Annotated in this window: 50 protein-coding genes (1 of these 50 running past the window's edge); 26 read left to right on the top strand and 24 right to left on the bottom strand. The window is 65.5% G+C overall.

What is annotated here, in order from left to right:
- Positions 1-144: 144 nt before the first annotated feature.
- From KCG88_RS26925 to KCG88_RS26910, 4 genes are all read right to left on the bottom strand, one after another.
- Positions 145-786, bottom strand: coding sequence for a trimeric intracellular cation channel family protein (locus KCG88_RS26925; RefSeq protein ID WP_246882844.1), 642 nt, complete (start codon positions 784-786; stop codon positions 145-147).
- Positions 787-963: 177 nt separating this feature from the next.
- A complete protein-coding gene (locus tag KCG88_RS26920; protein WP_015635301.1) occupies positions 964-1,224 on the bottom strand; it encodes a DUF1652 domain-containing protein in 261 nt (86 codons plus the stop codon).
- Position 1,225: 1 nt separating this feature from the next.
- A complete protein-coding gene (locus tag KCG88_RS26915; protein WP_011060865.1) occupies positions 1,226-1,477 on the bottom strand; it encodes a CsbD family protein in 252 nt (83 codons plus the stop codon).
- 136 nt (positions 1,478-1,613) lie between these two features.
- Positions 1,614-3,101, bottom strand: coding sequence for a helix-turn-helix transcriptional regulator (locus KCG88_RS26910; protein WP_047336525.1), 1,488 nt, complete (start codon positions 3,099-3,101; stop codon positions 1,614-1,616).
- Positions 3,102-3,305: 204 nt separating this feature from the next.
- Between KCG88_RS26910 and KCG88_RS26905 the strand changes: the two genes are divergently transcribed.
- Positions 3,306-3,848 carry a GNAT family N-acetyltransferase gene (locus tag KCG88_RS26905; RefSeq protein WP_210713512.1) on the top strand — a complete coding sequence of 181 codons (543 nt, stop codon included), beginning with the start codon at positions 3,306-3,308 and terminating at the stop codon, positions 3,846-3,848.
- 26 nt (positions 3,849-3,874) lie between these two features.
- On the opposite strand, the gene KCG88_RS26900 is transcribed toward KCG88_RS26905, so the two are convergent.
- On the bottom strand, positions 3,875-5,188 hold the full coding sequence (locus KCG88_RS26900) for a sigma 54-interacting transcriptional regulator (RefSeq protein ID WP_210713511.1): 1,314 nt from the start codon (positions 5,186-5,188) through the stop codon (positions 3,875-3,877).
- Positions 5,189-5,439: 251 nt separating this feature from the next.
- Between KCG88_RS26900 and KCG88_RS26895 the strand changes: the two genes are divergently transcribed.
- The 6 genes from KCG88_RS26895 to KCG88_RS26870 all read left to right on the top strand — a co-directional run bounded on the left by KCG88_RS26895 (position 5,440) and on the right by KCG88_RS26870 (position 9,996).
- Entirely contained in the window at positions 5,440-6,324 is an 885-nt protein-coding gene (locus KCG88_RS26895) for an MBL fold metallo-hydrolase (protein ID WP_047336522.1), read from the top strand.
- Between the two features lie 30 nt (positions 6,325-6,354).
- Positions 6,355-7,632, top strand: coding sequence for an FAD/NAD(P)-binding oxidoreductase (locus KCG88_RS26890; protein WP_047286146.1), 1,278 nt, complete (start codon positions 6,355-6,357; stop codon positions 7,630-7,632).
- Positions 7,629-8,456 carry a sulfite exporter TauE/SafE family protein gene (locus tag KCG88_RS26885; protein WP_047336521.1) on the top strand — a complete coding sequence of 276 codons (828 nt, stop codon included), beginning with the start codon at positions 7,629-7,631 and terminating at the stop codon, positions 8,454-8,456. Before KCG88_RS26890 ends, KCG88_RS26885 begins: the two co-directional genes overlap by 4 nt.
- A gap of 129 nt (positions 8,457-8,585) precedes the next feature.
- Positions 8,586-9,026, top strand: coding sequence for a YeeE/YedE (locus KCG88_RS26880; RefSeq protein ID WP_047286144.1), 441 nt, complete (start codon positions 8,586-8,588; stop codon positions 9,024-9,026).
- Positions 9,023-9,442, top strand: coding sequence for a DUF6691 family protein (locus KCG88_RS26875; RefSeq protein ID WP_047286143.1), 420 nt, complete (start codon positions 9,023-9,025; stop codon positions 9,440-9,442). Before KCG88_RS26880 ends, KCG88_RS26875 begins: the two co-directional genes overlap by 4 nt.
- A gap of 215 nt (positions 9,443-9,657) precedes the next feature.
- Positions 9,658-9,996 (top strand): YkvA family protein, encoded by a 339-nt coding sequence (locus KCG88_RS26870; RefSeq protein WP_047336519.1) that lies wholly within the window; start codon positions 9,658-9,660, stop codon positions 9,994-9,996.
- 75 nt (positions 9,997-10,071) lie between these two features.
- Here KCG88_RS26870 and KCG88_RS26865 read toward each other — a convergent pair whose 3' ends face one another.
- The 3 genes from KCG88_RS26865 to KCG88_RS26855 form a co-directional block, all read right to left on the bottom strand.
- Positions 10,072-11,088, bottom strand: a complete 1,017-nt coding sequence (locus KCG88_RS26865; protein ID WP_047336518.1) for a PDDEXK nuclease domain-containing protein — start codon at positions 11,086-11,088, stop codon at positions 10,072-10,074.
- 123 nt (positions 11,089-11,211) lie between these two features.
- Positions 11,212-11,622 carry a hypothetical protein gene (locus tag KCG88_RS26860; RefSeq protein WP_047286140.1) on the bottom strand — a complete coding sequence of 137 codons (411 nt, stop codon included), beginning with the start codon at positions 11,620-11,622 and terminating at the stop codon, positions 11,212-11,214.
- 33 nt (positions 11,623-11,655) lie between these two features.
- Positions 11,656-12,060, bottom strand: a complete 405-nt coding sequence (locus tag KCG88_RS26855) for a hypothetical protein (RefSeq protein ID WP_047336517.1) — start codon at positions 12,058-12,060, stop codon at positions 11,656-11,658.
- Positions 12,061-12,289: 229 nt separating this feature from the next.
- Between KCG88_RS26855 and KCG88_RS26850 the strand changes: the two genes are divergently transcribed.
- The 3 genes from KCG88_RS26850 to KCG88_RS26840 are packed head-to-tail and all read left to right on the top strand — an operon-like array spanning position 12,290 to position 18,069.
- Positions 12,290-15,511 carry an efflux RND transporter permease subunit gene (locus tag KCG88_RS26850; RefSeq protein WP_210713510.1) on the top strand — a complete coding sequence of 1,074 codons (3,222 nt, stop codon included), beginning with the start codon at positions 12,290-12,292 and terminating at the stop codon, positions 15,509-15,511.
- Entirely contained in the window at positions 15,501-16,667 is a 1,167-nt protein-coding gene (locus tag KCG88_RS26845; RefSeq protein WP_210713509.1) for an efflux RND transporter periplasmic adaptor subunit, read from the top strand. The genes KCG88_RS26850 and KCG88_RS26845 overlap by 11 nt, the downstream gene beginning before the upstream one ends.
- Entirely contained in the window at positions 16,651-18,069 is a 1,419-nt protein-coding gene (locus tag KCG88_RS26840) for an efflux transporter outer membrane subunit (RefSeq protein WP_210713508.1), read from the top strand. The genes KCG88_RS26845 and KCG88_RS26840 overlap by 17 nt, the downstream gene beginning before the upstream one ends.
- Before the next feature lie 166 nt (positions 18,070-18,235).
- Here the strand turns inward: KCG88_RS26840 and msrA are convergent, their stop codons facing one another.
- From msrA to KCG88_RS26805, 7 genes are all read right to left on the bottom strand, one after another.
- Positions 18,236-18,685, bottom strand: coding sequence for a peptide-methionine (S)-S-oxide reductase MsrA (gene msrA, locus KCG88_RS26835; RefSeq protein WP_210713507.1), 450 nt, complete (start codon positions 18,683-18,685; stop codon positions 18,236-18,238).
- Complete coding sequence (locus tag KCG88_RS26830) at positions 18,682-19,737, bottom strand: glycine betaine ABC transporter substrate-binding protein (protein ID WP_210713506.1); 1,056 nt, start codon at positions 19,735-19,737, stop codon at positions 18,682-18,684. Before KCG88_RS26830 ends, msrA begins: the two co-directional genes overlap by 4 nt.
- Positions 19,734-21,806 (bottom strand): ATP-binding cassette domain-containing protein, encoded by a 2,073-nt coding sequence (locus tag KCG88_RS26825; RefSeq protein ID WP_210713505.1) that lies wholly within the window; start codon positions 21,804-21,806, stop codon positions 19,734-19,736. Before KCG88_RS26825 ends, KCG88_RS26830 begins: the two co-directional genes overlap by 4 nt.
- A gap of 113 nt (positions 21,807-21,919) precedes the next feature.
- Positions 21,920-22,888 (bottom strand): aliphatic sulfonate ABC transporter substrate-binding protein, encoded by a 969-nt coding sequence (locus KCG88_RS26820; RefSeq protein WP_210713504.1) that lies wholly within the window; start codon positions 22,886-22,888, stop codon positions 21,920-21,922.
- Between the two features lie 109 nt (positions 22,889-22,997).
- Positions 22,998-23,552 carry a hypothetical protein gene (locus KCG88_RS26815; protein ID WP_042940563.1) on the bottom strand — a complete coding sequence of 185 codons (555 nt, stop codon included), beginning with the start codon at positions 23,550-23,552 and terminating at the stop codon, positions 22,998-23,000.
- Between the two features lie 526 nt (positions 23,553-24,078).
- Complete coding sequence (locus KCG88_RS26810; RefSeq protein ID WP_210713503.1) at positions 24,079-25,356, bottom strand: Zn-dependent hydrolase; 1,278 nt, start codon at positions 25,354-25,356, stop codon at positions 24,079-24,081.
- 218 nt (positions 25,357-25,574) lie between these two features.
- Complete coding sequence (locus tag KCG88_RS26805) at positions 25,575-27,062, bottom strand: NCS1 family nucleobase:cation symporter-1 (RefSeq protein WP_210713502.1); 1,488 nt, start codon at positions 27,060-27,062, stop codon at positions 25,575-25,577.
- 622 nt (positions 27,063-27,684) lie between these two features.
- Between KCG88_RS26805 and hydA the strand changes: the two genes are divergently transcribed.
- The 3 genes from hydA (at position 27,685) to preA (ending at position 31,986) form a co-directional block, all read left to right on the top strand.
- On the top strand, positions 27,685-29,124 hold the full coding sequence (gene hydA, locus KCG88_RS26800) for a dihydropyrimidinase (RefSeq protein WP_210713501.1): 1,440 nt from the start codon (positions 27,685-27,687) through the stop codon (positions 29,122-29,124).
- Positions 29,125-29,343: 219 nt separating this feature from the next.
- The gene (locus KCG88_RS26795) at positions 29,344-30,711 is read left to right on the top strand and encodes an NAD(P)-dependent oxidoreductase (RefSeq protein WP_199522597.1); all 1,368 of its coding nucleotides are present in this window, start codon (positions 29,344-29,346) and stop codon (positions 30,709-30,711) included.
- Positions 30,712-31,986, top strand: coding sequence for an NAD-dependent dihydropyrimidine dehydrogenase subunit PreA (gene preA / locus KCG88_RS26790; RefSeq protein WP_210713500.1), 1,275 nt, complete (start codon positions 30,712-30,714; stop codon positions 31,984-31,986).
- A 178-nt stretch (positions 31,987-32,164) separates the two neighbouring features.
- Here preA and KCG88_RS26785 read toward each other — a convergent pair whose 3' ends face one another.
- Positions 32,165-32,785: a TetR/AcrR family transcriptional regulator gene (locus tag KCG88_RS26785; RefSeq protein WP_047286116.1), complete on the bottom strand. Its 621-nt coding sequence runs from the start codon at positions 32,783-32,785 to the stop codon at positions 32,165-32,167.
- 264 nt (positions 32,786-33,049) lie between these two features.
- On the opposite strand from KCG88_RS26785, the gene KCG88_RS26780 reads away from it, so the two are divergent.
- From KCG88_RS26780 to copD, 3 genes are read left to right on the top strand one after another with little or no spacing between them, the layout of a single operon-like run.
- Entirely contained in the window at positions 33,050-33,484 is a 435-nt protein-coding gene (locus KCG88_RS26780; protein WP_047286113.1) for a GNAT family N-acetyltransferase, read from the top strand.
- 29 nt (positions 33,485-33,513) lie between these two features.
- The gene (gene copC, locus KCG88_RS26775) at positions 33,514-33,882 is read left to right on the top strand and encodes a copper homeostasis periplasmic binding protein CopC (protein WP_047286111.1); all 369 of its coding nucleotides are present in this window, start codon (positions 33,514-33,516) and stop codon (positions 33,880-33,882) included.
- A 3-nt stretch (positions 33,883-33,885) separates the two neighbouring features.
- On the top strand, positions 33,886-34,761 hold the full coding sequence (copD, locus tag KCG88_RS26770; RefSeq protein ID WP_047286109.1) for a copper homeostasis membrane protein CopD: 876 nt from the start codon (positions 33,886-33,888) through the stop codon (positions 34,759-34,761).
- 119 nt (positions 34,762-34,880) lie between these two features.
- Here the strand turns inward: copD and KCG88_RS26765 are convergent, their stop codons facing one another.
- Positions 34,881-36,005, bottom strand: a complete 1,125-nt coding sequence (locus tag KCG88_RS26765; RefSeq protein WP_210713499.1) for an HlyD family secretion protein — start codon at positions 36,003-36,005, stop codon at positions 34,881-34,883.
- The gene (locus KCG88_RS26760; RefSeq protein ID WP_047336497.1) at positions 36,002-37,663 is read right to left on the bottom strand and encodes an MFS transporter; all 1,662 of its coding nucleotides are present in this window, start codon (positions 37,661-37,663) and stop codon (positions 36,002-36,004) included. Before KCG88_RS26760 ends, KCG88_RS26765 begins: the two co-directional genes overlap by 4 nt.
- A gap of 202 nt (positions 37,664-37,865) precedes the next feature.
- On the opposite strand from KCG88_RS26760, the gene dapF reads away from it, so the two are divergent.
- Positions 37,866-38,660 (top strand): diaminopimelate epimerase, encoded by a 795-nt coding sequence (dapF, locus tag KCG88_RS26755; RefSeq protein WP_210713498.1) that lies wholly within the window; start codon positions 37,866-37,868, stop codon positions 38,658-38,660.
- Positions 38,661-38,675: 15 nt separating this feature from the next.
- Here dapF and KCG88_RS26750 read toward each other — a convergent pair whose 3' ends face one another.
- A complete protein-coding gene (locus KCG88_RS26750) occupies positions 38,676-40,160 on the bottom strand; it encodes a DASS family sodium-coupled anion symporter (protein ID WP_047286102.1) in 1,485 nt (494 codons plus the stop codon).
- Positions 40,161-40,446: 286 nt separating this feature from the next.
- On the opposite strand from KCG88_RS26750, the gene KCG88_RS26745 reads away from it, so the two are divergent.
- Positions 40,447-42,069, top strand: a complete 1,623-nt coding sequence (locus KCG88_RS26745) for a methyl-accepting chemotaxis protein (protein WP_047286100.1) — start codon at positions 40,447-40,449, stop codon at positions 42,067-42,069.
- A gap of 116 nt (positions 42,070-42,185) precedes the next feature.
- The gene (locus tag KCG88_RS26740; protein WP_210713550.1) at positions 42,186-43,382 is read left to right on the top strand and encodes an HD-GYP domain-containing protein; all 1,197 of its coding nucleotides are present in this window, start codon (positions 42,186-42,188) and stop codon (positions 43,380-43,382) included.
- 3 nt (positions 43,383-43,385) lie between these two features.
- On the opposite strand, the gene bkdR is transcribed toward KCG88_RS26740, so the two are convergent.
- A complete protein-coding gene (bkdR, locus tag KCG88_RS26735) occupies positions 43,386-43,874 on the bottom strand; it encodes a Bkd operon transcriptional regulator BkdR (RefSeq protein WP_011060831.1) in 489 nt (162 codons plus the stop codon).
- A gap of 196 nt (positions 43,875-44,070) precedes the next feature.
- Here bkdR and KCG88_RS26730 point away from each other — a divergent pair, with 196 nt between their 5' ends.
- The 5 genes from KCG88_RS26730 to KCG88_RS26710 all read left to right on the top strand — a co-directional run bounded on the left by KCG88_RS26730 (position 44,071) and on the right by KCG88_RS26710 (position 50,360).
- On the top strand, positions 44,071-45,306 hold the full coding sequence (locus KCG88_RS26730; RefSeq protein ID WP_210713497.1) for a 3-methyl-2-oxobutanoate dehydrogenase (2-methylpropanoyl-transferring) subunit alpha: 1,236 nt from the start codon (positions 44,071-44,073) through the stop codon (positions 45,304-45,306).
- Position 45,307: 1 nt separating this feature from the next.
- Positions 45,308-46,366, top strand: a complete 1,059-nt coding sequence (locus KCG88_RS26725; protein WP_047286075.1) for an alpha-ketoacid dehydrogenase subunit beta — start codon at positions 45,308-45,310, stop codon at positions 46,364-46,366.
- Complete coding sequence (locus tag KCG88_RS26720) at positions 46,367-47,668, top strand: dihydrolipoamide acetyltransferase family protein (protein WP_210713496.1); 1,302 nt, start codon at positions 46,367-46,369, stop codon at positions 47,666-47,668.
- Positions 47,669-47,671: 3 nt separating this feature from the next.
- Entirely contained in the window at positions 47,672-49,063 is a 1,392-nt protein-coding gene (gene lpdA / locus KCG88_RS26715) for a dihydrolipoyl dehydrogenase (RefSeq protein ID WP_210713495.1), read from the top strand.
- 277 nt (positions 49,064-49,340) lie between these two features.
- Positions 49,341-50,360 (top strand): branched-chain amino acid aminotransferase, encoded by a 1,020-nt coding sequence (locus KCG88_RS26710; RefSeq protein ID WP_011060826.1) that lies wholly within the window; start codon positions 49,341-49,343, stop codon positions 50,358-50,360.
- Positions 50,361-50,457: 97 nt separating this feature from the next.
- Here the strand turns inward: KCG88_RS26710 and KCG88_RS26705 are convergent, their stop codons facing one another.
- From KCG88_RS26705 to KCG88_RS26695, 3 genes are read right to left on the bottom strand one after another with little or no spacing between them, the layout of a single operon-like run.
- On the bottom strand, positions 50,458-51,156 hold the full coding sequence (locus tag KCG88_RS26705) for a hypothetical protein (RefSeq protein ID WP_210713494.1): 699 nt from the start codon (positions 51,154-51,156) through the stop codon (positions 50,458-50,460).
- Between the two features lie 12 nt (positions 51,157-51,168).
- Positions 51,169-52,062, bottom strand: a complete 894-nt coding sequence (locus KCG88_RS26700; protein ID WP_047336490.1) for a TIGR03915 family putative DNA repair protein — start codon at positions 52,060-52,062, stop codon at positions 51,169-51,171.
- Entirely contained in the window at positions 52,059-53,279 is a 1,221-nt protein-coding gene (locus KCG88_RS26695) for a putative DNA modification/repair radical SAM protein (RefSeq protein ID WP_015635263.1), read from the bottom strand. The genes KCG88_RS26700 and KCG88_RS26695 overlap by 4 nt, the downstream gene beginning before the upstream one ends.
- Before the next feature lie 176 nt (positions 53,280-53,455).
- On the opposite strand from KCG88_RS26695, the gene KCG88_RS26690 reads away from it, so the two are divergent.
- Positions 53,456-54,106: a sel1 repeat family protein gene (locus KCG88_RS26690; protein ID WP_210713493.1), complete on the top strand. Its 651-nt coding sequence runs from the start codon at positions 53,456-53,458 to the stop codon at positions 54,104-54,106.
- A gap of 54 nt (positions 54,107-54,160) precedes the next feature.
- Here KCG88_RS26690 and KCG88_RS26685 read toward each other — a convergent pair whose 3' ends face one another.
- On the bottom strand, positions 54,161-55,111 hold the full coding sequence (locus tag KCG88_RS26685) for a DMT family transporter (protein WP_047336488.1): 951 nt from the start codon (positions 55,109-55,111) through the stop codon (positions 54,161-54,163).
- A gap of 111 nt (positions 55,112-55,222) precedes the next feature.
- Here KCG88_RS26685 and KCG88_RS26680 point away from each other — a divergent pair, with 111 nt between their 5' ends.
- Positions 55,223-55,857, top strand: partial view of a helix-turn-helix domain-containing protein gene (locus KCG88_RS26680; protein WP_210713492.1) — the 5' portion only. It continues 163 nt past the right edge of the window; the window shows 635 of its 798 coding nt (coding positions 1-635); the start codon lies at positions 55,223-55,225; its stop codon lies beyond the right edge, outside the window.

The raw sequence follows: 55,857 nt of genomic DNA, 5'->3' as shown, positions 1-55,857 counted from the left end.
GCCGGGCCGCGTTCGGTACGCCGGGCCTTGCTTGACGATCTTGCGCCAAACCTTCCGCGCTCTCGCGCCCCCCGGCGCCTGCTGCGTCGCAATACCGTCCAAGCCGTCCAAGCCGTCCAAGCCGTTCGCAGCCTGCGGCAGCGGCTACAAGGCCTTGGGCAGTTGCCAACCGTAGCGCACCGAGAGCATGCGTAGGGCGAAACAGACGGTGCCCGCCAGCCAGGCCGACCACAAAGGCGGCACGCCCAGGCGCCGGGCGATGACCAGGCTGGCCGCGCCGACAAAGGCCGAGCTGGCATACAGGTCGACCTGCAGCACCAGGGGAATGCGGGCCAGGACAATGTCGCGAATCACCCCGCCCCCCACCCCGGTCACCGTGCCCATGAGCATCGAGACAAAGGGCGAGATGCCGAAGTTCTGCGCCTTCTGCGTGCCCGCCACGGCAAACAGCCCCAGCCCCGCGGCGTCCAGCAGCATCAGCAGCGGCCCGGACCACCCCAGCACCCAGTCCCGTGCCACGAAGGCCAGCCCGCCCATCAGCAGCGCCAGCGCCGGGTACCGCCAGTCGGCCACGGCCTTGGGCGGCGTGGCGCCAATCAGCAGGTCACGGGTCACCCCTCCGCCAAGGGCGACGATAAAGGCGATCACCATCACCCCCAGCAGGTCCAGTTGGGCGCGCATGGCGCTGATCGCGCCCTCCACGGCAAACACCGCAGTGCCCGCCAGATCCGCCACCAGTACGATGTTTTCCAGGCGCCGGGGCAAGCCCTGGGCCCGGGCGTTCATCGGCCCATCCAGAAAAGCGAGGTGTTCAGGGAAATACGGCGCGGCAACAGGGTTGAAGGCATGCCCGGGCACCTGCAAAAGGCTGGCGATGACGGCCGGGCACCCGACCGCCGACCCTTTGCTTATAGTTCAGGCCGTGGGCTGTCGCCATCGACCGGCCCCGGTGCAAGGCCGGGGTCAGGGCGCCAGATCGAGCTGGCCCAGGGAGTTGCTGCCCAGCTCATAGAGCAGTTCGTCGATGATCTTCTGCACATCGGCCTCGCTCTGTAGCGCCCGGGCGCTGAGCCCGGTCACCACCAGGTCGACCCGGCCGCTGGCCGGCTCGAACACCCGCAGGGTCAGGGTGCCGTCACCGGCGTTGCTGAAGCTGCAGGCCAGGGGCGCCAGGCGCTGCTCGATACAGGCGCGCAACTGCGCCAGGGTAATGGCCGCCGGCATTTCAGCGGCGCCGCAGCAGCAGGCCCGCCAACAGCCCGACGCCGGCCAGCAGGGCCACGCTCAACAGCGGTTTGTCCCGTACCCAACGCGCGCCCTGGTCCAGGGCCTGGCCGTACTTTTCCTGCAATTGCCCGGCGGCTTCCCGGGCCATGCCGCGGGCTTGCAACTGCTCATCATCCAGCCACTCACCCACCACGGCCTCGGCCTTGCCGGCCACCTTGCCCACTGTGCCCTTGATCTGTTCGCTAGCCATGCTGGAGCTTCCTCTACTGCGGTTCATGAATGGCAGAGGCCCGATACAGAGCCCTGCGCAGAATCACAGGATAGAAAGGCCCGCCCCTGGGCAAAAGGCGCATTTGCACTGGTTGCACTGGTGCATTTGCACCGGGTCAGCCGGCACTGCCGGCAAACAGCCCGCGCTCCCGGGCCCAGACAATGGCCTCGCCGCGGCTGTGCACATCGAGCTTGGAATACAGGGTGGCCACGTGATTGCGCACGGTGTTGGGGGCCAACTGCAGTTGCGCGGCAATTTCCTTGTCCGCCAGCCCCTGGTAGATCAGCCCCAGGACCTCGCGCTCGCGGGTGGTCAGGTCGGCAGAGGTTACCGCCGGGGCTTGCGCGCTGCGGGTGTTGCGCACATTGGCAAGCTTTTCGATCAGGGTCTGGCTGAACCAGGAGGCATCGCGCATCACCTCCTCGATGGCCCCCACCAGCTCCAGCTCCGAGCGCTTGCGCTCGCTGATGTCCATCAGCACCAGCAGGTAGCAGGGGCTGTCCTGGATCAGCACGGTATCGGCATAGGCCACGCAGTCCACCTGCTCGGCGCCCTTCTTGCGCACCTTGAGGTCCAGGCCCATGACGTTGCCGCTCTTCTCCAGGCGGCCGAACAACTGCTCGGCCGCCTGGGGCTCGGCGATAAAACCGATGTCCTGCACGGTCTTGCCCAGCAGCTCTTCGCTGCTGTAGCCACAGGTGTCGAGAAAGGCTTCGTTGACATCGACGATCTGCTGCTCGGCGCTGCACACCAGGGTCGGCACCGGGGTCAGGCGGAACGACTTGGCAAAACGCTCCTCGCTCTGGCGCAGGGCGATCTCGGCCTTGCGCCGCGGCTCCAGGTCCATGAAGGAAAACAGCATGCAATCCTCGTCGTTGATGTCCAGCGGCTGGCCGGCGACGATCACCAGCTTGCTGCCGCCCTCAGGCAGGCGCAGCTCGGCCTGCATCTGCGGGATGGTCGCCCCCTGCCCCAGGCGTTCGACGGCCAGTTCCTTGTGCTCGGCGTCTTCCAGCACGTCCAGCTCGTACACCGAACGGCCGATCACCTGATCCCGGGCATAGCCGGTCATTTCCAGGAAGCCCTGGTTGACCTTGATGTAGCGCAAATCCCCCAGGCGGCAGATCACCGCCGGCGCCGGGTTGGCGTTGAAGGTTTTCTCAAAGCGCTGCTCGGCGCTGGCCCAGTCCGTGGCGTCACTGAGGATCAGCACCAGGGACTCCGGCGCGCCATTGCGGTCCTCCAGGATCATGCTGCGCACCCGGTGCACCCAGTGCCGGGGTTCGCCATCGATCTCGGCCTGGACCTCCACCACCACGTCGCTGAAGGTTTCTCCGGCAGCCACCCGGTTGATGGGGTAGCTGTCCAGGCCCAGTGGATGGTTGTTGCGGTAGCGCAAGGCATAGCGCCGGGCGTATTCGCGCAGGTTGCCGCCCAACTGCTCGACCGTGCTGACGCCGTGCATGGCCAGGGCCGCTTCATTGGCCCAGAGCAGGGTCCGGGCCTTGTCGGTCTCGATCAGGATCACCCCGTCGGACAGGCCGGAGATGATCTGCTGCAATTGGCGGCGGTTGGTTTCGGTGGCAAGTACGGCCTGGCTCATGGCATCTCCGGTAGAACCCGACGCTGCGCCAAACATCCCGCACGCCGGAAAAAGGGGGCTGCAACTACGACCACGGCGCGCCGCCATCGTGCCCCGGCCCGAGCACTGGAGCCCCTTTGGGCAACGGAGTAAGCTGCCCCGTCCGGATTGCGGGCCAGCCGCCAGCCCGGCGAAACCGGCCAGCCGCCCCTCGAGGAATGACGCATGATCACCATCCGTGAAGCCGACAGCCGCGATATCGACACCCTCCAGGCCATTGGCTGCGCCACCTACCGCGAGCACTTCGCCGCGATCTGGAGCACCGAAGGCATGCAGCAGTTCCTGGCCCAGGATTTTGCCCCCGCCCCCCTGGAACAGTCCCTGGCCGACAAGCACCTGCACCTGTGGCTGCTGGCCCTGGACCCGCAGCAGCAGCCCATCGGTTTTGCCAAGCTCAACTGGGACCGGCCACTGCCCGATGGAGCCCGGCGCGGGGCCGAACTGCAGAAGATCTATCTGCTCAAGTCCGAGGCCGGCAAGGGCTATGGCCGCCGGTTACTGGAGCATGTGCTGCAACGGGCCAGCGCTGCCGGTGAGCCCTGCCTGTGGCTGGACGTGCTCAAGAGCAACAGCGGCGCCCGGCGCTTCTATGAAAGCGCCGGCCTGCGGCAGGTCGGCGAGGTGCCGTTCAGCACCGACCTGGAACAGATCGGCATGTGGGTGATGGCCTGCGACCTGCCCCGGCAGAAACACCCCGCCCGAGGCTGAGGCGGCCCTGCCGCCCTCGCCCGCCGCTACAGCCCCAAGGCCTTGAGCCGCCGGTACAGGGTCCGCTCGCTCAGGCCCAGGGCCCTGGCCAGTTCACTGCGCGACCCCTCGAACACCTCCAGGGCATGGGCCAGTTGCTCCAGGTCCTTGCTGCCGCGGCGGCGGCCGGGGGGCGCGGGTGCCGGCGTGCTGCGCAGGTCCGGCGGCAGGTCCGCCAGGCGGATCACCCCGTCGTCGCTGAACAGCCGCGCCCGTTCGAGGATGTTGCGCAGCTCGCGGATATTGCCCGGGTAGGTGTACAGGCTCAGTTGGGCCAGGGCCTGGGGATCGACCCGCGGCACTACACCGGGGTCAAGCCGGCGCAGCAGGCTGTCGATCAGCAGTGGCAGGTCGTCGGCGCGTTCGCGCAAGGCCGGCAGGCGGATCGGGAAGGCGCTGATACGGTAGTACAGGTCCTGGCGGAAGGTGCCGGCGGCGACCATCTCCTTGAGCGGCTTGTGGGTCGCCGCCACCAGGCGGAAATCCGAGTGCACGGTGCGCAGGCTGCCCACCGGGCGAAAGCTGCCGGACTCGATCAGGCGCAGCAGTTTGACCTGCATGGCCAGGGGCACTTCGCCGATTTCATCAAGAAACAGGGTGCCGCCATGGGCGGCTTCGGCCAGGCCGATCTTGCGCTGCAGGGCACCGGTGAAGGCGCCCTTTTCATAACCGAACAATTCGCTTTCCAGCAGGCTTTCGGTAAGCCCGGTGCAGTCCACCACCACCAGCGGTCCGCTGGCCCGGGGGCTGCCGTCGTGCAGGGCACGGGCGAACAGCTCCTTGCCGGTGCCGGATTCGCCCTGGAGCAATACCGGGATCGGCGCCGGCGCCGCCCGCTGCAAGGCGCTCAAGGCTTCGTTGAAGGCCGGCGAGCGCCCCACCAGCCCCTTCTGCTGGGGTTGTACCGAGGCCACGGCCACCGAACTCAGGCGCTCGACATAGGCCACCACCGTGCCGTGCTCGCCAATGATCGGCCGCAGCTCCACGTCCACATGCTCCGGCCCCCGGGGCGTGTGGTGGATGTGCAGCATGCGTTCCGGCACGCGGCTGTCATGGGCCTTGCGCATCGGGCAATGCTCGCCGGCCTGGTCGCAGGGCACGGCGAACTGGTGGGAGACCCGGTAGCACTTGGCGCCCACGTGGGGCTTGCCGGCCACGCCGAACTGGCGCTGGTAAGCGGTGTTGGCGGCGATGATGTTGTAGTCGGTGTCCAGCACTATGGTGGGCTGCGGGTCGTGTTCGAGGTAGGACACCAGGGCGGACATCGGTGGCGGGACTAGGTCGGTGGCAATCAGGGACATGGGCAACTCCGGGGCAGAGGCGGCAGCTTAAAGCATGGACGCCGTTACTGCCATTTTCTGCCAGTAACTGCCAAATGACTGCCAGGTTCGAGTGACAGTCCCGGCGACAACGCATCACCAGGGGGCTGGAAAACCGTCTAGACCAATGAACAGGCGCCAAACGACGCCGTTTCGGGTTGGCACGCTTATTGACACTTCAAGAAACGAGCGTCAGCGCAGACTGCCCTCACCTTCATTGCCTGGAGTGCCCCATGATCATCAGCGACACGCTGCGTGTAGAAGCCTTTTTCGACAGCCATACCTGGACCATCAGCTACCTGGTGATGGACCTGGCTAGCCGCCACTGCGCATTGATCGACAGCGTGCTGGACTACGACCCGAAATCCGGCCGCACCCACACCGAGTCCGCCGACCGCCTGATCGCCCGGGTCAAAGAACTGGACGCCCGGGTCGACTGGATCCTGGAAACCCATGTGCATGCCGACCACCTGTCGGCCGCCGCCTACCTCAAGGCGCAGCTCGGGGCCCAGGTGGCCATCGGCAATCAGATCACCCGGGTGCAGAAGACCTTCGGCGCACTGTTCAACGAAGCCCCGGCCTTTGCCCGGGACGGCAGCCAGTTCGACGTGCTGCTCGAAGACGGCGCCGAATTCGCCATCGGCACCCTTACCGCGCGGGCCATGCACACCCCGGGGCATACCCCGGCCTGCATGACCTACCTGGTGCAGGTCGGCGACGAAACCCTGGCCTTTGTCGGCGACACCCTGTTCATGCCCGACTACGGCACCGCTCGCTGCGACTTCCCCGGGGCCGATGCGCGGACCCTGTACCGCTCCATCGGCAAGATCCTCGCCCTGCCCCCCAGTACCCGGCTGTTCATGTGCCACGACTACCTGCCCAACGGCCGCGAGCTGCAGTACATGACCACCGTCGCCGAGCAGCGCGCCAACAACATCCACATTCACCAGGGGGTCGACGAAGACAGCTTCGTGGCCATGCGCGAAGCCCGCGACGCGACCCTGGACATGCCGGTGCTGATCCTGCCTTCGGTGCAGGTCAACATGCGCAGCGGGCACTTCCCCGAGCCCGAGGACAACGGCGTGAGCTACCTGAAGATTCCCCTGAACACCCTATAACTATTACCGACTCCACACGGAGACCTTGCCATGCGTCCCTTCAACCCGGCCCTGCCCGCTGTCGACGGCAGCCACCAGGTGCTGATCGTCGGTGGCGGTGCCGCCGGCATCGCCGTTGCTGCCAGCCTCTTGACCCGCGATCCACACCTGGACGTGGCACTCATCGACCCTGCCCGGCACCACTACTACCAACCCGGCTGGACCCTGGTGGGCGCCGGAGTATTCAGCGCCCAGTCCACCGAACGCACCATGGCCGAGCTGATGCCCCAGGGGGTCAAGTGGATCCAGGACGCGGTCAGCCGCTTCGACCCGGAACACAACGCCCTGGTGCTGGAGGACGGCCGGGTGCTGGCCTATGACCAACTGATCGTCTGCCCCGGGCTCAAGCTAGACTGGGCCGCCATCGACGGCCTGCCCCAGGCCCTGGGCAACCACGGCGTGACCTCCAATTACCGCTACGACCTGGCGCCCTACACCTGGCAACTGGTGCAGCAACTGCAACAGGGCGAGGCGCTGTTCAGCCAGCCGCCGATGCCGATCAAGTGCGCCGGAGCGCCACAGAAGGCCATGTACCTGTCCTGCGACCACTGGCTGCGCCACGGCCGCCTGGGGCAGATCAAGCCGCGCTTCCTGAATGCCGGCGGTGTGCTGTTCGGCGTCGCCGACTACGTGCCGGCGTTGATGGAATACGTGAAGAAATACGCCATCGAACTGGATTTCGGCCATAACCTGGTGGCGGTGAACGGCCCGGCCAAACGCGCGACCTTTGTCCGCACCCTGGCCGATGGCCGCCAGGAAACATTGGAACGGGCCTTCGATATGCTGCACGTGGTGCCTCCCCAATGCGCCCCGGATTTCATCCGTCAGAGCCCCCTGGCGGACGCCGCCGGCTGGATCGACGTCGACCCGGGCAGCCTGCGCCACAAGCGCTACGTGAACATCCACGGCCTGGGGGACGCCACCAATACCAGCAATGCCAAGACCGCCGCAGCGGCCCGCAAACAGGCGCCGGTAGTGGCCAACAATGTGCTGGTGGCTCTCAAGCGCCTGACTCGCCTGGCCGAGTACGACGGCTACGGCTCCTGCCCTCTGACCGTGGAACGGGGCAAGATCGTCCTCGCCGAATTCACCTATGGCGGCAAGCTGGCACCGAGCTTTCCCCGCTGGCTGCTGGACGGGCGCCAGCCGACCCGTCGCGCCTGGTGGCTGAAGGAACGGATCCTGCCACCGCTGTACTGGCGCGGCATGCTCAAGGGCCACGAATGGCTGGCGCAACCGACCCTGGCCACGGACACCCCGAAAGCATGAACGAACACAGTCTTCTGGGCGCCGGGCTGGGGGCGATCATTGGCGCGATCCTGGCCCTGACCGGGGCCGGCGGCGGCATTCTCGCGGTGCCACTGCTGGTCTTCGGCCTGGGCCTGAGCATGGTCGAGGCCGCGCCCATCGGCCTGCTGGCGGTGGGCCTGGCCGCCAGCGTCGGTGCGGTGCTGGGCTTGCGCCAGGGCATCGTGCGCTACCGCGCGGCAGGGTTCGTCGCCAGCATCGGCATCCTCATGGCACCGCTGGGGCTGTGGCTGGCCCACCGCCTGCCCAACCTGCCCCTGGCCCTGCTGTTTTCCCTGGTGCTGCTGTATGCCTGCGGGCGCATCCTGCGCAAGGCCAGCCTGGAATTGAAACAGGGCCAGGCGGCGCCGCGCCCGGCGTTCCTGCCTTGCGTGCTCAACCCGGCCCAGGGCCGCCTGCGCTGGACCCTGCCCTGCGCCCGGGCGCTGACCTTCACCGGGATGCTCTCGGGGTTGCTTTCCGGGCTGCTCGGCGTGGGCGGCGGCTTCGTGATCATCCCGGCCCTGAGCCGCTACACCAACCTGGACAGCAAGAGCATCGTCGCCACTTCGCTGGCGGTGATCGCCCTGGTCTCCCTGGGCAGCGTGGTCACCGCCAGCCTCAGTGGCGTGATGCACTGGGCGGTAGGTGCGCCTTTTGCCCTGGGCGCAGTAGTGGGCCTGGTGCTGGGCCGCCAGGTGGCCAGTCACCTGGCCGGCCCGCGCCTGCAACAGCTGTTCGCCATCACCGGCCTACTGGCAGCGCTGCTGCTGGCGGGCGGAGCCCTGGGATGGCTGCCCCATTGACCCCATACACCGCGTAGGAGCTGGCTTGCCAGCGAAGGCGTCCTCGCCGACGCCCCTGACCTGACGCAAGACTCACGGTGCCTGGTCGGGCCCTATCGCCGGCAAGCCGGCCCCTACAAGGAACAGGACATGCTTTTGGATTATCTGCATTTCACACCGTGGTCGGCCCTGGCCGGAGGGGCATTGATCGGCCTGGCCGCCGGGCTGTTGATCGTCGCCAACGGGCGCATCGCCGGCATCAGCGGCCTGCTCGGCAGCCTGCTGCAACCGGGCAGCGACGGTTGGGGCGAGAAAGCCCTGTTTATCCTCGGGCTGTTGCTGGCGCCGCTGCTCTGGGGCCTGTTTCATGCCCTGCCCGTCGCCGAGTTCCAGGGCGGCCTGCTCGGCCAGATCAGCGCCGGCCTGCTGGTGGGCATCGGCACCTGCTACGGCGCCGGTTGCACCAGCGGCCACGGCGTCTGCGGGATCTCCCGACTGTCACCGCGCTCGATCATCGCCACCCTGTGCTTCATGGGCACCGGCTTCGCCACGGTCTGGGTACTGCGGCATCTGCTGGGGCTGCTGCCATGAAAAAGCTCAGCGCTTTTGTCGCCGGCCTGCTGTTCGGCATCGGCCTGTTGCTGGCAGGCATGGCCAACCCGGCCAAGGTCCTGGGCTTTCTCGATCTGGCCGGCAACTGGGACCCGTCCCTGGCGCTGGTGATGCTCGGCGCCATCGCAGTGGCGTGGTGGCCCTTCCATTGGGCCATGGGGCGCTCGCGCTCGCTGCTCGGGGCGCCCATGCACATCCCCGCCACCCGCAGCGTGGATCGGCGCCTGATCGGCGGCAGTCTGCTGTTCGGCATCGGCTGGGGCATCGCCGGGATCTGCCCGGGACCGGCCCTGGTGCTGTTGCCCGGCGGCCACTGGCAAGCCGGGGTGTTCGTCCTGGCCATGCTCCTGGGCATGCTGCTGTTCCAGCGCCTGGAGGCCCGTCGGCGGCCCTGAACCCTACGCCCAGAGGCACTGTGGCAGCTGGCTCGCCAGCGAAGGCGCCCTTACAGGCACCGCTGACCTGACCCAGGATTCACGGCGCCAGGGCCGGCCTCTTCGCCAGCAAGCCGGCTCCTACCTGGGCAACCACCGGGGAAATATTGGCCTCTGCCGGTCCAGCGCCCGGGTGGCGACCATGACCTGGACCCATGTCCTCCAAGGAGCGCGCCATGTCCACCGCCCAGTCCCTTGAACTCTGTTTCTGGCGCAAGATCGGCCGCTACGCCTCGCGCATCGGCCGCACCTTGCTCCAGAAAGCCCTGTGGCTCTACTACGCCGCGCAACGACCGCAAACCCCGATCTGGGCCAAGACCACCATCTACGCCGCCCTGGGTTACTTCGTGCTGCCGCTGGACATCATCCCCGACCTGATTCCCGGGGCCGGGTACGTGGATGACCTCGGCCTGTTGACTGGCTCAGTGGTGACAGTGGCCGCCCACATCAACGCCGAGGTCCGGGAGCAAGCCAGCGCGCGCCTGGCCGACTGGTTCGGCAGCGAGCCGGAATAAGCCGCGGGCCGGCGCCAAGCTGTGCATGCGACTCAACAAGGCCCTGCAAAACCCCGGGCACCATGGCCGTCCGGCTCACCGCGCCTGGGTGTCCAAGGCATAGAACTCCTGGAGCTTGGCCTGCAGCAGCTTCTTGTCTGGCAGCTGGGTCCGGTACTCGGCGATCAGCGCCGGCGACAGGGAACGGTTGAGGGCATATTCCACCACCTCGTCCTCCTTGCTGGCACAGAGCAACACGCCCAGGGCAGGGTTCTCGTGGGGCTTGCGCACCTGGCGATCCAGGGCCTCCAGGTAGAAGTCCAGCTTGCCCAGGTACTCCGGCTCGAAGCGCCCGACCTTGAGTTCAACGGCCACCAGGCAATTCAACCCGCGATGGAACAGCAGCAGGTCCAGGGCGAAATCGCGCCCGCCGACCTGCAGGGGATAGCCTGAAGCGACAAAGCAGAAGTCGCGCCCCATCTCGATCAGGAAATCCTTGAGTTGGCGCACCAGCCCCTGGTGCAGGTCGGCTTCATCATGCCCCTGGGCCAGGCCGAGAAACTCCACCATGTAGGCATCCTTGAAGACCTCCAGGGCCTCGGGGCGGTCCTGCTTCAAGGTTGCCGAGGCACTGGCCGGGCGGGTCAGCGTGCGTTCGAACAGGGCGGATTTGATCTGCCGTTCAAGTTCTCTGCGTGACCATTGTTCCTGGACCGCCAAGCGCAGGTAGAACTCACGTTCACGGGGCCCTTTGCTCTGCCCCATCACCACCAGATGGTGGCTCCAGGACAATTGTCGCACCAGCGGTGCGACTTTCTCGTGAGCACGATAGGCCTCATAAAACTGACGCATGCGAAACAGGTTTGCCCGGGTAAACCCCCGCAAACCCGGCTGCTGCCGCGCCAGGTAATCCGCCAATTGCCGGACCACGCCATCGCCCCACTCCGCCGCCTCGATCTTGCGGCTGATATAGGCCCCGACCTGCCAGTACAACTCCACCAGTTCAGTATTCACCGCGCGCACTGCCCGCTGCCGCGCGGCGGTGATCATTTGCGCCACTTCGCCAAATGCCACTTCGGTGGAGCAGATCGCCGCTTCAGCCTTTTGCTTCATGACACACGCCCGCTTGCTGGGAGACAGGCCCCTATCATCCCGTGGCTTGCCATGGGCCTGAAGTCAGGCCCGTCTCTTTGTGGTGAGCGAAATGTCCTTGTTTGAGCGCGGTAAACAGCCCCGTCAGCCGGGCATGCAATTGAAGTCGTGGGTACTGGCCACCTGCTTGCCCTTGGCGTCATACAGGCGCGCCGACACCTCGCTCCCCAGGCTCGACTCCACCAGTGTGTAATGCTCACCGGCCTTGAAGCCGCCGTAGCTGATGTGGCCGTCGCAGTCTTGCTGGTTGGAGTCGCCGACGTTCTCTTCAAACAGGGTCACGTCCAGGCGGTGAGCACCGGGCTTGACCTGGAAATAGCGACCATCGTCGATCTTCTGCCCGTCCACCCGTTCGGCCATTAGGTCGTTGGGCGCCTCTTCCTGCAGGCCGATCCAGGCCTCGCTGGGATCGGGCTGGGGCATGGGCCCGGCGCACGCGCCGAGCAGGCACGCGAGGCCCAGGACGGGTATCAGCAGCAGCGGTTTGAGTGTCATGAAAATCTACCTTGGCAATGGAAAAAAGAAGCCCTACAGGCAACTGAATGGCCGGCTCTGGGCCACCTGCCGGCCCTGGGCGTCCAGCAGCTCGGCGCTGACGTCCTGGCCCTGGCTGGCCTCCACCAGTCGGTAATGGCCCCCCGCCTGGAACCCGGCATAGTCCAGGCGCCCCAGGCACTCGGGTTGCGCCGAGTTGCCGTTGGCCCCTTGCAGCAAGGCCATCTGCAAGCGGTGCTGGCCGGGGCTGACCTGGAAGTAGCGGCCATCGTTCAGGCGCTTGCCATCGACGCTGTCGGCCAGCAAGTCGTTGGGCGACTCCGCAGAAAGATCAATCCAGGCCTGCTGAGGATCGGCCTTGGGCAGCGGCCCGGCACAGGCCGAAAGCAGGCACGCCAGGCCAAGGCCCGGCAGCAGCAACAAGGGTCTGAGGGACATGGAAGAAACCTCGCAAATGACAGTAATGAGTGCGGCGCAGGCCCGGAAAAATCCCCTGCGCCGATGGCCACCAAGCTTGTCGAGGCCCCGGTGCGAGAACAAATGAATCCCCATGAAAGGAATTTCAGGCCTTACCTAAAACTTCCTTCACCTGGCTGAAAGCCGCGTGTTAGGTGGGTCGCTGCAGGCTGCCGAGGTTTGCAACCCCACTCCCTCGGAGGTTTTCGGCATGCTCGGGCTGGTCAAGACCGCACTGCTCAAGCCCTACACGTTCATCGTGCTGGCGATATTCATCTGCATCATCGGGCCCCTGGCGGCCCTGCGTACCCCCACCGACGTGTTCCCGGATATCGGCATCCCGGTGGTGGCGGTGGTCTGGCAGTACAACGGCCTGTCACCGGATGCCATGGCCGGGCGGGTGATCTACACCTACGAGCGCTCCCTGAGCACCACGGTCAACGACATCGAGCACATCGAGTCGCAGTCGCTGCCGGGCATGGGCATCGTCAAGATCTTCTTCCAGCTCGGGGTCGATATCCGCACCGCCAACGCCCAGGTGACGGCGGTGTCACAAACCGTGCTCAAGCAGATGCCGCCGGGCATCACCCCGCCGCTGATTCTCAACTACAGCGCCTCGACGGTGCCGATCCTGCAAATGGCCTTCTCCAGTCCGACCCTGTCGGAGGCGAAGATCCGCGACCTGGTGCAGAACAACATCCGCCTGCCCCTGAGCTCCCTGCCCGGCCTGGCCATGCCCACCCCCATGGGCGGCAAGCAGCGCCAGATCACCCTCGACCTGGACCCGCAAGCCCTGGCCGCCAAGGGCCTGTCGGCCCAGGACGTGGGCAATGCCCTGGCGGCGCAGAACCAGATCATCCCGGTGGGCACCGCCAAGCTGGGCGGCGATGAATACACGGTACTGCTGAACAACAGCCCGACCGCCATCGAGGAGCTCAACGACTTGCCGATCAAGACCGTGGACGGCGCGCTCATCACCATCGGCCAGGTGGCCCACGTGCGCGACGGCTCGCCGCCGCAGACCAATATCGTGCGGGTCGACGGGCGCCGCGCGGTGCTGATGCCGGCCCTGAAGAACGGCAATATCTCCACCCTGTCGATCGTCGACGGTATCCGCCAGATGCTGCCGCGCATCAACGAAACCCTGCCGCCAGCGCTGAAGACCTCACTGCTGGGGGACGCCTCGGTGTTCGTCAAGCAGTCGGTGGGCAGCGTGGCCCAGGAAGGCATCATCGCCGCCCTGCTGACCAGCGCGATGATCCTGCTGTTCCTCGGTAGCTGGCGCTCCACACTGATCATCGCCGCCTCGATTCCCCTGGCGGTACTCTCGGCCATTGCCCTGCTCGCGCTCAGCGGCCAGACCCTGAATGTGATGACCCTGGGCGGCCTGGCCCTGGCGGTGGGGATCCTGGTGGACGACGCCACGGTGACCATCGAGAACATCAACTGGCACCTGGAACAGGGCAAGGCGGTCAAGCAGGCCATCCTCGACGGCGCCAAGCAGATCGTCGGCCCGGCCTTCGTCTCGCTGCTGTGCATCTGCATCGTCTTCGTGCCGATGTTCCTGCTGCAAGGCATCGCCGGCTACCTGTTCCGGCCCATGGCCCTGGCGGTGATCTTCGCCATGGCCAGCTCGTTCATCCTCTCGCGGACCCTGGTGCCCACCCTGGCCATGTACCTGCTCAAGCCCCATACGCCGGAAGCCGGCCCTGGGCATCACCCGGAAGACGCCTTCATCAACCACCACGAGGGCGAGCAGCACGCCAAGCCGCGCAATGCCCTGGTACGCGGGCTACTGGCCTTCCAGCAGGGCTTCGAGGCGCGTTTCTCCAATGTGCGCGACACCTACCACGGCCTGCTGCACCTGGCCCTGGGCCGGCGCAAGACCTTCATCCTCGGCTTTCTTGCCTGCGTGCTGGCCTCCTTTACCCTGCTGCCGAGCCTGGGCCAGGACTTCTTCCCCGCCACCGACGCCGGGGCCCTGGCCCTGCACGTGCGCCTGCCCCTGGGCACACGGATCGAGGAAAGCGCGGCGGCCTTCGACCGCATCGAAGCGCGGATTCGCGAAGTGATTCCAGCCGAGCAACTGGACAGCATCATCGACAACATCGGCATCCCCTTAAGCGGCATCGACATGGCCTACAGCAACAGCGGCACCATCGGCCCCCAGGACGGCGATATCCAGGTCACCCTCAAACCCGGCCACGCCCCCAGCGCCGACTATGTGAAACAGCTGCGTGAAGCCTTGCCGGAAAGCTTCCCCGGCAGCCAGTTCGCCTTCCTGCCGGCAGACATCAGCAGCCAGATCCTCAACTTCGGCGCCCCGGCCCCCCTGGACGTGAAAATCTCCGGGCCCGACGCCGCGGCCAACCGCGCCTTCGCCCTGGAATTGCAACGGCGCCTGCAACATGTGCCGGGCATCGCCGACCTGCGGATCCAGCAGTCCACCGGCTACCCGTCCTTGCAGGTCAAGGTCGATCGCCTGCGGGCCAATGGCCTGGGCATCACCGAGCGCGACGTGACCAACAGCATGGTGGCGTCGCTCGCCGGCAGCTCCCAGGTGGCGCCGACCTTCTGGCTCAACCCGAAGAACGGCGTGTCCTATTCCATCGTTGCCGCCACCCCGCAATACCGCCTGGACAGCCTGCCGGCCCTGGAGGCGCTGCCGGTCACCGGCAGCAACGGCCAGTCGCAGATCCTCGGCGGCCTGGCGGATATCTCCCGGGTCGAGAGCCCGGCGGTGGTCAGCCACTACAACATCCAGCCCACGCTGGACCTGTACGCCAACGTGCAGGGCCGCGACCTGGGCGCCGTGGCCCACGACATGCAAAAGGTCCTGGACGACGCCGCGGCCCTGCGGCCCAAGGGCGCCACGGTCAGCCTGCACGGGCAGATCGACGCCCTGCATGAAGCCTTCAGCGGCCTGAGCCTGGGCCTGCTGGGGGCGGTGGTGCTGATCTACCTGCTGATCGTGGTCAACTTCCAGTCCTGGGTCGATCCGTTCGTGATCATCACCGCGCTGCCGGCAGCCCTGGCCGGGATCGTCTGGATGCTGTTCTTGAGTGGCACCTCGCTGTCGGTGCCGGCGCTGACCGGGGCCATCCTGTGCATGGGGGTGGCCACCGCCAACTCGATCCTGGTGGTGAGTTTTTGCCGCGAGCGCCTGGCGGCACATGGCGATGCCCTCAAGGCCGCCCTGGAAGCCGGCTACACGCGCTTTCGCCCGGTGTGCATGACCGCCCTGGCGATGATCATCGGCATGCTGCCCCTGGCCCTGTCCGAGGAACAGAACGCCCCTCTGGGCCGCGCGGTGATCGGCGGGCTGATCCTCGCCACCGTGGCCACCCTGATCTTTGTCCCCGTGGTCTTCAGCCTGGTCCACGGCCGCCGTCCCCAATCCGCTGTTGCTGGAGAAAACACCCATGTCGCCTGATCACACCCCTTCGCGCAAACGCCTGATGCTGCTGGGCATCGGCGGCCTGAGCCTGGCTGCCCTGCTGGTGGCCGGCGGCCTGGCCGCGCGCACCCGGCATGAACGGGCCGTCGTTGCCTGGACCGAAACCGCCGCCGTGCCGCAAGTGCTGGTGTTCCAGCCGCAGCACAACGTGCTGGGCGACACCCTGCGCCTGCCGGCGCACCTGGAGGCCTGGAGCAAGGCGCCGATCCACGCCCGGGTCAGCGGCTACCTCAAGGACTGGACCCAGGACATAGGCACCCAGGTGGCCGCCGGGCAGGTACTGGCCCATATCGACAGCCCCGACCTGGACCAGCAAGTGGCCCAGGCCCGGGCACGAATGATCCAGCAGCAAGCCAATGCCCGGCTGGCCCGGACCACCGCCGAGCGCTGGCAGAACCTCTTGGCCAGCCACTCGGTATCGCGCCAGGAAGCCGATGAAAAAACCTCCAACGCAGCCGCCGCCAAAGCCAATGCCGAGGCGGCCGCTGCCGACTATGCGCGGCTCTCGGCGCTGGAGGACTACAAGACCATTCGTGCACCGTTTGCCGGCACCATCACCGCCCGCCACACCGATATCGGCCAGTTGATCAAGGCCGACAACGACAGCGACCCGGAGCTGTTCGACCTGGCGGACACCCACAAACTGCGGCTCTACGTGCCGATTCCGCAGAACTACGCCAGCGTGATCCGCCCCGGCCTGCAAGCGCAGTTGACCGTGCCCGAGCACCCTGGCCAGCACTTCAGCGCACAACTGCTGGGCGACTCCACCGCCATCGACCCGCGCTCCGGCACCCTGCTGGCGCAGTTCGTCGCCGCCAACCCGGACGGCGCGCTGATGCCCGGTGACTATGCCGAGGCGACCCTGGCGATTCCCGCCGACACCCACGGCGTGAGCATCCCCGCCAGCGCCCTGATCTTCCGCGCCCAGGGCACCCAGGTGGCGGTGATCGACAGTGCCAAGCGCGTGCACCTGCGCAGCATCCATATCGGCCTGGACCTGGGCGAGCGGCTGGTGATCGACCAGGGCCTGCAAGCCACGGATCAAGTCATCGACAACCCGCCGGACGCCCTGCGCGAAGGCGACCTGGTGCAACTGGCGGACGCGGGAGGCGAACATGCGCCCAAGGCTTAAGCCCCTCGCCGCCCTGCTGTTGCTGGCCCTGCACGGCTGCTCCCTGGCCCCTCATTACCAAGTGCCGGCCATCGACCTGCCGGCGCAGTATCGCGAACAGGACGCCGACGGCCCCTGGCACCCGGCCGCCACGCCCCAGGTGCTCGCCGAAAAGTGGTGGCTGCTGTACCAGGACCCACAGCTGGATGACCTGCAACAACGCTTGCTCCAGGCCAACCCGGACCTCGCCGCGGCCCTGGCCCACTACGACGCTGCCCAGGCCTACGCCAGCCAACTGCATGCCGGGCTGTTCCCGCAGATCAGCGCCAGCGCCCAACCGCTGCGCCAGCGCCAGTCGGACAGCCGCCCCCTGCGTGGCAGCACGCAACCGTCGATCTACAACAGCAACACCGCCGGTTTTGCCCTGAGCTTCGACCTCGACCTGTGGGGGCGGCTTCGCAATCAAGCCGCGGCCGGAGACGCCCAGGCCCAGGCCTCTGGCGACGACCTGGCAGCCGCGCGCCTGAGCCTGCAAAAACAGCTGGCGAGCCTGTATGTGCAACTCAATGGCCTGGACGCCCAGAGCCGCATCCTCAGCCACTCCCTGGAGGATTACGCCCAGGCCCTGCAACTGACCCGCGACCGTTATCAAGGGCAGATCGCCTCGGAACTGGACCTGACCCGGGCCCAGAGCCAACTGGCCAGCGCCGAAGCCGAACTGGACGAAGTGCGCGCCCAGCGCAACCTCACCGAACACGCCATCGGCGAACTGGTGGGCGAGCCGGCCAGCCAGTTCCACCTCGCGCCCTCTGCGCAACTCTTGAGCCTGCCGAGCATTCCCCGGCAACTGCCCAGCACCCTGCTGCAACGAAGGCCGGACATTGCCGCGGCCGAACGCCGGGTCTACGCCGCCAATGCCGGCATCGGCATCGCCCGCGCCGCCTGGTACCCGGATTTCAGCCTGACCGGAATGCTCGGCGGCCAGACCCAGGGCGTGGGCAACCTGCTGGCGGCGGGCAATCGCTATTGGGCCCTGGGGCCGTTGGTGAACCTGCCGATTTTTGACGGCGGGCGGCTGAGCGCCAATGAGCGCCAGGCCCACGCCGAGTTCGAAGAGGCTGCCGCGCATTACCGTGGACAGGTGCTGCGGGCGGTGCGTGAGGTGGAGGATAACCTGGGGCAATTGCGGGACTTGCGCCAGGAAGCGCTGGATCAGCAGGCGGCGGTAAATGCTGCCCAGCACACCCAGACCTTGGCCATGAACAGCTATCAGGCCGGAGCAGTGAGTTACCTGGATGTGGTGACGGCGCAGACCGCGGCCTTGCAGGCCCAGCGGGGGTTGCAGGCGCTCCAGACGCGGGAGTTGCAGGCGAGTGTGGGGTTGGTGGTGGCGTTGGGTGGGGGGTGGAAAGGTGGGGCTTGAAACCTGAGGCGGAATCCTTGTTGCCTGCCTGATTGTTGTATGTCCCGCGCCCCACCCGCGGTAGGAGCTGGCTTGCCAGCGAAGGCGACCTCGAAGGCGCCGCAAGGCTCGCAGACCTCTTCGCCGACAAGCCAGTTCCTACAAAAGCCGGCGTACCTGCAAACGATCAGATGTGGCAACTGCTCAGGCCGTTCTTCTCCAGGTAGCGCTGGTGCGCTTCATCCGCCAGGTCGAAACGCCCCAGGGGCACGATCACCGTGGCCACGGGTTTGTTGAGGCGGCCAGAGTCCTGCAGGGCAACCTTGGCCGCCCTCGCCTCTTCGGCCTGCAAAGCGTTGGTGTGGAAGATCGCCGAGCGATACTTCACCCCACCATGCTCACCCTGGCGATCCACCGAGGTGGGATCATGCAGCCCCCAGAAGTGTTCGATCAGGGTCGAATACGCCAGCACCTGCGGGTCGAAATCCACCTGCACCACTTCAATTTGCACCGCCTCGTCCCCGGCTTCCACGGCGTAGCCGACGCGGCTGTCGATAACGCCCGGCAGCGCCCGGAACGCGGCTTCCGCGCCCCAGAAGCAGCCGGCGCCGAAAGTCGCCTGTTCAATCTCACTCATTGAATCGCTCCCACTTTTTCACCGCTGGCACCCAGCCAGCCATCAACGATCTGCGGATGCGCCGCCACCCATTCCTTGGCCGCCTGCGCTGCCGGTTGCTGTTCCTTTTCGATTTTGAGAATCAGGTCGTTCAGGGCCTGAGGTTCGATGCTGAAGTTCTCCAGGAACGCGGCAATTCGCGGTGCGCGTTTTTGCAGGGCGCTGGACGCCAGGACATACACCCGGGCATCCGGGTAGGCGCAGGTGATCTTGCTCTTGCTCAGCCAGTCGGCATCCACCGTGGGGCTGATGAATTTCCAGCAGCCGTCGGCCTTGTACAGCGGGTCGCCCTTCTTGTTGTCCTGGGCGTAGCCGTCGAACGCCGGTTCATCCAGGCGGCGCAGGTCGAAGGCGGAGAAGATCCAGTCCGGGGTGTAGGCGTAGAAGACCACGCCGCGCTGGGCTTTATAGGCCGCCGCCAGCTTGGCGTAAGTCACCGAGGCTTCGGTGGACACCGATTCGAATTTGTCGGCAAAGCCGAAATCCTTGGCCTTGATCTCACCGATGTAGGTCGACTCCCAGCCCGCCGGGCCCACCAGCAGTTGCGCCTTGCCGCCGCCCAGGGGTTCGAAGAGTTTCGCCACTTCGGGCTTTTGCAGGTCGTAGACCGACTTCACGCCGTATTTGTCTTGCAGGTAGCCGGGGATGTAGAAGCCCTGAACCCCCAGGTACGGCTGTTTGTTGGGCACCAGCGAGCGAGTGCCGCCGGTGACGTATTTGGCCCAGGCGGCGGACTGGTTGGGCAGCCAGATGTCGGTGAGCACGTCCACCGAGCCGTCGCCCTTGGCGGCAGCGGCAAACAGCACCGGCACGTCACCGGCGAGGTAGGAAACCTCGCCGTCGAGGCGGCTCTTGATCACTTCGCCAAGGATGTTCTGGATGGCGATGGCGCCGGTCCAGTTCTGCTCGCCGATGACGATCTTGTCCTTGGCCAGCACCGGCAGGGACAAACCCAACAACAGCGCGGCGGCGCCAAGGGTACGGGTAAACGACTTGTTCAAGGGACACCTCATGATTGCTGCAATGTACGATCCCGCTGGCGCAGGGTCGCTTGAATGATGCGGTCGGGAATCAGCGCGCAGAACACGATCGCGGCGCCGGCCAACATGCCCTCGCCGCCCTTGATGTTGCGCAGTGCGGTCATCACGTCGTAACCCAGGCCGCCGGCGCCGATCAGCGCCGCCACCACCACCATCGACAGGCTCATCACCAGGGTCTGGTTGATCCCCAGCAGCAAGGAGCCCGCAGCCAGGGGCAGTTCGACCTTGGTCAGGATCTGCCACGGCGTGGCGCCGTGGGCCAGGGCCGCTTCGACGGCGGTCTTGGGCACTTCCTGAATCCCCAGGGCAGTGAGGCGGATCATCGGCGCCAGGGCAAAGATCACCGTGGCGATCACCGCCGGGGTCTTGCCCACCGAGAAGAACGCCACCGCCGGGATCAGGTACACGAAGGTGGGCAAGGTCTGCATCACGTCCAAGAGCGGAGTGATGAGGCGCCGGGCCAGGGCGCGCTTGGCCAGGAGGATGCCGGCGGGCACGCCAATCAACAGCGAGATCAGCACCGAGGAGCCCACCAGGGCCAGGGTGGCGATGGTTCGTTCCCAGAAACCGAACAGGCCGATGTAGAGCAAGGCCGCGGCGCTGGTCAGGGCCAGGGCCGCGCCGGCGCTGCGCCAGGCCAGCAGCACCAGGGCCAGGGCCGGCACCGGCCAGGGCAGCCAGCCCAGCAAGCTTTCGATGCTTTCGATCACCGTGCGCACGGCGACGATCACGCCGACGAAGGTGCTTTCGAACGTCACCTGGGACCAGGCAATCAGTTGATCGATGGCCGCGGCGGTGCCCAGCAGCACTTGCCGGTCGGCGGGAAATTGCAGCCAGGGGCCCGAGGCATCGGTGGCCAATACCCGCCACAGCACCAGGGCCTGGGACAGCAGCAACACCAGCCACGGCAGACGCCAGTCCGAACGCCCCAGGCGGCTGGGGCGGCGGGCCAGGGCCAGGCTCAACAGGCGGCTGAGCAGCAAGCCGATGAGCGCCAGGGCGGCCCAGGCGAAGCTGGCCGTGGCCAGCCCTTGCCCCAAGGCTGCGGCCGCCCCCAACTCCAGGGCGAAGCCCAGCCAGTACAGGCCACCACGACCGCTGGCGGCCAGAGCGGCGGGCCCCAGCAGCAGGGCCTGGGCAAAGGACAGCCCGGGGCTGACCGGTGCCGGGGCCGTCGCGCTCTTGCGCGGGGCAATCGTCGCCACCGGCGTGGCGCTGCGGGCGCCGTGTTCCTGGAAGAAGTCCGCCACTTCGGCATCCGCCGGCTGCTTCAGCAATTCCTCGGGCGTGCCGACCTGAATCAGCTGGCCGTGGCGCAGCACGGCGATACGATCCGCCAGGCGCAGGGCTTCCGCCGGGTCGTGGGTCACCAACAAGGTGGTGATGCCGCGCTCGCGCACCACCTGCAGAAAATGGCTTTGCAGGTCGCGGCGGATGGTCGGGTCCAGGGCGCTGAAAGGTTCGTCCATCAGCAGGATGTCCGGCTCGCTGACCAGGGCCCGGGCCAGGCCGACCCGCTGCTGCATGCCGCCGGACAGCTCATGGGGGCAGTGATCGCCCCAGCCTTCCAGGCCCATGGCCTGCAGTTGCACATCGGCTGCGGCATGGCGCAGGGCCTGGGGTTCGCCGCGCAGTTCCAGGGGCAAGGCGACGTTGTCGCGCACGCTGCGATGGGGCAGCAGGCCGAAGTGCTGGAACACCATGCCAATGCGCCGGGAACGCAGGGTGCGCAGTTCCCGGGCCGAAAGCTGGCTGATGGCCGAACCGTCGATCAGCACTTCGCCGCTGCTGGGCTCGATCAACCGGTTGATATGGCGCAGCAAGGTGGACTTGCCGCTGCCGGAGGTGCCCATCAGGCACAGCACTTCGCCACGGCGCACCTTGAGGCTGACCTGCTCAACCGCTGGCGGAGCAGACTGGCCACGGCGGCGGGCGTAGTGCTTGGTCAGGTGGCGCAATTCCAGCACCACATCGGCGCTATCCGCAGGCGGGCTGGACGAGGCAGGGACGGCAAAGGCCTCTTGGGGGTGAACGGCAGACACGGGAACTCCTGACGCCGGGCGCGGGATGGCGTAGCCGGCGGTGAACAAGAAAAAAGGGGGGAACTGTTCGCCGGCAAGCCGGCTCCTACAGGCGAAAGCGATCTAACGGTCAATTACAACGATTTCGGGCTCCACAACTGCACCGCCCGGGCATCCACCGGCTTGGGCAACAGCTTTTCCTGGTAGAAGGCATCGGCGATTTTCTGCTGCTCGCCCAGGGCGTCGGGCTTGACCGCTTCTACCTGGTAGGTGCGGCGGCTGTTGGCCAGTTCCACCGTCGGCACATCCAGGTTGCCCCACAGCGGGCCCAGCAGTTTTGCCGCCTCGGCCGGGTGCGCCTTGACCCAGGTGCCGGTCTTCTGCAGCTCGGCGAACACTTGCTGCAGCACCTCGGGATGGGCCTTGGCGTAGTCATTGGACGCCAGGTAGTAACGGCGATAACTGGCCAGCCCCTGGCCGTCGTGCAGCACCCGCGCGCCCTGCTGGCGCTGGGCGCTGGCAACAAAGGGTTCCCAGGTGACCCAGGCATCGACCTTGGCGGTTTCCAGCGCCGCGCGGCCATCGGCCGGGGTCAGGTACACCGGCTGGATATCGGCGAAGCTCAAGCCCGCTTCGCGCAAGGCGGCGATCAGCAGGTAGTGGCTGCCGGCGGCCTTGGTCACGGCGATGCGCTTGCCCTTGAGGTCGGCCAGGGACTTGAGCGGCGAATCCTTGGGAATGACGATGGACTGGGCCGCCGGGGAGGGAGTCTCGCTGGCGAAATAGGTCAGCTGGGCCCCGGCGGCCTGGGCGAAGACCGGCACCGTGTCGGCGACATCGGCGCTGATGTCGACATTGCCCACGTTCAGCGATTCCGCCAACGGCAGGCCGCTGGTGAACTCGTGCCAGGTGATGTTGACGCCCTGCCCCGCCAGCTGTTTTTCCAGGGTGCCCTGGGCCTTGAGCAAGGCCAGCAGGGTCGAGGATTTCTGGTAGCCGATGCGCAGGTCGGTATCGGCCTGGGCATTGAGGGCCATGCCCAGCGCCAGGCCGGCCAGGGCGGTGATCGACAAGCTACGACGCAAAGCAAAGGGCAGGCGCATGGGGGCGAACCTTCTGAGAGACAGGAAAGTCGCTAAAAGCTAATCGATCTAACAAATCTAAAATAAATACTTTTTAGGAATTAGCTTAGGTTCGTGCGGTTGACCGGTGTTAACGGCCGCAGGGCACCGATCCACCGAACTTCGACTGTCGCATACAGAAGTAGCTGTGCTTCTTCAAGGTGACCGGGGCTGCCGCACAGGGCAGTAGGGCCTGATTGACCTCAATCGACAAGCGCTCGCCCTGCAGCTCACGAGCGTCCAGGTGGATGCGACAGCTGTTCGCCAATTGACGGGATGGATAGCCAATAGAGCTGATGACCCGGTTATCCATCTTCAACACCAGGGGGTTCTCTGCCGATGAAGTGCAAGTCACCAAGCCCGGGTGACTGGCACGGATTTCCACGGAGTCGTCATCACTGAGCGAGGCGGAAAACAAGGGAACCAGAAACAGCGAGACCAGTTGGTGAGGAGTGCTGGACTGCACACTCACATAGAGCGGCTCGGCCCCGCAGGCCAGCTTGAACGAAGTGCCCTGGTCATAGTTGCCGGTGCTGGCATCCTGCCAACCGCCGAGGCTGTCGGCCTTCCAGTCGTGGCCCCATTTGTAATCGATACAACCGCCCAGGCTCAGAGCCAGGGCCAGACAGAGCACCATCCTGTGCATATTCGGCATCCCATGGGAAAAGTTCGCCAGTGTACGCCAGGCAAAGCACCCCACGATGCCCCGTGTAGGAGCTGGCTTGCCAGCGAAGGCGCCGGCACGGGCGACGCATGCCTTGCGGGCCTCTTCGCCGGCAAGCCGGCTCCTACGGGGATCGTGGTGTGGGCTGATTCATGGAAACACCACAAGCCCCGTGTAGGAGCTGGCTTGCCAGCGAAGGCGCCGGCACGGGCGACGCATGCCTTGCGGGCCTCTTCGCCGGCAAGCCGGCTCCTACGGGGATGGTGGTGTGGGCTGATTCATGGAAACACCACAAGCCCCGTGTAGGAGCTGGCTTGCCAGCGAAGGCGTCGGCATGGGCGGTGCACGTCTGGCGGGCCTCTTCGCCGGCAAGCCGGCTCCTACGGGGATCGTGGTGTGGGCTGATTCATGGAAACACCACAAGCCCCGTGTAGGAGCTGGCTTGCCAGCGAAGGCGTCGGCATGGGCGGCGCACATCTGGCGAGCCCCTTCGCCGGCAAGCCGGCTCCTACGCTTGGCGCTGGGCGATGGCCTGGGAGGCGGCGAGCATGGCGCGCAGCAGCACGGCGCAGCCGGCGGCGAGGTCGTCGGGGTCGGCGTTTTCGATTTCGTTGTGGCTGATACCGCCTTCGCAGGGCACGAAGATCATCCCCGCCGGGCCCAGTTCGGCGACGAAGATCGCGTCGTGCCCGGCGCCGCTGACGATGTCCATATGCGACAGGCCCAGCCCCTGCGCCGCACCGCGCACGGCTTCGACGCAGACGGGGTCGAAGTACAGCGGCGGAAAGTCCGCGGTGGGGGTCAGTTCGTAGCTCAGGCCGTGTTCTTCGCAGGTGTTGTCGATCACCTGGCGCACCTCGGCAATCATCGAGTCCAGGCGCGCCGGCTCCAGGTGGCGGAAGTCCAGGGTCATGCGCACCTCGCCCGGAATCACGTTGCGCGAACCCGGGTAGGCTTGCAGGCAGCCAACGGTGCCACAGGCGTGGGGCTGGTGGCCGAGGGCGGCGCGGTTGACCGCCGCGACCACGGCCGCGGCGCCCACCAGGGCGTCCTTGCGCAGATGCATCGGGGTCGGGCCGGCATGGGCTTCCACCCCCCGCAGCTTGAGGTCGAACCACTTCTGCCCCAGGGCGCCGAGCACCACGCCTATGGTCTTGCGCTCGTCTTCCAGGATCGGGCCTTGCTCGATATGCGCCTCGAAATAGGCGCCCACCGGATGCCCGCTGACCGGGCGCGTGCCGGCGTAGCCGATGGCGTTCAGGGCCTCGCCGACGCTGATGCCATCGACGTCGGTCTTGGCCAGGGTGTCTTGCAGGGTGAATTTCTCGGCGAACACCCCGGAGCCCATCATGCACGGCGGGAAGCGCGAGCCTTCTTCGTTGGTCCACACCACCACTTCCAGGGGCGCCTCGGTTTCCAGCTTGAGGTCGTTGAGGGTGCGCAGCACTTCCACCCCGGCCAGCACACCAAAGCAACCGTCGAACTTGCCGCCGGTAGGCTGGGTGTCGATATGGCTGCCGGTCATTACCGGTGGCAGGTGCGGATTGCGCCCGGGACGGCGGGCGAAGATGTTGCCGATGCCATCCACCGTGACGGTGCAACCGGCCTGCTCGCACCACTTCACGAACAGATCCCGGGCCTGGCGGTCGAGGTCGGTCAGGGCCAAACGGCAGACGCCACCCTTGACCGTGGCGCCGAGCCTGGCCAGTTCCATGAGCGACTGCCACAGGCGGTCGCGGTTGATGTGCTGATGGCTGGATTGCAGAACCTCGACGGCAGCGTTCATGGTGATTTCCTCAGGCGTTTCTTCTGGTTTTGTCGGGGGATGCGTGGCGCAATCGCCCGGGATAACGGCCTAGCAACAATCGGTAGGAGCCGGCCGGGCGGCGTTGCGCTTGCCGGCGAAGGGGCCCGCAAGATGTGCGTCGCCCTTGCCGACGCCTTCGCTGGCAAGCCAGCTCCTACGGGACGGGGGTGGTGCCCGCGAGCACGTTGGTTGGGTGTTCATGTTGGGGTCTTGGCGGTCGCCACCTGGGGGCTGCGCCAGGTGCACAGGCCGTAGTAGATCAAGCCGCCCAGGGCCGAGCCGGTGAACCAGCCGTAGCTGTAGAACCAGTTGAAGGCGCTGCTGCCCAGGGACATCAGGGTCAGGGCCACCGGTACGCCGAAGGCGATGAAACCGTGCCAGTTCCACGCCGGGTAGACGTCGTCGCGGTACAGGCCGGCCAGGTCCAGGCGCTGTTTCTTGATGATGAAGTAGTCCACCACCATGATCCCGGCAATCGGCCCCAGCAGGCTGGAGTAGCCCAGCAGCCAGTTGGAATACACCGTCTCCAGGCTGACGTCGGAAATCAGCAGGCCGAGTTTTTTCAGCAACTCGTGGCCCATCAGCGCCAGCCCCACCAGGCCGGTGAGGATCACCGCGGTGGTGCGGCCGATCAGCTTGGGCGCCAGGTTCTGGAAGTCGTTGGTGGGCGAGACGATGTTGGCGGCGGTGTTGGTGGACAAGGTGGCGATGATGATCAGCGCCATGGCCAGGGCCACCCAGCCCGGGCTCTGGATATGGCCGATCAGGCTCACCGGATCGGAGACGGTCACGCCCACCAGTTTCACCGAGGCGGCGGTCATCACCACCCCCAGGGCGGCGAACAGGAACATGGTCAGCGGCAGGCCGAAGATCTGCCCGAGGATCTGGTCCTTCTGGCTTTTCGCGTAGCGGCTGAAGTCGGGAATGTTCAACGACAAGGTGGCCCAGAAACCCACCATCGCCGTCAGCCCGGCCATGAAGTAGCCGGTGACACTGGCACCCTCGGGACGCTTGGGCGGGATCGCCAACAGCTCGGTCAGCGACACGCTGGGCAAGGCCCATACCAGCAGGCCGATGCCCACCGCCACCAGCAGCGGCGCGGACAGGGTTTCCAGCCACTTGATCGATTCGGCGCCGCGCAGCACCACCCACAGGTTGAGGGTCCAGAAGATCATGAAGCCGATCACCTCGCCGGTGCCGCCCAGGGCCTTCCAGTCCTCGAAGATCGAGCCCAGGAACAGGTGGATCGCCAGCCCGCCGAACATCGTCTGGATGCCGAACCAGCCACAGGCCACCAGGGCGCGGATCAGGCACGGCACGTTGGAGCCGATGATGCCGAACGAGGAGCGCAGCAGCACCGGGAACGGAATGCCGTACTTGGTGCCGGCAAAGGCGTTGAGGGTCAGGGGCACCAGCACCACGATATTGGCCAGCAGGATCGCCAGCAGCGCCTCGCCGACACTGAGGCCGAAGTAGGCGGTGAGCACCCCGCCCAGGGTGTAGGTGGGCACGCAGATCGACATGCCGATCCACAGTGCGGTGATGTGCCATTTGTTCCAGGTGCGTTCCTGGACCTGGGTTGGTGCAATGTCGTGGTTGTAACGGGGGCTGTCGAGTACGTCGCTGCCGGCGTCCAGCTCGTACAAGCCGGCGCGCTCGGTCACCTGGGATCTGATCTGTTGCATGGCCGCTCCACTGTTGTTCTGATTATTTTGCTCATCAGGCCGGCACACCAAGGGACAGCGCGCCGGACGATGGCCGGAGAACTTACGACTTCCACCCTCCGGCACATCGACCTGCGGCGGCACTCAATAAAGATGCCAAGTACTTGCGCGGTCGTTGCTGCACGGCTAGCGGAATCCATGTAAACAACTGATGTCATTGGGTTTTATGCAAACAACTTTCAAGCCCTTGGTTAGTTGCCAACTCACTCAGGCCGGGTGTTTGGCAAGTTGTCCATCTGGTCAGGACCCAAAGCAGTGCACGGTTACTTTCTTAGTTACTTCCCGGTCTTCCCAGCGCCTCCTCAAGCAGCTGATTTGACATAGGAAATCTCGACTATTTTTCGATCCTGTCAAGTGCGTCAAAATGGTGAGAGGCTGCACCATTTTGCGGAATTTAACTTTTAATCGTTATTTTTCAATAAGTTATATTGAATATAAGCTTATAAAAAATATTCTTGATGTTTCTTTGAAGTGCGACTAGCTTCTAATCCTGTCACCGCTGACAGGATTATTTAAGTTGTCAGCGCGTTCAATAAAAAAGTTAGAACCGACAGCAGTCGGTCATGCCTGCGAGGAACTCGGAATGTCTCTGTTGATCCGTGGCGCCACCGTTATTACCCATGATGAAAGTTATAAGGCCGATGTTCTATGCGCAGAGGGTGTGATTCGCGCCATCGGCAACGATCTGGATATTCCCGCCGGCTGTGAAGTACTCGATGGCAGCGGCCAATACTTGATGCCCGGCGGCATCGACCCCCATACCCACATGCAACTGCCCTTCATGGGCACTGTGGCCAGCGAAGACTTCTTCAGCGGCACCGCGGCGGGCCTGGCAGGCGGCACCACCTCGATCATCGACTTCGTGATTCCCAACCCCCAGCAGTCGTTGCTGGAAGCCTTCCACCAGTGGCGCGGCTGGGCGGAAAAGTCCGCCAGCGACTACGGCTTCCACGTGGCCATTACCTGGTGGAGCGAACAGGTACGCGAGGAAATGGCCGAGCTGGTGCAGCACCACGGCATCAACAGCTTCAAGCACTTCATGGCCTACAAGAACGCCATCATGGCCGCCGACGACACCCTGGTGGCGAGCTTCGAGCGCTGCCTGGAGCTGGGCGCGGTGCCCACGGTGCACGCGGAAAACGGCGAACTGGTCTATCACCTGCAACGCAAGCTGCTGGCCCAGGGCATCACCGGCCCCGAAGCCCACCCGCTGTCGCGGCCTTCGCAGGTGGAAGGCGAAGCCGCCAGCCGGGCCATTCGCATCGCCGAAACCCTGGGCACGCCGCTGTACCTGGTGCACGTCTCGACCCAGGAAGCCCTGGACGAGATCAGCTACGCCCGAGGCAAGGGCCAGCCGGTCTACGGTGAGGTGCTGGCCGGGCACCTGCTGTTGGATGACAGCGTGTACCGCGATCCAGACTGGCAGACTGCCGCCGGTTACGTCATGAGCCCACCCTTCCGCCCCCTCGGCCACCAGGAAGCCCTGTGGCGCGGCCTGCAATCGGGCAACCTGCACACCACCGCCACCGACCACTGCTGCTTCTGCGCCGAACAGAAAGCCGCCGGCCGCGATGATTTCAGCAAGATCCCCAACGGCACCGCCGGCATCGAGGACCGCATGGCCGTGCTGTGGGATGAAGGGGTGAATACCGGGCGCCTGTCGATGCAGGCGTTCGTCGCCCTGACCTCCACCAACACCGCGAAGATCTTCAACCTCTACCCGCGCAAGGGCGCGATCCGCGTCGGCGCCGATGCCGACCTGGTGCTCTGGGACCCCCACGGCAGCCGCACCATTTCCGCCAAGACCCACCACCAGCAGGTGGACTTCAGCATCTTCGAAGGCAAGACCGTACGCGGCGTGCCCAGCCACACCATCAGCCAGGGCAAGCTGGTGTGGGCCGCCGGCGACCTGCGGGCCGAACGCGGCGCCGGGCGCTACATCGAACGCCCGGCCTACCCGGCGGTGTTCGACCTCTTGAGCAAGCGCGCCGAGCGGCACAAGCCGACGGCGGTTAAACGCTGATCCCGGGGGGGGCGTTGCCCCCCCTATCGCGAGCAAGCTCGCTCCTACAGAAACCCATGCCCCCTGTAGGAGCTGGCTTGCCAGCGAAGGCGCCCGCCAATCCCTTGTAAGAGTCAAAGGCCTATTCGCCGGCAAGCCGGCTCCTACGGATATGGGTGATCCCAGCTATAGAAAATGCCCGTCAGAGGCAACCAAGAAACGAACCGTGAGGCCAAAACCGTGATCAAGACCTTGAACCACTTGCCCCACCCGACCCTGGACGGCGCCACCCTGGCCGGCCATTTCAGCGACCTGGCGCCGCCGCTCAACGCCCGCCAGGCCCACCTGGAAGCCTCCCGCTGCCTGTATTGCTACGACGCGCCCTGCGTCAACGCCTGCCCCAGCGAGATCGACATTCCTTCGTTCATCCGCAATATCCACACCGACAACGTCCAGGGCGCGGCGCAGAAGATTCTCTCGGCCAACATCCTCGGCGGCAGCTGCGCCCGGGTCTGCCCCACGGAAATCCTCTGCCAGCAGGCCTGCGTGCGCAATAACGCCCAGGAGTGCGCGCCGGTGCTGATCGGCCTGTTGCAGCGCTACGCCCTGGACAACGCGCACTTCACCCAGCACCCGTTCCAGCGCGCCGCGCCTACCGGCAAGCGCATCGCCGTGGTCGGCGCCGGCCCGGCGGGCTTGTCCTGCGCCCACCGCTGCGCCCTGCACGGCCATGAGGTGGTGATGTTCGAAGCCCGGGACAAGGCCGGCGGCCTCAATGAATACGGGATCGCCAAGTACAAGCTGGTGGATGACTTTGCTCAGCAGGAGCTGGAGTTTCTACTGGGCATTGGCGGCATCGAGATCCGCCATGGGCACCAGCTGGGCGTCAACCTGAGCCTGACCGAACTGCACCAACAGTTCGACGCGGTGTTCCTCGGCCTCGGGCTGGCCGCCAGCAAGCAACTGGGGCTGGCCGACGAAGAAGCCCCCGGGCTGCTGGCCGCCACCGACTACATCCGCGAGCTGCGCCAGGCCGACGACCTCAGCCAACTGCCCCTGGCCGAGCGCTGCATCGTTCTCGGCGCTGGCAATACCGCCATCGACATGGCGGTGCAGATGGCGCGCCTGGGTGCCAGTGACGTCAATCTGGTGTACCGCCGGGGCGTCGAGGACATGGGCGCCACCGAGCATGAACAGGACATCGCCAAAGCCAATCAGGTGCGCCTGCTGACCTGGGCCGCGCCGCAACAGGTGCTGCTGGATGACCGGGGCCGGGTGCGCGGCATGCGCTTCGCCCGTACCCGCATGGTGGAAGGCCGCCTGCAAACCACCGGCGACACCTTCGAACTGGCGGCCGATGCGATCTTCAAGGCCATCGGCCAGAGCTTCGACGCTACAGCCCTGAGCGACCCGCTAGCCCGGGAGCTGCAACGCAGCGGCGATCGTATCCAAGTGGACGAACACCTGCACACCAGCATTCCAGGGGTCTACGCCGGAGGCGACTGCGTCAGCCTGGGCCAGGATCTCACCGTGCAGGCGGTACAACACGGCAAGCTGGCCGCAGAAGCCATGCATGCCCGGCTCATGCTCAATGTGGAGGCTGCATAAATGGCCGATCTGTCGATTGTCTTCGCAGGTATCAAGGCGCCCAACCCATTCTGGCTGGCCTCCGCGCCGCCCACCGACAAAGCCTACAACGTGGTCCGCGCGTTCGAGGCCGGCTGGGGCGGCGTGGTCTGGAAAACCCTCGGCGAGGACCCGGCGGCGGTCAACGTGTCGTCGCGCTACTCGGCGCACTTCGGGCCCAACCGCGAGGTCATGGGGATCAACAACATCGAGCTGATCACCGACCGCTCCCTGGAGATCAACCTTAGGGAAATCACCCAGGTGAAGAAGGACTGGCCGGACCGGGCGCTGATCGTCTCGCTGATGGTGCCGTGCGTCGAGGAATCCTGGAAAGCCATCCTGCCGCTGGTGGAAGCCACCGGTTGCGACGGCATCGAACTGAACTTCGGCTGCCCCCACGGCATGCCGGAACGGGGCATGGGCGCGGCGGTGGGCCAGGTGCCGGAGTATGTCGAGCAGGTGACTCGATGGTGCAAGACTTATTGCTCGCTGCCGGTGATCGTCAAGCTGACGCCGAACATCACCGACATTCGCATGGCCGCCCGCGCCGCCCATCGTGGCGGGGCCGACGCGGTGTCGCTGATCAACACCATCAACTCCATCACCAGCGTCGACCTGGAGCGCATGGTGGCCCACCCCATAGTGGGCAGCCAGAGCACCCACGGCGGCTACTGCGGTTCGGCGGTCAAGCCGATTGCCCTGAACATGGTGGCCGAGATTGCCCGCGACCCGCAGACCCGCGGCCTGCCGATCTGCGGCATTGGCGGCATTGGCAACTGGCGCGATGCGGCGGAGTTCGTGGCCCTGGGCTGTGGCGCCGTGCAGGTGTGTACGGCGGCAATGCTGCATGGCTTTCGCATCGTCGAGGAAATGAAGGACGGGCTGTCGCGGTGGATGGACAGCCAGGGCTACCGCAGCCTGCAGGACTTCTCCGGGCGCGCGGTGGGCAACACCACCGACTGGAAGTACCTGGACATCAACTACCAGGTGATCGCCAGGATCGACCAGCAGGCCTGCATTGGCTGCGGCCGCTGCCATATCGCCTGCGAAGACACCTCGCACCAGGCGATTGCCAGCCTCCGGCAAGCCGACGGCACCCATGTATATGAAGTGATCGACGACGAGTGCGTGGGCTGCAACCTGTGCCAGATCACCTGCCCGGTGCAGGACTGCATCGAGATGGTGCCCCAGGACACGGGCAAACCGTTCCTCGACTGGCTGCACGACCCACGCAACCCCTACCGCGAAGCTGTTTGAGAGAGAGGCCTGCTCTTGCCGGCGAAGGTGGTCTTGCGGGCCTCTTCGTTGGCAAGCCAGCTCCTACGGCTGGCAGGAATATCGCGGGAGGTTCTGTAGGAGCCGGCTTGCCGGCGAGGGCGGTCTTGCGGGCCCCTTCGCTGGCAAGCCAGCTCCTACGGGAAGCGGCGATGCAGGTTCAGGGCTCCAGCCCGATACCCCGCAGGATGACGCTGGTGACGGTCTGCACCGCGCGTTCGAATTGCAGGTCCGACAGGGGCTGGTGGTCGTTGAGGATCATCACCTGATGGTCGAAGTCGGCGTAGTGCTGGGTCGAGGCCCAGATCATGTACAACAGGCTGGAAGGCTCCACCGGCAGGATCCGCTCGTCCTCCACCCATTGGCGGATCTTCGCTTCCTTCATCTTCGCCCAGTCGTAAAGGCTGGCATCCAGGGTCTCGCCCAGGGTCGGGGCGCCGTGCATGATTTCGTTGGCCCAGACCTTGGAACCATAGGGCCGGCTGCGTGAATGCTGCATCTTGGCGCGAATGTAGCTGCTGAGCACCACCCGGGGGTCGTCGAACATCTCGAAGCACAGGGCGTCCTGTTTCCAGACGTCCAGCAGGTCCAGGAGCACGGCGCTGTACAGCTCGTTCTTGGTGCTGAAGTAGTAATGCAGGTTGGAGCGCGGCAGTTGCACTTCTTCGGCGATGTCGGCCATGGCAGTGCCGGCATAGCCCTTTTCAGCGAAGATTTTCTCGGCACCCAGGAGGATCTTTTCCACGTTGCTGCGGCGAATCTCGATCTTGTGATTGCCCATGAGGGCTCCTACGAAAACAGTCTGGGGCAAGACTAGCATCCGCCCGCCCACTGCGGGGAGCTGCCAGGCCTGCGACATCGCCGGCCTGCGTCGGTCTTTCACCGCCCGGCCATATTGGGTAGGATCGGCCTCCCGCTCATTTGCAGCAGCCACTGCGGTGCTCCGTCCAGGCGTTAATTCGCGACACGGGCATACAGGTCTCTGCCCGAATGCCGGCCCTGCCCCATCGCCGGCCATCTGTCCTGTTACCGATGGAACATGCTCATGAAGATTCGCCCTCGCGTCGCTGCGGACGACGCCCTGCTGACCGCGCTCTGGGAGCGTTCGGTGCGCGCCACCCACGACTTTATCGCTGAAGACGATATCCAGCGTCTCTACCCGCTGGTACGCGACAGTTACCTGCCGGCCCTTGAGGCCTGGGTCTGGGAGAACCCCGACGCCAGCCCCGCAGGCTTTATCGCCACCAGTGACGACACCGTACAAATGCTGTTCATCGAACCGGCCCAGCGCGGCCAGGGCATCGGTCGCAAGCTCCTGGACCATGTGCGCCGTCCCGGCCTCAAGGTCGACGTCAATGAACAGAACCCCCAGGCCCATGGCTTCTACCGTCACTATGGTTTCGTCGACTGCGGCCGTTCGGAAACCGACGGTGAAGGCCGGCCGTTTCCGATCATTCACATGCAGTTGCAAGACCAATGAGCCCCATTCTCTATAAAGGTAAACCTGCCATGACCCTGAAAAACCTCTTCACCACCACCGCCCTGCTGACCTCCCTACTGGCCGCCAGTTCGGTGTTCGCCCACGCCCACCTCAAAAGCTCGACCCCGGCGGCCCAAAGCAGTGTCAGCGCGCCCAGCGAGCTGCGCCTTGTATTTAGCGAAGGCGTGGAAGCGGCCTTTACCCAAGTCACGCTGAGCAAGGACGGCGCGCCGGTGGAGGTCAAAAGCGTCGCCACCGAAGGCGCGGACAAGAAGACCCTGGTGGTCACCCCGGCGGCCACGCCGCTGCGCGCCGGCGAGTACAAGGTGGAATGGCACGCCGTGTCGGTGGACACCCATAAGAGCGAAGGCAGCTACAGCTTCAAGGTGAGCCCTTAATCCATGGCGTCATGGCTGGTGCTGTGCCGCTTCGTGCACTTTGCGGTGGTGCTGACCCTGGTGGGTGCCTGGGTGTTTCGCCCGCTGCTGCTGGGCCGTGGTTCAGCGCACAACGGCCAGGGCGCCGTGCATCGACAGCTCGATCGGCTCAGCCGCTGGCTGGCGCTGGCCGGCCTGGCCAGCGGCCTGTGCTGGTTGCTGCTGATCACCGCCAGCATGGCCGGCTCCTGGCCGGCAGCGCTGGACCCGGCGACCGTGCAGTTGGTGCTGGGCAAGACTTTCTTCGGCCAGGTGTGGAGCTGGCACCTGTCGCTCAACCTGCTGTTGCTGGGCCTGCTGCTGACGCCGCTGGGCCGGCGCCTGCCATTGCAACTGGGCCTGGGCGCCCTGCTCCTGGCAACCCTGGCTCCGGTGGGCCACGGCGCCATGCTCGATGGGTTGGCGGGGCAGTTGCTGATCCTCAATCAGGTCGTTCACCTGAGCTGCGTGGGCGTCTGGCTTGGCGGTTTGCTGGTGTTGCTGCTGGTGTTGCGCCAACCACCGCAGGCCTCTGTGGAACCGCTGTTGCGGCGTTTCAGCGGTGTGGGGTACGGCTTGGTCGCGGGGTTGCTGGCAAGCGGCCTGATCAACGTGCGGGTGCTTACCGGGCAATGGTGGCCAACGCCCTTGTTCAGCGGCTTTGCCCTGATCCTGCTGATCAAGGTGCTGCTGGTGGCGGGCATGCTCGCGCTGGCACTGTTCAATCGCCTGCGGATTCGCGGCTGCGACCAGCGCCTTGCCGGCCTGCGCAACAGCGTGCAGCTGGAATGGCTGCTGGGCGTGGCCGCAGTGGCGGCGGTCTCGTTGCTGGGCACCTTGCCGCCGATGCAGGTTATCTGAACACCCCCCACCCCACCTTGTAGGAGCTGGCTTGCCAGCGAAAGCGCCCGCAACATCAGCGCAAATCCTGCGGGCCTCTTCGCCGGCAAGCCGGCTCCTACAGAGCGGCGCTGCGTCGGTTAGCGGGAGGTGTCGATGCTGACCACCACCGACAACCCCGGGCGCAGGCGGTCGAGCTCTGGCTGGTCCGGGTCGACGGTGATCCGCACCGGCACCCGCTGGGCAATCTTGACGAAGTTGCCGGTGGCATTGTCGGCCTGCAGCAAGGCGAACTCGGAACCGGTGGCCGGGGAGATCCGCTGCACCTTGCCGCTGAATTTGCGGTGGTTCAGGGCGTCCACGGTAAAGCTCACCGGCTGCCCGACCCGGACGTTGTCCATCTGGGTTTCCTTCATATTGGCAATCACCCACAGCTGGTTCGGCACCAGGGCCATGAGCTGGGCGCCGGAATTGACGTAGGCCCCCAGGCGCACGCCGATCTGCCCCAGCTGGCCGTCCCGCGGGGCAAGGATGCGGGTGTTGGACAGGTCGATCCGCGCCAGTTCCACTGCGGCTTCGGCGCTGGCCACTGCCGCTTCCAGGGAGCCGCGGTTGACGATCACGGTCTGCAGGTCCTGGCGGGCTATTTCCAGTTGCGCCTGAGCCTGAGCCACGGCGGCCACGGTCTGGGCATTGGCCGCGCGGGTCACGTCCAGCTCACGCCGGGACACCGAGCCGTCGGCAATCAGTGCCTGGTTGCGTTGCAGGTCGGCCGCGCTCTTGCGCGCCTGGGCCTGGCTGTCGGCCAGGGCCGCCTGGCGCAGCTTGATGGTGGCTTCGGCGCTGTTGCGCTGCTGCAGGGCATTGGCCAGGGCCGCCTTCTGCACCGCCAGTTGCGCCAGGGACTGGTCCAGGCGCTGCTGGTAGATACGGTCGTCGAGGCGCACCAGCAGGTCGCCGGCCTTGACCTGCTGGAAGTCCTGCACCGGCACCTCGAACACGTAGCCACTGAGCTGCGGGCCGATGATGGTCACCTGCCCCCGCACCAGGGCGTTCTCGGTGCTTTCGATGGCGCTGGAGAACGGTGGCAGCTGCCAGGCGTAGAGCACGATCAGCACACCGACGATGGCGATGGCGGCAAAGCCCAGGGACGAGATGATGCGCACTGCCAGCGGCCGCGGCTCGGTGGCCGGGATGGTTGGCGGGCCGCTGGGCTCGGGAGTCGAGGCAATGGCGTTGGTGGTGGGGTTGACGGTTTCGCTCATGAAGAAGAGGCACCACTTTGTTGAACGGGAGCCGGGGCGGCAGGCGCGACCGCTTGGGTCGTGCTCATCAGCCACAGGCTGCGAATGAATATCCAGATCATGGTCAGTACCGCAATCACCGCGATCAGCATGAATACATCGTTATAGGCCAGCACATTGGCTTCGCGCGTGGCCGCGGCGGCCAGGCTGCGTATGCCTTGCAGGGTGCGCAGGTCCGGGTCGGCGATGACCTTGCCATAGGCCAGCCCGCCGCTCTGTACCCGGGCCAGGACCTGGGGATCAAGCAGGGTCAACTGCTCGACGATATGGCTGGAATGGTACTTCTCGCGCACGATCTGGAAGGTCCCGAGCAAGGCCGAGCCGATCAGCCCGCCGAGGTTCTGGCAGATGCCGAACAGCACCGAGAAGCTCACCAGGTTGCGCGGGTTGGTCAGCACGTTGCGGGTGCCAAGGACCATGGTCGGGCCAAGAAAGAACGTACCGCCGAAGGCCAGCAGGAACTGGCTGAAGTACATGTTGGCCGGGCGCGTGAGGTTGCTCGAAAAGCTGTCCATTACCGACCCCACGGCCATCAGCGCCAGGGAAATGACCAGCGGCATCAACAGGTGCGCCGGGTTGATGGTCAGGGCGCTGGTGGCCAACCCGGCAATGCTGCCCAGCAGCATCACCCCGTAGAGCATGCGCATCTGCTGGCTGCTCATGTTCAGCGCCTGGAGAAAGCCTACGGCGCCGGTGGACTGTTCCGACAACACCATGCGAATCAGTATCACTGCCAGAGCCAGGCGGATCATCGCCCCGCTGCCCAGCCAGCGGGTCATCAGCATCGGGTTGCTGCGGTTGTGTTCAATGCACAGCCCGGCCAGGATCAGCACGATGGAGCCGGCACTGGCATAGCCGATCCACGGCGCCTCCAGCCACCAGTCGATACGCCCCAAAGACAGCACCGCGCACAGCAGCGCCACGCCAGTGGCCAATAGGGCAAAGGTCAGGAAGTCGAGTTTCTCGAAGGTACGGAAGCGGTCCCCCGGGGGCAGCTTGAGCATGAATACGCAGCCCAGGGAGGTCAGCGCCAGGCCCAGTTCGAACAGGTACAGGCCGCGCCATTCGGCGATCTGCAGCAGGTCCTCGGAAAACAGCCGGGCCAGGGGCAAGGCCAGTTGCGAGGCGCCCAGCCCCAGCACCAGGGCCTTGAGCCGCCACTTCGCCGGGAAGGCCTGGACCATGTAGTACAGGCCCAGGGAGCTCAGCGCCGCGCCGACCATGCCGTGGGCCGCGCGCACGGCGATGGCCGAGCTCAGGTCGTTGACGAACAGGTGGCCGAAGGTCACCAGGGCGTAGAGCACCAGGAACACTTCGGTGAAGGCGCGCAGGCCGAACTGCTGGCGAAACTTCACCAGCAACAGGTTCATCGACACGTTGGTCATCACGTAGGCGGCCGGCAGCCAGGCCATCTCCGCAGTGGTCGCCCCCAGCGCCCCCTGCAGGTAAGGCAGGTTGGCGATCACCAACGAGTTGCCCAGGCCACCGGTGATGGCCACCAGCAAGCCCACCAGCGCATAGGCCAGGCGCTTGTGGGTGGGGTGCAACGGTGTCGAGGGGGAACCGGGCAAACTGGGCTTTTCGTGGGGCTGCCAGTTGCGCGGGGCGTAGTGATCCATGCCATGACCTTGTGCTGTGCCGGCCGCTGTTGCGGCGGTCGGCGATGTTCCTGGTGGTCCGGCAGTGTGCCGGAAAATCCCCCAGCCCAGGCAACAGCCGGGCTCGCAGGATGAATTTTATTTTAAGGTGCTGGCGCCGGTGGCTTTTTTTCGGAATCCTGCATGCGCTGGCCCTTCCCTGCCCCCGCCTGCTGGAGCCCGAATGCCCCTGAACTTTGTGAAGATGCACGCCAATGGTGACGATTTCGTGCTGATCGACGCCCGTGGCCGCACCAACCCGATCACCCGCGAGCTGGCCAGAACCCTGGGGGACCGCCGGCGTGGCATCGGTTTCAATCAGTTGGTGGTGCTCGGCGATTGCAGCGACAGCGCGGCGCAACTGACCTTCTTCAACGCCGATGGTTCAAGCCTGGACACCTGCGGCAGTGCCACCCGGGGCGCCGCCGATCTGCTGATGCAGGAAAGCGGCGTCACCTCGGTGCAGGTGAAAACCGCCCGCGGACTGCAGCAATGCCTGCGCCTTGAGGATCGGTCGGTGTCGGTGGAAATGGGCCTGCCTTCGTTCGACTGGCAGTCCATTCCCCTGGCCCGAGAGCTGGACAGCCTGCACCTGCCACTGCCGGGAACACCGGCGGCGTGCAGCATGGGCAATCCCCATTGCAGCTTTTTCGTCGCCGACCTGGCCCCGCTGGACATTGCCACGCTGGGCCCAGAGATCGAGAACCACCCGCTGTTTCCGCACAAGACCAATGTGCACTTCATTCAGGTGATCGATCGCCAGACCATCCGCCTGCGCATCTGGGAGCGCAATGGCGCCATCCCCCTGGGTTCCGGCTCCTGCTCCTGCGCAGCGGCCGTCAACGGCATCCGCCGCGGCCTGCTGGACAGCCCGGTGCGGGTGCTGTGCGATGGCGGGCCGGTGACGGTGAGCTGGGACGGCCAGGGCAAGGTGCGCCTGGCCGGCAGCGTGACCCGGGTGTTCAGCGGGTCACTGTGAAGGGATTTACTTTTCCTACATCCAGCCCAGCCATTTCCACCAGGTCATGGCGAACACCAGCATCAACAGGTAGCCGATCAGCGTCACCAGCAGCCCGACCCGGGCGAACTGCCGCGCGTTGAAGGTCTCGGTGCCCAGGCAGACCATGTTCTGCGGCGCGTTGATGGGCAGGATGAAACCGTAGCTGACCACAAAGCCCAGGAGCATGGTCATGCCCAGGCGGCTGAATTCTCCCGGCAGGGTCTGCAGCACGGCGATCAGGATCGGCAGCAAGGCCGAGGTCAGCGCCGTGGCGCTGGCGAACCCCAGGTGAATGAGGATCAGGAACGCCGCGAGAATCGCGAACACCGCCAAAGGCCCCACCTGGTCCAGGCCGGTATGGGCCACCACCTGGCTCCCCAGCCACTGCCCGGCCTGGGTACTGAGCAGCGCCGAACCGAGGCTGATGCCAACCCCGAAGACGATCACCGTGCCCCAGGGAATGCGCGACTGCACATCCTTCCAGGTCATGATGCCGATCCGTGGCAGCAGCAGGATCACCAGCCCGGCGTAGGTGGTGGTCGTGGTGTCGAAGGGGTGCAGCTTGCCTTCGGTGGACCAGGCCAGAAGCAGCAGCAGCGACACCGCCAGCAGGCGTTTCTGCGGCCCGGTCATGGGGCCGATGTCCGCCAGGGACTGGGCCACCGCCTCCTTGCCGCCGGGGATGCTGTCGGTTTCCGGCGGCAGCAGTTTCAGCACCAGCCACAGCAGCACCAGGGACATGATCAGCGCCCAGGGCGCCCCGGCGATCAGCCAGTCGAGCCAGGCCACGCGCTGGCCGAGCATCTTGTCCATAAAGCCCACGGTCAGCAGGTTCTGCGCCGCGGCGGTCTGGATCCCGACGTTCCAGATGCTGGTGCCCTGGGCCACGACTATCATCAGCCCGGCGGCGATGTTGGAGCGCTTGTCGACGCCGAAGGCGGCAATCACCCCCATCATGATCGGCACCACGCAGGCACTGCGGGCGGTGGCGCTGGGCACCAGCAGGCTGAGCAGGATGGTCACGGCGATGGCGCCGACAAGGATGCGCCGGGTGCTGGTGCCGACCCGGGTCAGGGTCACCAGGGCGATGCGCCGGTCGAGGCCGGTGTGGGTCATGGCGGCGGCGATGAACAAGGCACCGGCCACCAGGGCCAAGGCCGAGTTGGAGAACCCGGTGAGGGCCAGGCTGATGGCCGCCGAGCTGCCATAGAGCTGGGTCGGGTCCTGCAGGGTCGGCGCGGTGCCGATCAGGAAGGCCATCAATGCGGTGATCATGATCGCGCTGGCCTCGTAGGACACCGCTTCGCTGATCCACACCACCACGGCAAAGGCCAGGATCGCCAGCATCCTGTGCCCCGCGACCGGCAGGTCGGCGGGCAGCGGCAGAAGCAGCACGGCGACCAGCGCCAGCACGGCGATCAACAGCCCGACGGGCAAGCGTGCCCGGGCCTCGGAGGCTTGACTGACAGGGGGGGTCATGTATGGGTATTCCTTCTTCTCCGGTTGGGCCTGCACAGCATGCCTGGGTCTTCGGCAAACGGCCTTGATGAGGGTCAAATGGAGCCGCCCGAGGGTTACCTAGACTGCACAAGTAACGCCTGCGAAAAAGGCATTGCCCGGCCTGTCGCCTTGCTGAACAACCCCGAAAAACTAGAAATACTTTTTTACATTTCTACAGATTTTTCACTTTAATGAGATCAGATTGGCATCAAGGCGACAGGGAGTCGAAGTATCAGCCGTACCACTCCAAACAAGCAGGTGCCTTATGGTGACAAGAAACATGAAATTGACCTTGCGTGCGCTAATCAGCTTCGGCTCGATCTGCGTGTTATTGGTTGGCCTGGGAGGACTGGCCCTGTGGAAGATGGGGCAGATCCATGATGCCGCGGTAGAGCTGCAAACCAACTGGCTGCCCAGCGTGCGGCAAGCCACCCTGATTGAATCGAGCACCCTGCGCCTGCGTCTCGAAACGCTGCACTATGTCACCGAGAATGCGGCTGACAAGGCCGCCACCCTGGGCAACCTCGCAACACTCAAGAGCAACCTCAACCAGGCCATCAAGGACTACGCTGCGCTGGTATCCAGCCCCCATGAGCAAGACACCTACGACCTGGTCAAGAGCGGCGCCCAGGCCTACCAGGACAAGCTGGCCGTGCTCCTGGAAAGCAGCAAGACCAGCAGCACCGAAGAGGCCACCAACTATGTCAACCAGGTGACGGTGCCCCTGGCCAACACCCTGCAGTCCTCCATCGATGAGCTGATCCGCATCAACGAACAAGGCGCGGCGCAATCGGCCACCGATGCCGGCGCCCAGTTCACCGCCGGGATTACCCTGACCGGGGTGATCATTGTCGTGGCCATCCTGCTCACCGCGCTGATCGCCCTACTCTTCACTCGCAGCATCATCCTGCCGGTGCAGACCCTGCTGGCGACCACGCGGAAAATCGCCGAGGGCGATCTGCGCACCCAGGTTGAAGTCAGCGGCCAGGACGAACTCACCGAGCTGCAGACCGCCACCCGGGCCATGCTCGACAGCCTGAAGTCGACCATCCGCCACATTGCCGATTCGTCCACCCAACTGGCCTCGGCCGCCGAGGAAATGAGCGCCATCACCCGCGAGTCCAACGCCGGCATCCAGCAGCAAAGCATGGAGACCGAACAAGCCGCCACGGCGGTCAACGAAATGACCGCCGCCGTCGAGGAAGTGGCGCGCAACGCAGTGTCCGCTTCGCAGTCGACCCAGGAATCCGAGCGCTCCGCCGGGCTGGGCAAGGAGCGGGTCGAGCAGACCATCCACTCCATCGAAAAGCTCACCGGCACCGTGGAAAACACCCGGGTGGAAATGGCCGGCCTGGCGCAACAGGCCCAGGACATCACCAAGGTCCTGGACGTGATCCGCGCCATTGCCGAGCAGACCAACCTGCTGGCCCTCAACGCCGCCATCGAGGCCGCCCGGGCCGGCGAGCAAGGCCGCGGCTTTGCCGTGGTCGCCGATGAAGTGCGGGCCCTGGCCCACCGCACCCAGCTCTCGACCCAGGAAATCGAACAGATGATCCAGGGCATCCAGAGCGGTTCGAACAAAGCCATGCTGTCCATGCAACAAAGCAGCGAGGACGCCAGCCAGACCCTGGCCATCGCCCATGAAGCCGGCTCGGCCATCGGTCACATTACCCAGGCCATCAGCCACATCAACGAACGCAACCTGATGATCGCCACCGCCTCGGAGGAACAGGCCCAGGTGGCACGCTCGGTGGACCAGAACCTGATGAGCATCCGCGACCTGTCGGTGCAGAGCTCGTCCGCCGCCAGCCAGACCTCCATTGCCAGCAGTGAACTGTCGTCACTGGCGGTCAGTCTGAACAAACTGGTGGCACGCTTCTCCCTATGACCGGGCGCGACCGGTCAAGCGGTTCAGGATAAGTAACGGCAAGGAGCGTTATCGATCAGCCGGCCCGGGCGCCTCTTGGCGCCCGAGCCGGTCTGAATCAGGTGGGGGGCTTGACCGTGCTCAAACTCATTTCCGTGCAGCAGTTGCAGATGGGCATGTACATCCACCAATTCTGCGGTTCGTGGCTGGACCATTCGTTCTGGAAAGCCGGCTTCGTGCTCAATAGCCGCGCCGACCTGCAGCGCTTGCATCAGTCCAATGTCAGCAGCCTGTGGATCGACACGGCCAAGGGCCTGGACCTGCCGGCGAACCCGCAGCCCAGTGCCCCGGCCACCCAGCCGCCGCTCAAGAGCGACGCCCCGCTGCGGGTGGAGCGGGCCGAGGAAATCCAGCGCGCACTGAAGATCTGCGCCCACTCCAAGAAGGCGGTAATGCAGATGTTCCAGGAAGTGCGCATGGGCCAGGCCATCGAGCTGGTCAAGGTGGACGACCTGGTGCACAACGTCTCCACCTCGCTGCTGCGCCACCCCGACGTACTGATCAGCCTGGCCCGTCTCAAGACCGCCGACGACTACACCTACATGCACTCGGTGGCGGTCTGCGCGCTGATGGTGGCGGTGGCCCGGCAACTGGAACTGCCGGTGGCCCAGGTGCACCAGGCCGGGGTCGCCGGGCTGCTGCACGACATCGGCAAGCTGACCATCCCCGAGAGCATCCTCAACAAACCGGAAAAACTCTCCGCCGACGAGTTCGAACGGATCAAGCTGCACCCCGCCGCCGGTGGGGCCATCCTGCGCCAGAACCCGCAGCTGGACGCGCTGGTGCTGGATGTGTGCCTGCACCATCACGAAAAGATCGACGGCAGCGGCTACCCGCACCACCTGGCGGGGGAGCAGATCAGTCTATTCGCACAGATGGGCGCGGTCTGCGACGTGTATGACGCCGTGACCTCGACCCGCCCCTATAACCGTGGCTGGGACCCGGCCGAGGCCTTGCAGCGCATGTCCGGCTGGACCGGACATTTCGACTCGCGGGTGTTGCAGGCCCTGGTCAAGTGCGTCGGCATCTATCCGGTGGGCTCTCTGGTGCGCCTGCACAGCGGCAAGCTGGCGGTGGTCCTGGAGCAGAACAGCGAGTCGCTGCTGCTGCCCAAGGTCAAGGTGTTCTTTTCCACGCGCTCGAAGATGCCCCTGCCACAACGGATCCTGGACCTGTCACGGCTGCAGGGCGAGGAACACATCGTCGCCCGGGAAGCGCCGGAGGCTTGGGACTTCAAGCAGCTGCAGCAGCTGTGGAACGAAATCCCGGCCTGAGCCTCAGGTGCCCAGGGTCAGGCCGTTGGCCGGCAGCGGCAGCGCGGTCTTGTAGCGCACCTGCTTGAGGGCGAAGCTGGAGCGGATATTGGCCACCCCGGGGACCTTGGTCAGGAAGTCCATCATGAAGCGTTCCAGGGACTGGATGCTGGGCACCAGCACGCGGATCAGGTAGTCCGGGTCACCCGCCATCAGGTAGCACTCCATCACTTCCGGGCGGTCGGCAATCGCCTCCTCGAAGTGCTGCAGGGCCTCTTCCACCTGCTTCTCCAGGCTGACGTGGATGAACACATTGACGTGCAGCCCCAACAGGTCGGCATCCAGCAGGGTCACCTGCTCGCGGATCAGCCCCAGTTCCTCCATGGCCTTGACCCGGTTGAAACACGGGGTGGGCGAAAGATTCACCGAGCGGGCGAGGTCAGCGTTGGTGATGCGGGCATTCTCCTGAAGACTGTTGAGAATGCCGATATCGGTACGGTCCAGTTTGCGCATGAGACAAAACAACCTTTTTTTTATGTTTATGCAGATTTTTTATCTGCAAATACCGTCCAGCGCAATGAAACAGAGATAAATATTCTTCTACGCCCGGCCTATGATGTTTGTAGGACAAGATTTCTCTTACCCAGGGAATGACTGTCAGCTAGCGCGCCCAATTACAAGAAATCCACAAGATCGAGCGTAGAAAGCCATGACCACCGCGTATGCACCGCTACGCCTGCACGTTCCCGAACCCTCGGGGCGTCCCGGCTGCAAGACCGACTTCACCTACCTGCGTCTTAACGATGCCGGCCTGGCCCGCAAACCTCCTATCGATATCGAACCTGCCGACTGCGCCGACCTGGCCCGTGGCCTGATCCGCGTGCTCGACGACCAGGGCAACGCCCTGGGCGACTGGGCCGCGGACGTGCCTATGGAGATTCTCCGCCAGGGCATGCGCGCCATGCTCAAGACGCGGATCTTCGACAATCGCATGGTGGTCGCCCAACGGCAGAAGAAGATGTCCTTCTATATGCAGAGCCTGGGCGAGGAAGCCATCGGCAGTGCCCAGGCCCTGGCCCTGAACATCGACGACATGTGCTTCCCCACCTACCGCCAGCAAAGCATCCTGATGGCCCGGGAAGTGCCGCTGGTGGAGATGATCTGCCAACTGCTGTCCAACGAGCGCGATCCGCTCAAGGGGCGCCAGTTGCCGATCATGTACTCGGTGAAGGAATCCGGGTTCTTCACCATCTCCGGCAACCTGGCGACCCAGTTCGTGCAGGGCGTGGGCTGGGGCATGGCCTCGGCGATCAAGGGCGATACCAAGATCGCTTCGGCCTGGATTGGCGACGGCGCCACCGCCGAGTCGGACTTCCACACCGCCCTGACCTTCGCCCACGTGTACCGCGCACCGGTGATCCTCAACGTGGTCAACAACCAGTGGGCGATCTCCACCTTCCAGGCCATCGCCGGCGGTGAAGCCACCACCTTCGCCGGACGCGGCGTGGGCTGCGGCATCGCTTCCCTGCGGGTCGACGGCAACGACTTCATCGCCGTCTACACCGCCTCGCGCTGGGCCGCCGAACGCGCCCGGCGCAACCTCGGCCCGACCCTGATCGAGTGGGTCACCTACCGCGCCGGCCCGCACTCCACCTCCGACGACCCGTCCAAGTACCGCCCGGCCGACGACTGGAGCCACTTCCCCCTGGGCGATCCGATTGCCCGCCTCAAGCAGCACCTGATCAAGATCGGCCAGTGGTCCGAAGAGGAACACGCCGCGGTCAGTGCCGAGCTGGAAGCCCAGGTCATCGCCGCCCAGAAGGAAGCCGAACAGTACGGCACCCTCGCCGGCGGCCAGATCCCCAGCGCCGCGACCATGTTCGAGGATGTCTACAAGGACATGCCCGAGCACTTGAAACGCCAACGCCAGGAACTGGGGATCTGAAATGAACGATCACAACAACAATATCCAGCTGGACACCGCCATGACCACCACCACCATGACCATGATCCAGGCCCTGCGCTCGGCCATGGATGTGATGCTTGAGCGTGACGACAACGTCGTGGTGTTCGGCCAGGACGTGGGCTACTTCGGCGGCGTGTTCCGCTGCACCGAAGGCCTGCAGGCCAAGTACGGCACCTCGCGGGTGTTCGACGCGCCGATCTCGGAAAGCGGCATCGTCGGCGCGGCCATCGGCATGGGCGCCTACGGCCTGCGCCCGGTGGCGGAAATCCAGTTCGCCGACTACGTCTACCCGGCCTCGGACCAGATCATTTCCGAAGCCGCGCGCCTGCGCTATCGCTCCGCCGGCCAGTTCACCGCGCCCATGACCCTGCGCATGCCTTGCGGCGGCGGCATCTACGGCGGCCAGACCCACAGCCAGAGCATCGAGGCGATGTTCACCCAGGTCTGCGGCCTGCGCACCGTGATGCCCTCCAACCCCTACGACGCCAAGGGCCTGCTGATCGCCTCCATCGAGAACGATGACCCGGTGATCTTCCTCGAACCCAAGCGCCTGTATAACGGCCCGTTCGATGGCCACCACGACCGCCCGGTAACCCCCTGGTCGAAGCACCCGGCGGCCCAGGTGCCGGACGGCTACTACAAGGTGCCCCTGGATGTGGCGGCCATCGCCCGCCCGGGCAAGGACGTCACCGTCCTCACCTACGGCACCACCGTCTATGTGTCGCAAGTGGCGGCCGAGGAAACCGGCATCGACGCCGAGGTCATCGACCTGCGCAGCCTGTGGCCCCTGGACCTGGACACCATCGTCAAGTCGGTGAAGAAGACCGGCCGTTGCGTGGTGGTACACGAAGCCACCCGCACCTGCGGTTTCGGCGCCGAACTGGTGTCGCTGGTGCAGGAACACTGCTTCCACCACCTGGAAGCCCCGATCGAGCGCGTCACCGGTTGGGATACGCCGTATCCCCACGCGCAGGAGTGGGCATATTTCCCAGGGCCGTCCCGAGTGGGCGCGGCGCTGCAACGGGTCATGGAGGTCTGAATGGGCACGCACGTAATCAAGATGCCGGACATCGGCGAAGGCATCGCGGAAGTGGAACTGGCGCAGTGGCACGTCAAGGTCGGCGATCAGGTAGTGGAAGATCAGGTGCTGGCGGACGTGATGACCGACAAGGCGATGGTCGACATCCCCTCCCCCGTTCACGGCACGGTCATCTCCCTGGGCGGCGAGCCCGGTGAAGTGATGGCGGTGGGCAGCATTCTCATCAGCATCGAGGTCGAAGGCGCGGGCAACCTCAAGGAGTCCGCCCAGGCAGCCGCACCGGCGGTAAAAGAGCCGGCAGCTATTAATAAGCCGGCGGCGGCCGCGCCAGTGGTCGAAGCGCCGAAGGTGGAAAAAGCCGTCGTCAGCCAAGCCGCCTGCCGCGCCGCGCCCCAGGCACCGGTGGCCCGGGAAGCCGACGAACGCCCGCTGGCCTCGCCGGCGGTGCGCAAGCACGCCCTGGATCTGGGCATCCAGCTGCGCCTGGTGCAAGGCAGCGGCCCGGCCGGGCGCATCCTGCACCAAGACCTGGAGGCCTACCTGGCCCAGGACAGCCAGCCGCTCAAGGGCTACCCGGCGCCGGGGGCCGGTTATGCCGAGCGCCACGACGAAGAGCAGATCCAGGTCATTGGCATGCGCCGCAAGATCGCCCAGCGCATGCAGGAGTCCAAGCACCGCGCTGCGCACTTCAGCTATGTCGAGGAAGTGGACGTCACCGCCCTGGAAGAGCTGCGCATCCACCTCAATGAAAAACACGGCGCCACCCGCGGCAAGCTGACCCTGCTGCCGTTCCTGGTGCGGGCCATGGTGGTCGCCCTGCGCGACTTCCCGCAGATCAATGCCCGTTACGACGACGAAGCCCAGGTCATCACCCGTCACGGCGCGGTGCATGTCGGGGTCGCCACCCAGAGCGACGTCGGCCTGATGGTACCGGTGGTGCGCCACGCCGAAGCCCGCAGCCTGTGGGGCAACGCCGAGGAAATCGCGCGCCTGGCCCAGGCTGCTCGCAGCGGCAAAGCCGCCCGGGATGAACTCTCCGGCTCCACCATCACCCTCACCAGCCTCGGTGCCCTGGGCGGGATCGTCAGCACCCCGGTGCTGAACCTGCCGGAAGTGGCGATTGTCGGAGTCAACCGCATCGTCGAGCGGCCCATGGTGGTCAAGGGCCAGATCGTGATCCGCAAGATGATGAACCTCTCCAGCTCCTTCGATCATCGGGTGGTCGACGGCATGGACGCTGCGCAATTCATCCAGGCCATTCGCGGCCTGCTCGAACAACCCGCCACGCTGTTTGTGGAGTAAGACATGCAACAGACTCTCAATACCCAACTGCTGATCATCGGCGGCGGCCCTGGCGGTTATGTGGCGGCCATCCGCGCCGGCCAGCTGGGCATTTCCACCATTCTGGTGGAGGGCCAGTCCTTGGGCGGCACCTGCCTGAACATCGGTTGCATCCCGTCCAAGGCGCTGATCCATGTCGCCGAGCAGTTCCACCAGACCCGCCACCACAGCCAGGGCTCGGCCCTGGGCATTGAAGTGGCCGCACCGACCCTGAACATCGGCAAGAGCGTGGAATGGAAGGACGGCATCGTCGACCGCCTGACCACCGGGGTCGCCGCGCTGCTGAAGAAAAACAAGGTCCAGGTGATCCAGGGCTGGGCCAGGGTCATCGACGGCAAGACCGTGGAGATCGAAGGCGCCGATACCCGTATCCACTGTGAGCACCTGCTGCTGGCCACCGGTTCGAAAAGTGTCAACCTGCCGATGCTGCCCATCGGCGGGCCGATCATCTCTTCCACCGAGGCCTTGGCGCCCAAGACCCTGCCCAAGCGCCTGACCGTGGTCGGCGGCGGCTATATCGGCCTGGAACTGGGCATCGCCTACCGCAAGCTCGGCGTCGAAGTCAGCGTGGTGGAGGCTCAGGAACGCATCCTGCCGGCCTACGACGGCGAACTGACCCAGCCGGTGCTGGAGTCGGTGAAGCAGTTGGGGATCAAGCTCTACCTCAAGCACAGCGTGCTGGGCTTCGATGCCGCCAGCAGCAGCCTGCAGGTGCGCGAACCCAATGGCGACACCCTGAACCTGGCCACCGACCAGGTGCTGGTGGCGGTGGGCCGCAAGCCCAACACCCAGGGCTGGAACCTGGAAAGCCTGAACCTGGAGATGAACGGCGCGGCCATCAAGATCGACCACCGCTGCCAGACCAGCATGCGCAACGTCTGGGCCATCGGCGACCTGAGCGGTGAGCCGATGCTCGCCCACCGGGCCATGGCCCAGGGCGAGATGGTCGCCGAGCTGATCGCGGGCAAGCACCGGGAATTCAACCCGGCGGCGATCCCGGCGGTGTGCTTCACCGACCCGGAACTGGTGGTGGTGGGCAAGACCCCGGACGAGGCCCGCGCCGCTGGCCTGGATTGCATCGTCAGCAGCTTCCCGTTCGCGGCCAATGGCCGGGCCATGACCCTGGAATCGAAAAGCGGTTTCGTGCGGGTGGTGGCCCGAAGTGACAATCACCTGATTGTCGGCTGGCAGGCAGTGGGAGTCGGAGTCTCCGAGTTGTCCACGGCGTTCGGCCAATCCCTGGAAATGGGCGCGCGCCTGGAAGACATCGGCGGCACCATCCACGCCCACCCGACCCTGGGTGAAGCGGTTCAGGAAGCGGCGCTGCGGGCCCTGGGCCACGCCCTGCATCTGTAACCATTCAAGGGGCACACAGGACTGTGCCCAGTTAGGAGCGAGCTTGCTCGCGAAAGAGCTGGCGGGAATAGCCAAGCGTTCTCGCCGAGACCTTCGCGAGCAAGCTCGCTCCTACAGGGGGTATGGGGGAAGCTTCATAAGCAGGCTAAGTTTTTTTGCGCCCCCTCCCATCGTCCGGGATGCGGCATGCCCCCGGAATGCAGTATTGTTGTGCCCATCCAAAAAAACGTCAGAAGCCTTGAGCCGTTCCGACGGTTGTTAAGCGATAGAGGGTGTCATGGGTAACGAAAGCATCAATTGGGACAAGCTGGGTTTTGACTACATCAAGACAGACAAGCGCTATCTGTCGCACTGGCGTAACGGCGAGTGGGACGCAGGCACCCTGACTGAAGACAATGTGCTGCACATCAGCGAGGGCTCCACCGCCCTGCACTATGGCCAGCAATGTTTCGAAGGCCTCAAGGCCTACCGCTGCAAGGACGGTTCGATCAACCTGTTCCGTCCGGACCAGAACGCCGCACGCATGCAGCGCAGCTGCGCCCGCCTGCTGATGCCGCAAGTCTCCACCGAACAGTTCATCGAAGCCTGCAAGGCCGTGGTCAAGGCCAACGAACGCTTCATCCCGCCCTACGGCACCGGCGGCGCGCTGTACCTGCGCCCGTTCGTGATCGGCGTCGGCGATAACATCGGCGTGCGCACCGCGCCGGAGTTCATCTTCTCGATCTTCGCCATCCCGGTCGGCGCCTACTTCAAGGGCGGCCTGACCCCGCACAACTTCCTGATCTCCAGCTACGACCGCGCGGCGCCTCAGGGCACCGGCGCGGCCAAGGTCGGTGGCAACTACGCCGCCAGCCTGATGCCCGGCGCCCAGGCCAAGAAAGCCAGCTTCGCCGACTGCATCTACCTCGACCCGCTGACCCACAGCAAGATCGAGGAAGTGGGTTCGGCCAACTTCTTCGGCATCACCCATGACGACAAATTCGTCACCCCCAACTCGCCATCGGTACTGCCGGGCATTACCCGCCTGTCGCTGATCGAACTGGCCAAGACCCGCCTGGGCCTGGAAGTGGTCGAAGGCGACGTGTTCATCGACAAGCTGGCGGACTTCAAGGAAGCCGGTGCCTGCGGTACTGCCGCGGTAATCACGCCGATCGGCGGCATCGAGTACCAGAACAAGCTGCACGTGTTCTACAGCGAAAAAGAAGTCGGCCCGATCACCCAGAAGCTCTACAAAGAGCTGACCGGTGTGCAGACCGGCGACGTCGAAGCGCCAGCGGGCTGGATCGTCAAGGTCTGATTCCCCTCCCTGCTTCAGCCGAGCCCGCCCCTGGTTGCCAGGGGCGGGCTTTTTCATGCCTGGAGCCTGCAGGATGCCAGCCGAAGGCGGGGCTCCCTCAGAGGCTGATACCGAACAACATCAGCACCTGTTGCGTTCCATCCACCACCAGCAGCGCGGCCTGGGAAGCCATCAAGGTGTAGAGAAAGCTTACGATCAATACGCAGAGTTCGAACCAGACGAACATCGGCCAGTCGCTGGCGCGCAGCGGTCGCTCTTGCATGAGCTGCCTCACGCCGTTGCGTGGCAGGTGATAGACGATCTCGAACACCTTGGTCTCGCGAAAATTCTTGACCACTGCATACATCACGGCAAAGCCGGTGACAGCCGCCATCCACCAGAAACCGACCTGTTCCATCCCCCTGTGCCCCTGGAACTGGAGGCTGGCGCTCTGTTGAAAAAAAAGCATGCCCACCGCTGAAACCAAAGGCATCACGACCCCGAAGTAGACCACCAGCCCCAGGCTGGCCATGGCCACACCGCTGGCAAACACACTGATGCGGATCACCCAGGCGAGGAACCCGGGGGAAAACTTCGAATAGGCCCTCTGGGTTTCGATCACCAGCAAGGGGATCAGCATGGTCAGCACCCCGACCCCGATATCAACGGTCTTGAACCCGGTCTTGGGCAGCAGCAGCGCCGCCAGGAAGGTCACGCCGCGGCTGCCCACCCGCCACATCATCTTCGCGTCGTCAGTCACTCCCTTCGACCAGAATTCCTCGGTAATGCCCTTGCCGTCATCCACGCCTTCATCCATTGGCTGCCTGCCTCATTGTTCAAAGCCGCCCATTGTCAGGGAAGGCCCTGGGGCCTGCCCAGCGCTATCGCCGCGCGGCTGGCCGATCCGCTTGCCTGGCCGTGCTGCCACCTGGCTGGCCTGCCCGTCGCGCTGCTTGCCGTGGCGAGCCTGGTTGATCAGTGCCGGAATCAGCGGCCCCTCGGGCAAGTGCTTCCAGAAGCGCGCCGGCAAATGGCCCTGCATCACCCGGGGGTTGAGCCGCGCCGGGTTGAAGATATGGCTGTAGTAGGCCAGCCACAGCTCGCCCCCGGGGTCTTCACTGGCCTGGGCCAGTTGCCGCCAGGCGCTGGGGCAGCGCCTCTGGTGGTGCAGTTGCGTACCGTCGAAATACACCCCGTCCCGGGGCGTGGCGATCATCCAGCGGTGGCGCCCCATGCGCCCGATGAAATGCCGGCTGGCCGGGGCCAGGATGTCGTGGGCCGGCTCGTGCCAGGCCACGTATTCAGGCTGCTCGGCCAGCTGTGAGCGGCCCGCGGGCAAGCTGACGAAGCGCACGAAGGCATGCAGGTGATGGGCCTCGCGGTCGACTTGCTTGATTCGCCGCTGCAACTCGCTGCCCAGTTGATCGCCGCTGAGCATGGCCGTGCGGTCGCCATGGCTGACCCGCCACAGCACCTCGTACAACAGGCTCCAGCGCTGATCGCCGCGATAGCAGGCGGCCCGTTCCAGCAGCTGCAGCAGGGCCTGGGGAATCCGCGCACGAAACGGCCCGGGCTGCTGCGGGCAGTCCTCATCGCTGGCGAACAGATCGGCCTCCTGCGTCCCGGACCAACTGACCCGGCTCGGGTCGATGGAATGGCTGAGCAGCCAGCGCGCCTGCTGGCGCCAGGTGTCGAACAGGTCGTCACAGTCCAGGCTGATCATCCCCAGAGCCCCATCTGCTGAGGTTGCGGGCGTTCCCGCAGTTGCTGGTAGAGCAGCGCGCTGCTGGTTTCCGCCTGCTGCGGGTGATAGTCGCTGGTGATGAAGAACGGCCTGGCCTTGCTCAGCACACAGCGCATGCGCGCCAGGTCCTCGTAGCGGATACGCCGCTCGCGGCGCAGTTCCACCAGGCGCTGGGTAGTGCGCAGGCCAATCCCTGGAATGCGCGAGATCAGCGCCGGTTCTGCACGGTTCAGGTCCAGGGGAAACACGCTGCGGTTGTCCAGGGCCCAGGCCAGCTTGGGGTCCATGTCCAGGGCCAGGTGCCCCGGCCCCTGGAACAGTTCGTTGGCACTGAAGCCATAGCCGCGCAGCAGGAAGTCGGCCTGGTACAAGCGGTGCTCGCGCATCAGCGGTGGCGCGGCCAGGGGTACGCTTTTCGGGCTGTTGGGAATCGGGCTGAAGGCCGAGTAATAGACCCGGCGCAGGCGGAAGTTGCCGTACAGCGCCTCGGCGCTGTGGAGGATGGTGCTGTCGTCGGTGTCATCGGCGCCGACGATCATCTGGGTGCTCTGCCCGGCCGGGGCGAAGCGCGGCGCCCGGGGCTCGTTGAGCACCGTCTGCTCGCCGGTATAGATGGTGCCCATGGCCTGCTTGATCGAGCCCAGGTGCTTTTCCGGGGCCAGGGCCTTGAGGCCCTGGTCGGTGGGCAGCTCGACGTTGACGCTGAGGCGGTCGGCGTAGCGCCCGGCCTGCTCGATCAGCAACGGGTCGGCGTCGGGGATGGTCTTGAGGTGGATGTAGCCACGGAACTCGTGCTCTTCGCGCAGCAGCCTGGCCACCTGCACCAGTTGCTCCATGGTGTAGTCCGCCGAGCGGATGATCCCCGAGCTGAGGAACAGCCCGCTGACGCAATTGCGCCGGTAGAAATCCAGGGTCAGGCGCACCACTTCCTCGGGGCTGAAGCGTGCCCGGGGTACGTCGCTGGAACGGCGATTGACGCAGTACTGGCAGTCGTAGAGGCAGAAATTGGTCAGCAGCACCTTGAGCAGCGAGACGCAGCGTCCATCCGGCGTATAGCTGTGGCAGATGCCCATGCCATTGCTCGAACCCAACCCACTCTTGCCTTCGGAGCTGCGCTTGGGCGCGCCGCTGCTAGCGCAGGAAGCGTCGTACTTGGCGGCATCGGCGAGGATGCTCAGCTTGTCGATCAGTTGCATGGTCGGGCCCGTATACTGTTTTTATATACAGTACAGAGTAAAACCCCGGGACCACAAGAGAGTGGCCGCAGGCAAAATGAAAAAAACCTCTCGCCACCCCACCGGCAGCCTGGAGCTATTGCTGAAAATCCTTAAGATACGCCCGCGCCCATGACCTCTGGAAAGGACTCTGCCCCATGCCTCGTCACTACCGTTTCTGCCTGTTCGGCATGGCCCTGCTGTCGAGCCTTGCCGCCAATGCCGCGCCCACCGACCAGGCACTGATCGACGCCCTGTACGCCAAAGTCCAGGCCCGGCAGGACTGGCAGGCCCAGGCCAGGCAATGCCCCGGCGACAACATGCCGGCCAGGGCCGCGATACGGGCCACGCAGGCCAACCGCTGCGAAACACCGGAGCAGCTGGGGGCCTGCCTGCAGCGCTGCGAAGCCGGCGACGGCAACGATTGCTACTGGCTGGCAACCACCCTGCAACAGGCCAAAGGGCCCGCCGAAGGCTATGAACCGCTGTACCAGCGCGCTTGCAGCCTGGGCCTGGTCTCCGGCTGCACCAACCGCGCCGCCGGCATGCTCACGGCCGACGCCGACAGCCAGGGCACCCGGCACTGTGCAGTGCAGACCTTCAACAAGGCCTGTGAGCTGGATGACCCCTGGGCCTGCACCATGTACGGCTTCCACCTGAGCCGGGGCATAGGCGTAGCGCCCGACGCCGATCTGGCGCTGAAGGTGCTGGATAAATCCTGCAAGCACGGCCCCACCGACCCTGCCTGCAGCGGTGCCCGCCAGTTGCAGGAAGACATTCGCCACGCCCTTGAGGCGGCAAAACGCTGAATCGTCCCCGGGACAGTTTCACTGGCAGGAGCCGACTTGCCCACAACCGGGCTTTCACGAACTGCGCGGCGCCACCGGGGTTTCGCGATTGCGCTTGAAACGCTGGCGCAGCCACTCGTAGCCGCTGACCATGACAATCCCCGCCAGCACCAGCAACGCGCCGAAAATGAAGTTCGGCTCCAGCGGCTCATGCAGCAGCCAGACCCCGAAACCGATGCCGAACAGCGGGGTCATGAACGACAGCACGCCCAACCGCGAGGCCGGGTAGCGGCGCAGCAGGGTGAACCAGATCAGGAAGCTGGCGAACGACACCACCAACACCTGGAAACCCAGGCTGGCGACCACCAACGGGGTGAAATGGATGTTGGTCTGATCGGTCAGCAGCGCCGCCAGCCCGAGCCAGACAAAGGCCCCCAGCAGTTGATACTGCAGGGTCCGGGTGGTGGGGCTAGAGGCCAGCCGCGAGCAGCGCACCACCACGGTGGTGGCGCCCCAGGCGACCCCACCCAGTACCCCGAGAAAATCCCCCAGCAGCACATGGCTGCCACCGCCGTGCCCGGCCGCGGCAGGGCCGCTAAAGGCCACGACTATGCCGCCAAAGGCCACGCCAATACCCAGCCACTGCGCGGGTTTCAACCGCTCGGCCGGCATCAGCCAGTGCAGCCCCAGGGCGGCGAAGATCGGCGCGGTATAGAGAAAGATCGCCATGTGCGAGGCCGTGGTGTAGCGCAGCCCTTCACCCACCAGCAAAAACTCCAGGGCGAACAGCCCGCCCACCAGCAGGCCCGGGCGCCAATGGCCGTCGCCCAGCCCCAGGCGCTCGCCGCGCCAGCACATCAGCAGGCCCACCAGCAGCGCCGCGCCGCCGGAGCGCAGGGCAATCTGCAGCACCGGGGCGATGTCCGACGCAGTGGCCTTGAGCGCCACCTGCTGCAGGCCCCAGATCGCACACAGGCCGACCATCAGGCTGCAGGCGGTGGCATCCAGGGGTTGGCGAGTGGCCATGGCAGATCCTTCATCGAGAAAAAGTGATGAAGGATTGTCCGCCTGACAGTTTTCCTAGATATAGTTTTAATCCGCCAGCCCATAGCACTTATCCGCCAACCGGTGCCCGCCGTGAACAAAGCCGCGCAACAGTTGCACCTGCCGCCTTTCAGCGAAGCCCTGCCGGCACCGATCTTCTTTCGCGCGGCCAACCTGCCGGCCCACGCCACCTACCCGCGCCACCGCCATCCGTGGGGCGAGTTCGTCTATGCCTACAGCGGGGTAATGGAAATCGAACTGGGCGACCACCATTACCTGGCGCCGCCGCAGTACGGCATCTGGCTGCCGCCGAATGTCGAGCACATGGGCTTCAACCGCCACGAAGCCTGCCACTGCTCGCTGTACCTGGCGCCCGAGCGGTGCACCGCCCTGCCCGCCCGGCACTGCGCCCTGAGCCTGAGCCCGCTGGTCCTGGCCCTCCTGGACGACTTGCGCCAGGCGCCACCGGGCCTGCCCCAGAGCGACGAGCAACAGCGCCTGCTGCAGGTGCTGGTGGACAAGCTGGGGCAGGCCTCCTGCGCCGGCAGCTACCTGCCCTCTTCCGACGACCCGCTGCTGGGCCCGGTGCTGCGCACCCTCAAGGCCAACCCCGGCGACCCGCGCTCGCTGCCGCAACTGGCCCATGCCGCCAACACCAGCGAACGCACGCTGATGCGGCGCAGCCAGCGCGAGCTGGGCATGTCACTGGTGGAATGGCGCCAGCGCCT

It is taken from the genome of Pseudomonas sp. MWU349 (genome assembly GCF_017947325.1).
In the GTDB taxonomy this organism is placed as follows: domain Bacteria; phylum Pseudomonadota; class Gammaproteobacteria; order Pseudomonadales; family Pseudomonadaceae; genus Aquipseudomonas; species Aquipseudomonas protegens.
This window is presented reverse-complemented; position numbering and strand designations above follow the sequence as displayed.

What these genes read in the sequence shown, in the direction of transcription:
- KCG88_RS26925 (WP_246882844.1), bottom strand. Translation starts at nt 786, where the DNA reads ATGAACGCCCGGGCCCAGGGCTTGCCCCGGCGCCTGGAAAACATCGTA.
- KCG88_RS26920 (WP_015635301.1), bottom strand. Translation starts at nt 1,224, where the DNA reads ATGCCGGCGGCCATTACCCTGGCGCAGTTGCGCGCCTGTATCGAGCAG.
- KCG88_RS26915 (WP_011060865.1), bottom strand. Translation starts at nt 1,477, where the DNA reads ATGGCTAGCGAACAGATCAAGGGCACAGTGGGCAAGGTGGCCGGCAAG.
- KCG88_RS26910 (WP_047336525.1), bottom strand. Translation starts at nt 3,101, where the DNA reads ATGAGCCAGGCCGTACTTGCCACCGAAACCAACCGCCGCCAATTGCAG.
- KCG88_RS26905 (WP_210713512.1), top strand. Translation starts at nt 3,306, where the DNA reads ATGATCACCATCCGTGAAGCCGACAGCCGCGATATCGACACCCTCCAG.
- KCG88_RS26900 (WP_210713511.1), bottom strand. Translation starts at nt 5,188, where the DNA reads ATGTCCCTGATTGCCACCGACCTAGTCCCGCCACCGATGTCCGCCCTG.
- KCG88_RS26895 (WP_047336522.1), top strand. Translation starts at nt 5,440, where the DNA reads ATGATCATCAGCGACACGCTGCGTGTAGAAGCCTTTTTCGACAGCCAT.
- KCG88_RS26890 (WP_047286146.1), top strand. Translation starts at nt 6,355, where the DNA reads ATGCGTCCCTTCAACCCGGCCCTGCCCGCTGTCGACGGCAGCCACCAG.
- KCG88_RS26885 (WP_047336521.1), top strand. Translation starts at nt 7,629, where the DNA reads ATGAACGAACACAGTCTTCTGGGCGCCGGGCTGGGGGCGATCATTGGC.
- KCG88_RS26880 (WP_047286144.1), top strand. Translation starts at nt 8,586, where the DNA reads ATGCTTTTGGATTATCTGCATTTCACACCGTGGTCGGCCCTGGCCGGA.
- KCG88_RS26875 (WP_047286143.1), top strand. Translation starts at nt 9,023, where the DNA reads ATGAAAAAGCTCAGCGCTTTTGTCGCCGGCCTGCTGTTCGGCATCGGC.
- KCG88_RS26870 (WP_047336519.1), top strand. Translation starts at nt 9,658, where the DNA reads ATGTCCACCGCCCAGTCCCTTGAACTCTGTTTCTGGCGCAAGATCGGC.
- KCG88_RS26865 (WP_047336518.1), bottom strand. Translation starts at nt 11,088, where the DNA reads ATGAAGCAAAAGGCTGAAGCGGCGATCTGCTCCACCGAAGTGGCATTT.
- KCG88_RS26860 (WP_047286140.1), bottom strand. Translation starts at nt 11,622, where the DNA reads ATGACACTCAAACCGCTGCTGCTGATACCCGTCCTGGGCCTCGCGTGC.
- KCG88_RS26855 (WP_047336517.1), bottom strand. Translation starts at nt 12,060, where the DNA reads ATGTCCCTCAGACCCTTGTTGCTGCTGCCGGGCCTTGGCCTGGCGTGC.
- KCG88_RS26850 (WP_210713510.1), top strand. Translation starts at nt 12,290, where the DNA reads ATGCTCGGGCTGGTCAAGACCGCACTGCTCAAGCCCTACACGTTCATC.
- KCG88_RS26845 (WP_210713509.1), top strand. Translation starts at nt 15,501, where the DNA reads ATGTCGCCTGATCACACCCCTTCGCGCAAACGCCTGATGCTGCTGGGC.
- KCG88_RS26840 (WP_210713508.1), top strand. Translation starts at nt 16,651, where the DNA reads ATGCGCCCAAGGCTTAAGCCCCTCGCCGCCCTGCTGTTGCTGGCCCTG.
- msrA (WP_210713507.1), bottom strand. Translation starts at nt 18,685, where the DNA reads ATGAGTGAGATTGAACAGGCGACTTTCGGCGCCGGCTGCTTCTGGGGC.
- KCG88_RS26830 (WP_210713506.1), bottom strand. Translation starts at nt 19,737, where the DNA reads ATGAGGTGTCCCTTGAACAAGTCGTTTACCCGTACCCTTGGCGCCGCC.
- KCG88_RS26820 (WP_210713504.1), bottom strand. Translation starts at nt 22,888, where the DNA reads ATGCGCCTGCCCTTTGCTTTGCGTCGTAGCTTGTCGATCACCGCCCTG.
- KCG88_RS26815 (WP_042940563.1), bottom strand. Translation starts at nt 23,552, where the DNA reads ATGCACAGGATGGTGCTCTGTCTGGCCCTGGCTCTGAGCCTGGGCGGT.
- KCG88_RS26810 (WP_210713503.1), bottom strand. Translation starts at nt 25,356, where the DNA reads ATGAACGCTGCCGTCGAGGTTCTGCAATCCAGCCATCAGCACATCAAC.
- KCG88_RS26805 (WP_210713502.1), bottom strand. Translation starts at nt 27,062, where the DNA reads ATGCAACAGATCAGATCCCAGGTGACCGAGCGCGCCGGCTTGTACGAG.
- hydA (WP_210713501.1), top strand. Translation starts at nt 27,685, where the DNA reads ATGTCTCTGTTGATCCGTGGCGCCACCGTTATTACCCATGATGAAAGT.
- preA (WP_210713500.1), top strand. Translation starts at nt 30,712, where the DNA reads ATGGCCGATCTGTCGATTGTCTTCGCAGGTATCAAGGCGCCCAACCCA.
- KCG88_RS26785 (WP_047286116.1), bottom strand. Translation starts at nt 32,785, where the DNA reads ATGGGCAATCACAAGATCGAGATTCGCCGCAGCAACGTGGAAAAGATC.
- KCG88_RS26780 (WP_047286113.1), top strand. Translation starts at nt 33,050, where the DNA reads ATGAAGATTCGCCCTCGCGTCGCTGCGGACGACGCCCTGCTGACCGCG.
- copC (WP_047286111.1), top strand. Translation starts at nt 33,514, where the DNA reads ATGACCCTGAAAAACCTCTTCACCACCACCGCCCTGCTGACCTCCCTA.
- copD (WP_047286109.1), top strand. Translation starts at nt 33,886, where the DNA reads ATGGCGTCATGGCTGGTGCTGTGCCGCTTCGTGCACTTTGCGGTGGTG.
- KCG88_RS26765 (WP_210713499.1), bottom strand. Translation starts at nt 36,005, where the DNA reads ATGAGCGAAACCGTCAACCCCACCACCAACGCCATTGCCTCGACTCCC.
- KCG88_RS26760 (WP_047336497.1), bottom strand. Translation starts at nt 37,663, where the DNA reads ATGGATCACTACGCCCCGCGCAACTGGCAGCCCCACGAAAAGCCCAGT.
- dapF (WP_210713498.1), top strand. Translation starts at nt 37,866, where the DNA reads ATGCCCCTGAACTTTGTGAAGATGCACGCCAATGGTGACGATTTCGTG.
- KCG88_RS26750 (WP_047286102.1), bottom strand. Translation starts at nt 40,160, where the DNA reads ATGACCCCCCCTGTCAGTCAAGCCTCCGAGGCCCGGGCACGCTTGCCC.
- KCG88_RS26745 (WP_047286100.1), top strand. Translation starts at nt 40,447, where the DNA reads ATGGTGACAAGAAACATGAAATTGACCTTGCGTGCGCTAATCAGCTTC.
- bkdR (WP_011060831.1), bottom strand. Translation starts at nt 43,874, where the DNA reads ATGCGCAAACTGGACCGTACCGATATCGGCATTCTCAACAGTCTTCAG.
- KCG88_RS26730 (WP_210713497.1), top strand. Translation starts at nt 44,071, where the DNA reads ATGACCACCGCGTATGCACCGCTACGCCTGCACGTTCCCGAACCCTCG.
- KCG88_RS26725 (WP_047286075.1), top strand. Translation starts at nt 45,308, where the DNA reads ATGAACGATCACAACAACAATATCCAGCTGGACACCGCCATGACCACC.
- KCG88_RS26720 (WP_210713496.1), top strand. Translation starts at nt 46,367, where the DNA reads ATGGGCACGCACGTAATCAAGATGCCGGACATCGGCGAAGGCATCGCG.
- lpdA (WP_210713495.1), top strand. Translation starts at nt 47,672, where the DNA reads ATGCAACAGACTCTCAATACCCAACTGCTGATCATCGGCGGCGGCCCT.
- KCG88_RS26710 (WP_011060826.1), top strand. Translation starts at nt 49,341, where the DNA reads ATGGGTAACGAAAGCATCAATTGGGACAAGCTGGGTTTTGACTACATC.
- KCG88_RS26705 (WP_210713494.1), bottom strand. Translation starts at nt 51,156, where the DNA reads ATGGATGAAGGCGTGGATGACGGCAAGGGCATTACCGAGGAATTCTGG.
- KCG88_RS26700 (WP_047336490.1), bottom strand. Translation starts at nt 52,062, where the DNA reads ATGATCAGCCTGGACTGTGACGACCTGTTCGACACCTGGCGCCAGCAG.
- KCG88_RS26695 (WP_015635263.1), bottom strand. Translation starts at nt 53,279, where the DNA reads ATGCAACTGATCGACAAGCTGAGCATCCTCGCCGATGCCGCCAAGTAC.
- KCG88_RS26690 (WP_210713493.1), top strand. Translation starts at nt 53,456, where the DNA reads ATGCCTCGTCACTACCGTTTCTGCCTGTTCGGCATGGCCCTGCTGTCG.
- KCG88_RS26685 (WP_047336488.1), bottom strand. Translation starts at nt 55,111, where the DNA reads ATGGCCACTCGCCAACCCCTGGATGCCACCGCCTGCAGCCTGATGGTC.